A 57671-nucleotide genomic window follows, 5' to 3' on the forward strand; every position below is an offset into this window, starting at 1 on the left:
GGGTTTTGTGGATTGGTTTGCTGAGCTGGACTTTCGAAAGATCAAATACAGCCTGACCTTTATGAATTGTAATTGCATTTTTAAGGTGATCTGAAACAATAGCATTCCAGGGCGTAAAACCGGCCTTGCGGGGTACCTGATATCCTATCCTGAATGCCCGTTTGGCACTTCTCAGAAAGTTGCTCACTGTCCCAAAAACATTGGTGTTTGTGATCTGCTCGTCTGAAAGTTTTTTCTTTTTCAGCTTTGATGCCTCTTTCTTCAATACAGAAATACCCCTCCATTCAGTCAGGATTACATTGTCTATTCTTCCCCTGAAATTGCCTATCATTGATGGGCTTCGCTGTGTTGCCATAATTACCAGATAAATCGTCCAAGATAAACACTGTTTGATACGCCTGTCTGATCATTCGTGATGAATGAGATAAACACCTCTGCTACGTACCCCTTCTTTTTCACACTTTCGAGTGAAAGTTCATCCCTACCACTGCGCCGCTTGGCCCCGCCCGTATCGCACCTTACTTCCTTCAGTTCCGGAAAATAGGCAAGCATCATCACCTGATCGCTATGATGATTCAGACCATCTTTCGTTTCGGTGCTCCATTTGAAACTGAGTCCGGTTTCTGTTAACTCCGCCGACGTATTTTTCGCAGAAAGCAAATTGCCTTTGCTCACAAGAACTTTACGCAAATTGATTTTGCGTTTGGGAGATTTTCCTGTCAGGGCAAACTTTCTGATTTGACTGACCATCGCATTGTGCGTATTGATATACTTTTTTCGTGCTTCGGTCCTGTAACTTACGCTGATGAAGTTTTCAAAAGGCTTAACAAATTGCGAAACAACACCTGTGTCTTCCCGTACCGTCAACTGTTCAGCGCTCGGTGGTAAAGAGCTTGGTGTGTTTTTTCGCTTTGAATAAGTTCTGCCATCGGGAAGCTGGCAATAGGTAATCCCGTCAATTGTGCCTGAGTAGCCGACAAATGGGCCACTTGTAATAATTGCCATAATTAAATGATTTAAGTGAAAAAATTAGTTAGTTATATTTTTCCGGGCCGGATCATGCAATAATCGAAATCTGCAGGCTGCTAAAAATTGTATCTTATACGGAACTTATCGCTTGACGGGTGTAAGACCCTATTGAAAAATTACACAAAAGTAATACTAAAAATATATATTTGCAAATAATATGTAATTTTATTAACGGTGTTGAAACATATATGTTTCAGTATGTAATTACTGGTTTGTTTTTGCCTTAAACCATGCTTCCTCCCTACACTGTTTGTCTATCGTTCGTATACTGGTTTGCTTTATAACATGTCTTTACCGTTTCAGCTCCGTATTTGCACCGTACCATGCTTACCCCATCCATACCACAACCATACTGCAACTATACCTAAGGGGTAAAGATGCAGTATGGTTGTGGTATGGATGGAGTATTAAAGGGGTACAGAAGGTACGGTACAGGAACGGTTGTAAAACGGTACAGGATCGTTTTTGAACAAAACGATGATACATCATGCTACGAACGGGCGACGATTGAGATACGTAAATAAGAGGTTTCTCAATACAGCCTCTGCTGTCTTAAATTACATCTTCTACAGTGATCTGTTCACGCGCCATCCTGGCCGCAGCAACCATATTTTCCAATGCTGCTTTGGTCTCCGGCCATTTACGGGTTTTCAGTCCGCAGTCTGGGTTTACCCAAAGGTTACGTGCCGGAAGCAGGTCTGCTGCTTTAGCCAATAACGAAGCCATCTCCTCAGTGCCTGGAACCCGTGGTGAGTGGATATCGTAAACACCAGGGCCAATCTCGTTTGGATATTCGAAATGTGCAAAAGCCTGGAGCAATTCCATTTGTGACCTGGAAGTCTCGATGGTGATCACATCAGCATCCATAGCGGCGATATGTTCAATGATATTATTGAACTCACTATAACACATATGTGTGTGAATTTGAGTTTCATCCCGCACACCGCTGGCAGTGATACGGAAAGCTTTTACAGCCCAGTTAAGGTAATGCGGGTGCTTGGCTTTTCTGAGCGGAAGTCCTTCACGAATTGCGGCCTCATCAATTTGAATAATGGCAATTCCCGCTGCTTCCAGCGCGATTACCTCATCACGGATTGCAAAAGCAATCTGGTTGGTGGTGGTTTCACGGGGCTGGTCGTCACGCACGAACGACCATTGTAAAATGGTTACAGGCCCGGTTAACATTCCTTTCATCGGTTTATCAGTTTGTGCAGCAGCAAAGGTGCTCCAGCGTACCGTCATATCAGCGGGGCGGCTTACATCACCATAGATCACCGGAGGTTTTACACAACGGCTGCCATAACTTTGTACCCATCCGTTTTTAGTAAACAGGAACCCATCCAGCTGCTCACCAAAATATTCTACCATATCATTACGCTCAAATTCACCATGAACCAGCACATCCAGGCCAATTTCTTCCTGCCAGCGGATGGTTTCAATCGTTGCCTGCTCAATGGCCTGCTCATACTGTTTAAGGCTTAATTCACCTTTCTTAAACATGGCGCGCAGCTGACGGATATCCTCTGTCTGGGGGAATGAACCAATGGTTGTTGTAGGGAAAGTCGGCAAATTGAAACGCTGCTGATGTAGGCGCTGACGGATCGGGAATGCACTTTTGCGGGTAGCATCAGCTTCGCTGATTGCTGCAATACGTTTTTTCACCTCTTGCCTGTGTACTTTTTGTGAGGAAGCCCTGCTTTCAATAGCCGCTTTATTAGCTTCAAGTAACATAGTTTTTCCTTCTGCTATCTGACGGATCTCGTTTACTTCGGTCAGTTTTTGTTTGGCAAAAGCCATCCAGTTTCTGATCTCGGGATCAATTGCAGTTTCCAGTTCAAGATCAATCGGGCTATGCAGCAATGAGCATGAAGGGGCAATCAGCACACGGTCGGTACCCAATTTTTCTACTGCCTTATTGATCAGCACCAGAGATTTCGCATAATCATTCTTCCAAACGTTACGGCCATCTACTACTCCTAAAGAAAGTTTCAGGCGCTCTGGTATCAGCGCAAGCACCTCATCCAGCTGTTCTGGTGCACGTACCAAATCAATATGCAGGGCATGTACAGGAAGTGATACTGCCAGCTGTGTATTATCAAGCAAAGCTTCAAAATATGTGGCAACAAGCAGCTTGATGCCACTCACCCGGTTGGCAATGGCACGATAAGCATATTCAAAAGCTTCTTTTTCTTTTTTTGAAAGATCCAGCGCAAAACAGGGCTCGTCCAGCTGGATCCATACAGCCCCCTGCAGCCTTAAGCGGTTAATAATTTCTATGTATACAGGCACCAGTTTCTTAATCAGGTCTATACGTTCAAAGCCTTGTTCTTTCTCTTTGCCCAGCAACAAATAACTTACCGGCCCCAGCAGCACAGGTTTTGCCTTTTCTCCAAGCAGTTTTTTTGCGCTGTTATATTCGCCGAAAATAGCCTCGCTAAAAATGCGGAATTCCTGATTAGCGTTAAATTCTGGTACAATGTAGTGGTAATTGGTATCCAGCCATTTGGTCATTTCCATAGCGGTAATGTCAAGTCCATCTTTCTGATAGCCACGGGCCATTGCAAAATAAAGATCGATTTCCTGGTTGGACTTGATTTCTGATAGTACTGCTGAATAACGATGAGGAATATTGCCCAGTAAAAAACTGGTGTCCAGTACCTGGTCGTAAAAACTGAAATCATTGCAGGGGATAAGATCGGTGCCGGCATCCAACTGCGTGTTCCAGTTCTGTTCTTTGATGGCTTGGGCTACCTTATTGAGTTCTCTAAGATCAATTTTACCTGCCCAATATTGTTCGGAGGCTTTTTTGAGTTGTCTTTGGCTTCCGATTCGCGGGTAGCCGAGGTTTTGTGTTAACATTTCTTTCAACTTTTTAAATGGTTAATAATCATTGTAAAAAGTCCTTCATGCTTTCAGGATACTCTGCAGCAGGAATAAAGGAAAGAAAAGTACACATGTAAGCTGCGGGAAATTAAACCCATAAGGTTTTGCCTGCATCATACGTACCAATCTGACATCAACTTCAATCGCGAAAGCATCGTCAATACGAAACAGGCAGGTATCCTGACTTGTAACAGTTTTTATCAACCTTCCTTTCTTGTTTGATGGATAAAAACCTTAATGTTACTTACAGTTGCGCGACAGTCCGTGATTTGCACACGGTTCCCTTTTCATTTACAGCTAAGTAAAACCTTTTCCGATTGTTGAAATATGTAAAGAACTCTAATTATTACAAATCAGTAAACTGTTACAAAGATAGATGCGCAGACGATAAAACTTGTGAAAAGATAAAAATCAGACATATCATCTTGTTTAGAACGATAAGTCAGAAAAATACGCTTATAAATACTTACTTTCATCCCTTAAAGAGAAAATTATTCTATGACAGATTTAGATGAAATCGATTTAATGCTGCTGAAGATCCTGGCAAACGATTCTAACCATACCAATAAAGAACTTGCGGCGATGGTGAACCTTTCTCCATCACCCGTTTTTGAACGCATGAAAAGACTGGAGAGCAGTGGATTTATTAAAAAGTACATTGCAATTCTGGACGCAGAAAAGTTTAACCGGGGTTTTATCGTCTTTTGTAATATCAAGCTCAAGCAGCATGACAAAAAAATAGGGCACCAGTTTGTAGAAGACATCCTTAATATTGATGAGGTTGTGGAATGTTATAACATTTCGGGGGACTATGATTTTATCCTGAAAGTATACGCCAGGGACATGAAACATTACCAGGATTTTGTGTTCAATAAACTGGGTTCTGTAGAAGGTATAGGCAGTACCCACAGTACTTTTGTGATGGCCGAGATCAAAAACACCCATAATATCAGTTTTTAACTTGAAAGAGTTCAAATATATTTTATCTTGGAACGATCGGTTTATTATAGTAATTTTGTTGCATGCCCGGCATTGGAGAATCAATATGACGGGATATTTTTTTATCTAATAAAAGAACGATCGGTTTAATATGATAAGCATGGAAAACATAGAATTGTTAAGGGACATTCCCGATTTGTTACCGGTAAGAAGAGATTACTTTGATAACAGGAACATTAGAATATTTGACAGGAAAGAATTAATATGCAAAAATTACCTGTCGCCCAACAGACGTGGCTTTTACAAAATCATATTCATAGATGAAGGGCGTGGTATTTTCACGATCGGAACCAATACCTATCCTATTGAAGAACCTACACTTTTATTTATTCACCCGAATGACATCATCTCATGGAAGAACCTTTCTATAAATAAAGTAACCAGCGGATATTTCTGCATTGTCAAAAGAAGTTTTACTGATAAAAATTCGTTGCTGAAAGCTTTAATGAACAAGTATGGTCTTTTTAATGACACCAGCAGAAGCGTAATCCCCTTACCTGGAGAGACGATTAAAAACATGAATGGAATTTTTCTGCAGATGTATAAAGAAGAAAAAAGCGATGCTGAATTTGCAGAGGATGCCTTACAGGTATATATGCAGCTGATTATGGTAGAAGCCAGCAAAATAGCCTCTTATTCCAAATCTACCGCAATATCTTTGGCATACCGTAAGGTACATGACTTTTTCCAGCTGCTGGAAAAGGAAACCGCTAATATCAATTATGAAAAGTCTATTGAAATTAAAACTGCAAAACAGTTTGCCGATCAGTTGAATATTCACCCTAATCACCTCAATGCCCTGCTGAAAAAACAGACCGGCCAAAATGTAAGCGCGCATATCAGAAACCGCTTATTGGAGGAAAGTAAAATCTTACTGATTCAAACAGACTGGACTCTCCAAAATATCGGCTACGCTATTGGCTTTACTGAGCAACCCAGTTTTAGTCATTTCTTTAAAAAAAACATTGGTATTACGCCCGCTGAATTCAGAAGAAGCTACAACCTTTGAAATTCCTATAAAGCTCTTTGATTTGGTTATAAAAAGGCGTTTAAAACAGCCATAATTTTGATCATCAAATAAATAAAGCTATGGAACAGCAAAAAATATATTTAATCACAGGCGCTTCCCAGGGATTGGGGCTTAGCCTGGTGAAATACCTTTTACAAAAAAATCAAACTGTTATTGTAACCACACGTGATGCAGGCAAGTTTGATCCCTTGCTGCGTAAAAACGCTGATTTAGAAGTATATGGACTGGATTTAACCAGCGAAGAAGCGGTCAAAAATATGATCGGTGATATCATTGAAAAACATGGCCGCATTGATGTACTGATCAATAATGCAGGTTATGGTTTTGTAGGTGCAATTGAAGAAACCTCATCAGAAGAGGAACAACAGGTGATCGCCGTCAACGTGCATGCTCCATTACGTATGATCAGGTTAGTATTGCCGCATATGCGTAAGATGCAGAACGGACATATCATCAATCTTTCTTCTATAGCCGGAATTATTGGTTCGGGCGGATGGGGCATGTACAACGCGTCCAAATTTGCTGTAGAAGGATTTTCTGAAGCACTTTATCATGAAGTAATTGAATTTGGTATTAAAGTAACCGTTGTAGCGCCAAGCGCAATCCGCACCAACTTCCTCGGCGGCTCCCTTACTTCATCAAAACTTGAAATGAAAGAATATGCCAATAGCTCAGGGAAACGCAGACAAACGCTGGCAGCCAATAATGGAAAACAACCCATTGATCCGGAAAAAGCGGCTGCTGCCATCTATGATGTAATCCAAATGACTAACCCACCATTCCGCTTACTCTTAGGTAAGGAGGCATATGAACGTGCCAGCAAGAAACTGGAGCAGTTAAAAGCAGATTATGAAGGCATGAAAGCAGTGACCCTGTCAACAGAGTTTTAAATCCAGCCCAAATCCATATGAATCATATCACAACTGCCGGTCTTAAAAATAATGGCAATATAGTTTCAATGCAAAATGAACCCTGGCAATTTTGGCTGGACAGGCCAGCAACAACCAGCCGCCGGGGCCATTTCTGGATTACAGGTGAACGCATAAAAAAAGGCAGCCAGACCTTACAGCACGGCCCTATGTTTGTAGAGTGGCAGGCACCCGAACAGGTTACTCAGCCATACCCGGTTATATTGGTTCACGGAGGGCTTCTCCAAGGCACGGAATGGATGGATACGCCCGACGGCAGACCGGGATGGGCACAGCGATTATCAGAGGCAGGATATGCAGTGCTGATCGTAGATCGTCCCGGGCATGGGCGGTCGCACACCCACCCGGATTTATCCGGCCAGCCCGGAAATGCTTTTTCTTATGAAGAAGGTGAACATGTATTTTTTCCGCCCGAAGACAAAGAAACACAGACCCAATGGCCATTTGACCGAAATGATGACGCTATGCTGGATCAATTTATTGCAGCCTTTGGCCCCTTACCTACCAATTACAGGGAATCACAGGAAATGGACACAGCACGTTTATCAGCTTTATTGGATAAAATTGGGCCCTCCATTTTAATGACTCATTCGGCATCAGGTCCGCTGGGATGGATGGTAGCCGATCAACGTCCGGAGCTGCTGGTGGCTATTGTGAGTGTAGAGCCGATGGGGCCGGCTTTTGCAACAACACCCGGTTTTGGAACACTTGAATGGGGCCTGACCGCAGGTCCTGTAACTTACTTTCCGGAACGTAAAAGCCCCGAAGAGGTACGCGCTGCAGATCCCTCACGATTACAAATTCCCGCTTTAAAAGACATGCCAGTTGCTATTGTTACCGGTGAAGCTTCGGTGTTCGCGAAAAACGGACCTGCTATAGTTGAGTTTTTGAATACGGCCGGAGCAGCAGCCAGTCAGATACATTTGCCGGATCATGGAGTATTTGGTAATGGCCATGGGCTTATTTATGAAAGTAATTCTGATGAAGCACTACAGCCTGTATTAAGCTGGTTGAGTAAAGTTACCACGTCAAATATGCCGGAAGGAATTGACGGATCAGCCGGAAATCCAAATGAACAAACGGATAAAATAATATTCTATGTGAGTTACAATGGTGATAGTGAAACACATTTTGATCAGGATTATTATATAAACGTGCATTGTCCTTTAGTGAGGGAGGCCTGGGATGCTTATGGTTTAGAGCGTGCCAGTGTATACTTACCAACCGATAAAGATGCCGGAACGATTATCATCTGGGCAGGTATTTTTAAAGACAGGCATGCACTGGATACTGCATTTAATGCACCCCTGACACAAAAAGTGATGGATGACATCAAAAATTTCACTGATGTTATACCCACGCGCAGCATTGCTGAACCATTTAGAACATAAGAAAATGTCCGGACACTTAAAGAAAGAATATGAAACAGTAAGGGAGGTAGAACTTTCCTATTCTGTACAGGGAAAAGGCTCAGTGGTTTTACTGATCCATGGATGGCCACAGACACAGGACGCATGGCGGCATGTTATACCAATCCTTACTGATCATCATACCGTGATCACAGTTGACCTGCCGGGGATAGGCAATTCCGGTCCCTCCAAAGAGGGCTATTCCAAAAAGGAACTTGCACGATATATCCATGACCTCATTGTTAAACTGGGGTATAGCAAAATTGCCGTGATTGGCCACGATATTGGCGGGCAGGTTGCCTATGCTTACGCAAAACATTATTCCTCAGAAGTTGAGGCCGCAGTCATTATTGATGTCCCCATTCCCGGTTTAACGGGCTGGGAACAGGAACGGGGTAGATGGCCGAGATGGCATTTTGCATTTCATCAGCAGAAAGATCTGCCCGAAATATTAGTAAAAAACAATGTCGCCCAATATCTGAATTACTTTTTCCAGGGACTATCTTACAACAAGCAGGTTTTGAACGATGCAGAAGTACGGCCTTTTATTGAAGCATATTCCAATGAAACAACTTTACATGCAGGTTTTGAACTTTACAGGGCATTTGAACAGGATGCAGAGGATAACAAAAACCTATTGCCAAAGCTAAAAATGCCCGTATTGGCCATAGGTGGCGAACATTCACGGATGAAGGATGCTGTATACGAACAATTGGAAGAAGCCGCAGAACGATTGATCCGAGATGTAGCTCCGCATTGTGGTCATTTTATACCCGAAGAAAACCCCGACTGGCTGGCAAAGAGAATTTTAGCATTTATTCCTTAAAAATTTACAAACCACCATATGGTTAAATCAAACCGCAATATGCTTTAATTACAGCCATATCAGTGATGCAATTTTGTATTGCAATAACTGATAATAAAAATGGAAACGAAAAAACAGGAGGAATTAACTCCAATAACAAACAAAATTAAACTGGATGGTGAAATCGAGCGGGCTTTCATGAAATTTCTTGGCAGTCATGCCCCCATACAAAAGTTTGAAGAAGGAACCCCGAAAGAATTAGCAGAGTATCTTGATCAGCTTTATATCAACATGAATGGCCATTGGCCGGCAAATGCGCAAATTCGCAGGCAGGATTTTGAGACGAAAGCCGCTGACCAGTCAGACGTAAAAATGAGATGGTATACGCCTGAAGATATTGCCGATGAAAGTCCGGCAGTTGTCTTTATACATGGCGGAGGACATGTTGCCGGATCGGTAGATCTTTATGACCGCGTAGTTGCAAATTACGTACAGCGTTCAAACGTACCGTTCTTATCTGTAGAATATGGGCTATCACCACAAACCAATGGAAAGGATCAGGCAGAACAGGCATTTGCAGCTATTATCTGGCTTAGGGAAAATGCCGGACAGCTTGGCATAAATAAGGATAGGATCGCTATTATGGGAGACAGCGCCGGCGGAGGAATTGCGGCAGCTGCGGCGATACTGGCCCGCGACAGAAGGATACACTTAGCCAGACAAATCCTGATTTACCCTATGCTGGATTATCGGAACACAATCCCGGACGAACATATTGAACCATTCACTATGGTAGGATATCAGGTGATCAAAACTGCATGGGATGCAGTGATCAGTCCGGATCATCTGAGCGGCCATGACCTGATGATTGCATCGCCCGCATTACTGGATAAGTTTGAAGACCTGGCCCCCATTTACATATCGGTTGGAGATCTTGATTATTTCAAAGTTGAAAATCTCGAATATGCGCGCAAAGCAGCAGAAGCAGGGGTACCATTGGAATTTCACTTACACCCCGGCGCACCACATGGGTTTGAACTATTTACCCCCGAAGCACCGGTAGCAGAGCGGGCAACAGCAGACCATATAAACGCTATTAAATCATTCTAGTGTCAAACATTCTTAATGTCAAAAAACCGGCCACCTTAAGTCGGTCTTTTGACATTCCGTCAACCTGTGCTCGTGCAACTCTTGTTAATTTTACGGTGATCAAAATAGAATATGAAGAATGTACCCTACCTGCTGAAGACGATACAAGATCTGCACAAGCTCTTTTTTCTTCCAAAATCGGAGCACCCGCTGATTACGGTATTTGATCTGGAGAACAGGCAATGTGTAGCACATGCTTCTTCCGATAGTTTGGTTTTTGATTTTTACTCGATTTGGTTTAAGAGAAATACCGGCGGAACACTAGGTTATGGTCAGAATGCCTTTGATTTTACTACAGGCTCTTTAACTTTTCAGGCACCGGGACAGGTAATTACCGTGCAGGATCATTATTTTTCGGCAGGATGGGCATTGGCCTTTCACCCAGATCTTTTTCGTTCATACCCCCTGGTACATAACATCACGGAATTTGAATTTTTCTCCTATGAGGTTTACCAGGGCCTGAGCCTCCAGCCCCAGCAGGAGGAGTCAATTAATATGCTGGTGCGGGAAATCAGTAAAGAAGCAAGATCTGGCGACAAGCGATTTGGCGAACCTATATTGGTGGCTCAACTGGAGCTTTTGCTCAGACAAATTAACCGCTATTACCATCAGCAGTTCAGTCCTGCCAGCAAAGCGGGATCTGATTTCCTGACAGGTTTTGAGAACAAGCTTCAAGACTATTTCAATTACAATGAAAATGAGGTTAAACCAATCCTTACGGTTAAATACCTGGCAGATCTGATGCACCTTAGCCCACACCATCTCAGCGAAAAAATAAAAGAGCTGACCGGACAGAGCGCGCTTCAGCATATTCATTATCGTATGGTTGAAAAAGCTAAAGGACTGATTAGTGTTTCGGGGCTTTCAATAAGTGAAGTGGCCTATAGTTTAGGTTTTGAGCATCCGCAGTCGTTCAGTAAAGTTTTCAAAAATAAAACCGGCTTTACGCCAACAGCATTTAAGCAAAGTCTTTTCCGAAACAAGTGTACGCTAAACGCACAATAAACGGAATCCGTTTCAGCGATAATAAAAACATCTACAAGATCAGTTTTTATTTATCCCTTATCAGGATGCCGTTCTTTTAAACGGCTTGTGCTTTCAGCTATCATTTTTTCAAGCACATCAATATTGATATCGCTTAGCTTTTTAACGTAGATACAGGCCTTCCCCATCTTAAACTTCCCTAATTCCTTTAACAACCTGGCGTTTTCAGGACTGTCTGCATATACATAAAGTGAGATCGCAGCTTTGCGGGGAGAGAATCCAACAAGCGGGCAGTCTCCCTCCTGGGTACTCTTTTCAGATTTATAATGATAGGAACCAAAACCTATAATACTTGTTCCCCAAAGTTTAGCCGTATAGCCGGTATAGCTTTCCATGATCCTTAGCAGTTCAAAACTGTCCTGCCGTTTTTGATCAGTATCAGCATATGAGTTGATAAAATCAGCCACACTTGCCTCAGAAACTAATGTTTTGATAGTTGACATATCTATTTGATTAATTATCCAATTTACAGATATTAATCCTTTTCTCTAAATTTAGCTGGAAACTGAATTTGTAATCACTGCTCAAACAATGAGAACTCCTTACAGATTCTTATTCTTTCGCATCATGCTCAGGAACACCGGGGTGATCCCCACATAACCGGCGATATGCTTCTGGGCGATCCGCTGTTCAAGTCCGGGGTACTGCTTTCTGAATTCCCGGTAGCGTTGCTCAGCGGTTCTGGATAAATTAGAGGTGATCCTTCGCTGGTACATCTCAAATCCGTTTTGTGTCAATATCCGGAAAAAACGTTCAAATTTTGGGACTTTCAGAAACAGTTCTTCCAGCCGCGGTAAAGTAAAATAGTACACCTCGCTATCTTCCAGCACCTGTATACTGTTCATCGAAGGTTTTTCCTTAAAAAAGCTGACAATATCGCACACCCACCAATTTTCAGGATAAAAGCAGATGGTATGCTCATTACCATTCTGATCGGTATTAAACATCCGGAGGCAGCCCTTATTGACGAAGTAAATATTTCTGTCAACCTCTCCCGGTCGCAGCAAAAAAGTACGTTTGGTAATTATTTTGCGCTGCAGCAAAGCAAGCGCCTGCTCCTTTTCTTCGGGAGCAAGCGTTATGTGCATTGCAAAATTTGACAAAATAAATTCAGACATGATCAAATATAACGATCCAATTGGTTAAGGTTTAGAAAAAGCCCACTATTCGCGTAATGCGGTTCTCGTCATCAAATTCAAAATAATCCGTGCCCGGAACAGGATAGCCTTCAGGACGGATCGCCAGCCAGTTGAAACGGCCGCTTTGGTGATGTGTAGCTGGCTCGCCCAGTACTTTAAATGTTCGTGGGCCCATTTGCGCGTAAGATCCAACAATCAGGTCAGCAAGTGCATCCTGACCAGTTATTGTATCTGTCAGCTTATCTGTATACGTTCCTTCGGCAGCCCAGCATTTTTTGATCTTCTCCAGTACTGCACTGCGTTCTGTTTCATTCCAGGCACTTGTGTAAGTGAGAATGGTTTCTTCGATTATTTTAATGTTTTCCATACACCAAAAGTAGCGGCTATCCTGCTGGAAAAAGTTCAACTGGTTGAAGGTTTTAAGATATGTTCGGCCGGGAATGAGTGGATGGGAAATAATGACAAAATTCATCCTTTAGTATATTTGTTAATAATTAAATCATTGATACTTGAAAGAGATTTAGAAGATGCAAAGAAAAGAATGTTAATGAATTTTCTTTTTTACTACGTAAATTTTGAATTTCAGGAGACAAAGCATAATTTTGAGCGTAAGATTAATTTATTAACAACTAAGAATACAACCAATATGACAATTGAGGATATTTTAATTGGACAAGCAGAACTAAGAGGTAAAAGATTAGGCATAAAAGAAGCTCAAGAAGCAGAGATTGCCAGGTTGATCAGAAAACAAGGCTTAACTGACGATCAGATTGTTGATTTTGCAGAGGTTTCTCACAGCTTAGTTAAAAGAATAAGAAAAAAGACTGAGAAGATCAATTAACTCCTTTAGAGACGCTTTTAAAAAACCTGACTACGACTGCGTTTGCATCCGCGGGATAAGTATGTCCACCGGGATGTTTGTAAACCACAACCGGATCTCCCTGTGCCGACGGGTATATCGTGGAAAAGCTACCATATGGCTCGCCAGAAGTGCTGCAATTGTTTAATTTCAAGAGTTTAGCAACCTGCATTTGCTGCCAGGCAGGCTTCACCAGCGGATCTGCTTCACCCATGATATGCATTACCGGCTTAGGTTTCAGCAGGTCATTGAAACGAAAAGCAACCGCAGCAGAAGGTGCAACCGCAGCAAATACATCAGCGCGCATCGCCCACAACAGATAGGTAAAACTGCCGCCATTAGAATGCCCTGTGGCATATATGCGTTTAATATCTATTTGATATTCTGTTTGTAAGCTGCTGAAGATTTCATCAAAGAAATGAATGTCACGGTCGCCCATATCGCCTGGCCCTTTCTGCCAGCCGGCAAGTTTTCCCTCACGATCCAGCAATTGCCCCGGCGTTGGTAATCCCTGCGGAGCAACTACAATAGCATCCGGCCAAAGCTTGTCAAACCGGTGCGCTTCAAACATATTCTTCATGTTGCCTCCGTGCCCGTGAAAAACAAAGATGACCGGACTTGGCTTGTCTTTAGCAGAGGCAGGTATATATACTATGGCTTCCCTTTGCTGATCACCAATTGTCCACTTCCTTATCTGAAACGGATCAGAAGATTGTGCAGCTACTGTACCATAAAGTACGGATATTAATATGATGATAGTAAGTTCGATTGCCCTTTTCATATGTTTTAATAAAACGTCATTTTCATCAAATATTATGTATTTTCTTTTATCTCTTTCTTCGGCAAATAGAAATACCCCAGAACTGACAGGCATAGTACTCCAAGCATTGCCCCACCCAATACATCCGTAAACCAATGTGCACCGAGGTATATTCTGGAGAAAGGTATAAGGAGAAGCATTGCCGAAGATAAAGTGGTGACAGTTACCCGAACATAATAGTTAATCGACTTCAGGTTGCCCATTGCGATAATTAAAAAGCCAAAAAATACAGTATAAAACAAAGTGTGGCCGCTGGGGAAACTTTGCTGTCTGGTTATTTCTATGATCCGTACCAGGTCTTTGCCTGGTCTTGGCCGATCAATGAGCATTTTGACCAGCGTGCTGACCAAACCAGATAATGAAGTCAGTAAAGTGAATAAAGCTTCCTTTTTGTGATTGAATATAAAAAATAGTAATGCTACCACACCGACCGTAGTGCCCGAGTATGGCATTGTGCCGAAGATGCTGATAAAAGCCATCAAATTATCCAGCGTAGCATTATTGTATTTCTGTATTAACCGTGATACATCAAGGTCAATATATGACAAAGGAAAGAAATAGATAAAACAACTTAATCCAATAAAGGCAGTCGTAATGATGAGGAGGGTATTTACGAGCAGCTGGCCTTTGCTTTTGCTTAAAACTTTCATTATTCGGTTTGAAATGGGGATAAAATGCAGGTTGAGCTGCACTGTAATAACCGCAAATTACAGAAGAACTTTGTAATCTTTCTGGTGACAGACAGAATTTCACCAGATTAAGTGATATTTTTATAAAACAATGATGCCAAATATTTTGCTTTATGGATGCATCTACAGAATTTCTACAGATTCATTTTTGATATTTCGTTTACCTGTATTAGTATACCAATACCATTTACCATATCCGGTTAGACATGATAGAGAATATGTATATCATGTTGCCTATATCTTGAGGAGTATATGAAAAGCGAATTATTGGATAAAGTTGAAGAATTCGCCAATATGCTTTTAAAGCAGAGGCTGAGTAGAGATCTTTACTTTCACAACCTGAATCATACAATAGAGGTGGTATCAGCTACACTTGATATTGGCTTACATTCCAATATTACTGAGGCGGAACTGGAGACAGTAGCTATTGCAGCATGGCTTCATGACCTGGGATATTGCAGTACTTACAAAGGCCACGAAACCGAAAGTGCTAATATTGCCCGTGTATTTTTGACTATCCTGAAGATCGAGGAATCACGTATTGAACAAATCATTTCCTGTATCCTGGCCACAAGGATGCCACAAAATCCATCTTCATTACTGGAGAAAATTATCTGCGATGCCGATTTTTATCACTTTACCCGCAACGATTACCCAAGGCATGAGCAGGCACTCAAAAAGGAATGGGAGATCAATCTGAATTTGCACTACACTGATGAACAATGGAATAAACTAAATCATCATATGCTAAGGGAACACAATTACTGGACAGCATATGGAAAAACAGTCCTTCAACCAAAAAAGGAGCTGAATATCAGAAAACTGAACAAGGATATTCGATAATACTTGTTGCTTTTTGTGCTGCTCTGTGATTTTGATTGCAGAGCCCGTGCCACTCAGTCAGATCAGAAGGAGATAAAGTGACCGGCGAAAAACTTAGAATGTTCCGCTAAATGCCAGTCCTGCGGCTTTCTGCTGATACATTGGCACCACCGAATAATTTATGCTTTGCCTGCCAATCAGCATTTTTTTAAGATGAGGATAAACGAGATAGGCAATTTTGGTTGATGCGATACCAAATCCTGCTCCTGCCACTACATCACTTAACCAATGCTTATTATTATATAGCCTTAAGGCTCCGGTAGCCGTGGCTACAGCATATCCAGCATAACCTATCCATGGAGAAACATCACAGTACTCCTGATTTAAAAACTCAGCTGCAGCAAAAGCATTAGCGGTGTGTCCGGAAGGAAAAGAATAGTTGTTGGAACCGTCAGGCCGGGGCCTGTCAGCCAAATGCTTGATGGTTGTTGTGGTTACGCCCATAATACCAAAAGATAACAGATATAATCCAGTCTGGTCGGCAATGCTGTGCCTGCCTTTTACTCCTGCAAGGTTTAAACCGTAAACAGCTACCATAGGCGCATATTGCAGATAATTATCCAGGTGATGTGCAAATAAAGGGTGGTCTTCCTGTATCTCTGATTTTGTACTAAAATCAAGAGTTCTGATACCATTGTTGCTTAAGGAAAGTAATCCATATGAAACCAGGACGGCCGGAATAATGAAAGACCTGACAGTTGGTGGATTTTGTCCGCGGGTCTTCATTAACAATACCGGTTCAGTAGTCATCGAGTCTGGCTTTTGAGCTACTATATTCTGAGCCAAAAGAAATCCCGGTAATACAGTTAGCACGACAAGGATTTGGGTTTTAATGGTACTGAGAAGTTTCATATATTTATTTTGTAAATTCGCTTACTGCGATACCGGCAAAGAAAATGCTCAATACTGGAGAAACTTTGTTTTTCAGCCAATTATCATTCTACAATCTCCAAGTGTTGATCATTGACATTACTCATCTTATTGAATATCAATCATGATAGATTTCCTTTAGCTTTTTAATCAAATCATCCTGCTCTCTGATCATTCTTTGTTGTGTAAGCAATAGCTTGTCCTGTCTCTTTACAACATCTTTCAGTAAGGAGATTTTATTGTTATCCTTATCATGGATCCTGAGTGAGGTTGTTAAATCTTCAGGCTCATAAAACTGAAAAAAATTTACTTTTAAGACTTCAGAGATTTGTATCAGGGAGTAAGGATCTATCACATCAAACTTAAAGAAGTCTTTTAGGAATACATTTCTCGCACGTAATGTCTCGACGAACTTACCGTGAGTAAGGCCCTGCCTATTCATCTCCTTCCAGATCAGCATTCCAATTCGTTCTTTCATTTAAAGGGTATTCTAGTCGGTTTAAATCTATTTACTAGTGCATACCGCCATTTTTAAAAAGGTCGTAGGCAGTTTGATAGTTTGCAATAGCTTTATTGATAGTTCCTGCAGACAATGGCGAAGGTATCTGCTCATTTCTGACCTTGTTGTATAAGAAGGTCTCCGTTTTCTGTTGCGGCCCCAGGATTACCAGGCTATCCTGTCTGAGATAGGCGAGTTTTTGGTAGGTACCTAATATTGCCCTTGGCTGGTAACTTGCATTCAGAACATTTTTCCCGTACAAATTGCTCTGGTATTCCAGCCCAGCAGTCCAAATAGTGTTGGATAAAGATCAATCTGCGAGCACATTTTGCTGATCACCTGCCTGCCATCATGAGGAAGGTTAAGGATGATACATGGTATATGGTATTTGCTGATATCGATTTCATTTTTACCAGCGCTGGATGCACAATGGTCGGCAACAATAATTACAACGATCTTTCTAAACCAGGGCCTCAGTTTGAGATGTTCGATAAATTTCCCTATCGCATAGTCGGTGTAGCGGACGGCTCCATCCCTGCCACTGCCCGAAGGCAGGTTGATTTCGCCCGAAGGATAGGTAAACGGACGGTGGTTAGAAGTAGTCATAACGAAATTATAAAAAGGTTTGCCCTCTTTGTATTGCTGATCAGAACCTCTTAGTACTGCATCAAAGAGGTCTTCATCACTGATACCCCAGGCATTTTCAAAATGAACCTGGTTATTGCCAATGATTGTTCTTTTTGTATGATAGGTATCGCCCAATTTGATACTTCTGCCGCGATCCGTAATATCAAAGCCGTTACTTCCGAAATATTCATTCATATTATCAAAATACCCATCGCCGCCGTAGTAGAATGTACGGTGGTATCCCTCCTGCTCAAAAATATGTCCTACGGTACTGAGGTTTTGATTGCCTGGTCTTCGTACAATACTGCTCCCCGGCGTTGGTGGGGCCGAGATCGTCAGCGCCTCCATTCCCCGCACGGTTCTGGTTCCGGCAGCGTACATATTGGTAAACAACAGGTTATGATTTGCGAGTGAATCCAACACGGGCATGAGGTGTTGTGTATTGCCGAAATGCTCCATAAAATCTGCACTCAGGCTCTCGACGGTAATCATGATTACATTTGGTTTGTAAACCGGCCCGGGATTAATGATTTCTCGTTTTATACTGTTGCCCTCTTTTAAAAAGCGGCTATTCTTCTCTTTCAGTTCTGATCTGATCACCCGGTATGCCTCATCCTTTGGCAGCAGGGAATAGAAATCATTATAGCTGAGTTCATTATTTTTGAAAGCAGCAAAAAAAGAATATATCCCCGCTTTTGACAGTTCATTTTGATATCTGTTGGTACCGGATTCGGCCATTGCATTGCTCAGTACAAAAGGAGCAACAATCGTCAGCAGCAAAATAACCCCAGACTTTAGCGCTCTTCTCTGAAATGGCAGTTTCTCCTGAAACGCTGTAATAAAAACTTTCATTTTGGAGAACATCCAGAAGAGGAATAAGACTGCAAGTAATACTCCTCCTATCAATAAGGGTAATGGATAAGATTCGTTGATATTATTGATCACTTCATAGGTGTAAATCAGATAATCAACGGCAATAAAGTTAAAGCGGCTTTCAAATTCCTGCCAGAAGGTGATCTCGGCAAAAAAAGAAAAAAATGAAATAAACAGTAAAAGGCAGAGCCAGGTATAGGTGAATATTTTATCGCCCTTTGTTCCCGTCCACTTTGAAGGAAGCAGTAACAAATAGAGATTATAAATGCAAACCAAAAACAAGGCAACTGCAAAATCATAGGCAAATCCCAGCACGTAAAGGCTGAGAACAGCTGAAATACTAAAGTTTGTTTTCGGTAAAGAGATAACCAATAATCCGGTTCTGACCAGAAAGGAACAAATAACGAAACTTGCAAAGAACGAAAACAGCACACTGTACCTACCTCTAAAGATCATTTTAACAATTGAAATTGACTATGAACGCAAGGTATTATCCAATTCTGTAGAGATTCTGGATTTCAGCCATGACAGAAGTGGACAGCCAGTATTTAGTCATCTCAAAGCCCGCCAGGCTCGGACTACAAGGCCGGAATCTCCGGATCTTTTGTGGACTCCTCTTTATGGTCAAACTTAAGGTTTCCAAACTTGTAGCTGAAGGTAATGCCGAACGAGCGGTATGGAACCTGCCTTATTGCATATTGTCTGTTAGCTGCCTGGATAATGGTGGTATTCTGGTTGATATATTTATTAAATGGATCAGTTGCGCTCAGGCCGACACTCATCTTCTTGTTCATGAATTGCTTACGTATTGCCATGGTATAGAACAGGAATGAAGCATTGGTTCCCTGAATACCCACCCTTGGTGAATTGTAATTTCCAAAAAGCTCGGCAGATAACTCTTTGGGAAATTGGTAAGCCGCGTTGAGATTCAGCCGGTACTCCATTCCGTCGGTATTTTGGTCAAGCCCTTTGTAATTAAAAATGATTGCTTTATGAGAGATCATTGCATTGGAACGTAGAGTAAGCTTACTATGGTAATCATAAGCGGCTTCGCATGTAAATTGCTCGGTAGTCAGGTATTTACTGATGCTGTCTGACAGTTCAGTTTCATCTTCAATGATTAGTATTTTCATCCCGTTTAGGCTTATTTGTAAACTGGCGCAGGAATGATATCTTGCGCCAGTTTACAAAATAAGATTAAAATACTGGATTAATTCTGAAGTTGAGTATACAGTATGAAAGATACTTATATGGATTAAACTAAAGCCGCTTTTGGCTTTTTGTTCTTTTTCTTATTGCCTTTTGGCAACCAGATAATAAATCCGGTAATGGGCAAACTTGCTGATATGACACAAACAAGAAACGCGATAATCTTGGTAAGGATGCCACCAATTGCACCAACATGGAGATCATAGTTTAACTTCATGATCGTATCCCCACCGTTCCCCTGCCCATAAGGCATTCCGGCTTTCAGCAGCTTCACCGAATGCTGCTCGTAAGACTCGCTGGTCTCCAGATATCTTGTTCCCGGTTTTGGATTAAGATCCAGGTTCCAGGCACCTGCTTTTCCATAAGGAAATCCAATCGTAACATCCACACTGCTCAAATCTATTTTCCTCGCGAGGACTTTGTTATAAATGAAGTCTTCATCCGGGATATTTCTTACTGCGGTTAGGGTGCTGTCAGACTTGATACGCTCAAACCTGCCCTTGCTTTTCTCTCCCCCGGATGCTGCCCAGTATACACTATTGGAAAACCATCTCATACCGTACACCATCCCTGTCAGTCCCAGGATCAGGGCAATAAGCAAAGAGTAAAATCCGAGCACATTGTGCAAATCATAATTCAGCCGTTTAAAGCTTGCTTTGGTTTTGATAAAAAAGCTTTGCTGTCTGGTAGAGCGCGTCCACTTTTTGGGCCACCAGAGCACCATACCGGTAATCAGCGTTATGACGAAGATCAGGGTTGCGTAAGCTACAAGTGGTTGCCCTATGTTTCTTGGCAGCCAAAGCTGATAATGTCCGGTGAGCATAATCCGGTAGAAGTCTTCTTCCAGTGGCTGCTGTTTTAAAAGCTTGCCGGTATATGGGTTGATCCAGGTGATCAAAAAGTTTTTTCTGTCTCCATACCAGGTAATAATTGTGCTCCTGTTACGACCGCGATAGATCACATGTGATATTCCGGGAATTTTGTAACCTTCGATCGTCTTCTGTTTGAGGACAGAAGGTGGAAGGAATGGTTTTCCATGGTCCTCTACCGTTTGATAAGGCTGCAGCAATATACGCAGCTCCTGTTCAAAGGTTAAGATTGCTCCCGTAATACTTACTATAACAACGATAATACCGCTTACAAGGCCCAGCCATAGATGCAGCCAGGCAGATACACGATAGAAGACTGAGCGTTTTTTCTTTTTCTTGGTTGGTCTGGATGTGATCATAAAAAAAAGCTGGGCAAAATTCATTTGCCCAGCCATATATTATTTGGGTGAATTACTTGATTTTGAAAATACCACCTACAAATGTGCCTGTGATTTTAGCGCCTCTGGTTGCAGTAAGTGAAGCAACATTGATCTGGTAAATGTAGGTTCCGTCTGCAGTTGTTACAGGGTAGAATACATTTCCGCCTTCAACATATACAGGGAATGAACGCCCACCAACGCCGTTATGAATTGGCACACCGGTTACATCCTTGATTGTGCTTGCATTCAGGTCAATGATGGAGATTTTTAAGTTTTTATCACCCCATCTGTCTGCCGCAGTCTGTGAAGTGAGTGTACTGATGGCAGCGATAGCTATTCCGTTACCCAGGTATTTAATGTGTGAGATTTTACCACCCAGCAAGTCAGTATTGAAGAAATAAGTTGGATCAAAAGTAGTTGCTCCGCTTTTGATACGCAGGAAACCACCTGGCTTAAGCGACTGTGAAAAGCCGTTTGAGATATTGCTGGATGACATCGCATAGATATCGCCATTTTCAACTTTGAATAAGCCGTTCTTTGTTTGCCATGCTCCTGTAGGACCTGTACGAGTATCCGTAAATACCTGTTGGAAAACCATTTCAGGATAAGAGAAAACAGCGATATAGTTTCTATCTACCAGATTTGTGCCGTAGCTCGCATCAAAGTGCATGTAGCTTAAATAAAACTTATTGCCGTTAATTGCCCAGCCAGTGTAGATCGGGTCATTTGCGCCAACTACAAGTGGTGCCGTAGGGCTGGTGATTGTTTTTGTGATTTGTTTGCTGGCGATGTTTACAAAATAGAAAGAGATATTTGACCCTACAGTTTGTGTTGGAATCTCAATACCCATCATCTGCGTATCATCGATCTGGAAAATATCATTTAAGGCTCTTGGAAAAACGGAGCTTCCGGTAAGCACAAGGTTACTTGGTGCAGTAGCGCTGTAATCGATACCGTTCGCATTTACTTCTCCCAAACCGCCAATCGCAAATACAGATTTATTTCCTGCTGCGTAATCGCGGTATCCAGTTAAAGTTAATCCATTTCCGATTGGTGTGATTGTTCCTGTGGTTAAGCTGTTGGCAGCAACCATATAATTCACATTCACGTTATCACTTCCTGTAACGCCAATACCCAAAGCATACACGCTTTCGCCCGTAACCGGAGTTGAATTGTCATTACTTTTACTGCAGGATACAGCTGCGAAAGCGATCACTGCGAGCATTGTCGATTTGTAGAGATTTCTAATATTCATTCTGTAGTTTATTGATGTGTCTGTTGTGAATGATGTTGATTATTATTTACTGATGAAATAGCGTAATTTGACATAAAAGGCCCTGCCCGGTTTTTGCATACGGTACGAGTCAAAGAGCTCGTTGTCAAAGATGTTCCTGCATTCCAGGTTAATGTTATATTTCCCCTTTGCCATACCGTAATTGATATAGATGTTATGGGCAACCTGTGTTGGGATAATATCTGTCTTTGCTGCCAGTGTACCTATTTCAGTAGCGCTGAGATAATAGTTTTTCACATAGCTGAGGCTGTAGTTGAATGATAGCACCGCATCTTTCTGTATGCCCGAAATTTGTGTGCCCAGATTAAAGTTTCCAAACAGGTACGGGATGTTTGGCATTCTGAAGCCTTTCAAAATGTTGGCCGTGTTTCCACCGGTAAAGCCACTGGTAGCAATAGAATCAGTCTGATCTGTTATTTTTTGCCAGGTGATATTTGCCGAAGCATGTATCAGTCCTTTATAGTCATATTTTACTTCGCCATCTATACCAACTGTGCGGACATTACCTGTATTGATAAAGGAAGAAGTTGGCGAACTGGCTGAAGCAGGAACCCTGATGAAGTCTGACGTTGCCCTGTAGATGAATCCCGGTTCAATACTGATACGGTGATCTTTGGAAGTAGGCAAAGTATATCTCAGTCCCGCGTTAAAGTTTTCACTTTTCTCAGGCTTAAGGCTTGGGTTTTTGAGGATAAACAATCCGTCCCCAAATAATTCATCAGGCTCCGGCAGGCGGTAAGCATGTTCAAATGAAAGTTTTGCCAGCAGGTCTGATCGCAGGTAATAAGCAGAGGCAAAGCCTGCGCCAAAATTTGTTGCACTTTTATTTAATGCAGAATTGACTACACCACCGTTGGTAAAAGTTCCGGTTGTCTCAAACGAGTTTGCATCATAATTATACAACTTTGCGAATACCGACGTGGTAAACTTATTTTTAATTTCATAGTTCCAGGAAGCACCAAGTACGTTCTTTGTGGCATTGGTAGGAAACTGGTTGGCAATTTTCCCGGGATCTTCAGGGTCGAAGCCGGTTCTTTTATAATTCGTGTAAACGTAGTTGAGGGAGATAACCTGGCGTTCAGCGAGGCGGTAGTTGAGGTTAAGCGTAGTGAGTAATTCTTTGTTTTTGATCTTGTTCCTCGTTCTTGTCAATTCTCCGCCAATACTGCTTGGATAGTATTCGCCCAGCCAGTTATAGACCCTTGAAGCCGTATCAATCTGCTGGAAGCTTGTAATGTTGTAGGCTGCGTATAAACTCACATCAAGTCCCGGCAAAAACAGATCTTTCTTTGCGTATTTTAAGGTTGGGATATAAGATTGCGAGTTTGAAGTAATTGCTCCAAAAGGACGGTCCATGCTGCTTACCCCGGTTTGCTGATCTTTATCATTACCTGACACCAGTAAACCGAACAATAACCTGTCAGCATATTTCTTGCCTGCAATACCTGCCTCAATTTGCATTGTTCCGGATTCATAATCGTCATGAAACCTTTTCACATTTGCTCTTGAGATCTCATTACCATTCGCATCGCGGATAGGTACGTTTACTTTGTAATCATTATTTGAGAAGTTGTAAAATCCATTGGCCCTGAGGGTAAAACCACTTTTAGCATTGGTATAAGCCGCATTTAATGACGCTCTGTGGGTATTGAAAGAACCGTAACTATAGGATGCATCGAGGAAATTTGCATTTGTACGTGTGATAATATTGACTGCCCCTGCGAGGGCATCCGTACCAAGTCCTACCGGGAGCACCCCTTTATAAACCTCAATCCGTTCTGCCATGTTCGCAGGGAAGTTATTAAGTGTAAGAGATGATCCAAAGTTATCCATCGGGATGCCGTCCAGGAAAAACTTCACCTGCTTACCGCTAAATCCGTTTAGTGAAAAGTTGAAATTAGATCCCAGTCCTCCTGTTTCCCTGATCCTTACCCCGCTTACGGTGTTCAGGACCTGGTTGATATCACCGCCCTGGTTATGTAATGTTTTGGCGTCAATAGCGGTAACGTTAAATCCCTGATCATTAACCTTCTGAGTTTTTGTTTTTTCCCTGATGCTTACTTCATCCATATCGGTACTCTGTGAAAGTACAATATCACTCAGCCTGAGGTCGCTGCCTGCACTTACTTCAATCTTAGTGCTGTACGTATGAAAACCAACACGGCTGATCTGCAAAGTATATTGCCCTGCCGGGGCTGCCAAGCTGAAAGTACCGTCTGCTGCTGCATCCGTTCTGTAAGATGTCCCTTTAAGTGTTATTTGTGCAGCGGTAACTGCATCTCCATTCCTAGATGAAACTTTACCGATGATGTAAACCTGCTTATTCTGACTGTAAACTTTTGGTGGTAGGAAAACTGATAATATCGCCAACAACAAAAGTAAAGAGTTACTGTATTTGTGCTGATCAGGTATAGTTGTATTCATAATCTATTTTGTGACGCAAAGCTAGCATTCTATTCAGAATTATTCTTAATAAATATAGAATTATTCATAATAATTCTAAACAATTTGAAATGCAGTTCTTTATACCGTGTAAACAGCCCGGTTTTAAGCATCTTCGAAAGAGTTTTTGAAGTATATTGAGCGAGGCGTATTGTTTCACAACAGGCAGCCGTATTGTGGCACCTGAATCACCGTAACTGTATGATTGAGCAGGGACTGCAAAAAGTAAAATACAGACCCCTTTCTATCGTCAATTTATATTATTTTTGAAATAAAGGATCAACCAAATACGAATGAAGAAATTATCTATGATCATTGCCCTTTGCATGGCCCTTGCTGCGCAGACAAAGGCACAAACCTATACCCCAAGCGCAAGTAACCTGGCTGCCAGAAAAACATTTCAGGACCTGAAATTTGGCCTGTTTATCCATTGGGGGATTTACAGTGAGCTGGGCAGAGGCGAGTGGGTAATGAACAACGACCATATTTCGTATGACAACTATAAGCGGCTGGCAGACTTTTTTAACCCGCAGGCTTTTAGTGCGCACGACTGGGTAATGTTTGCGAAAAATGCTGGCATGAAATATATTACCGTTACGTCAAGGCACCATGACGGCTTTAGCATGTTCGGCACCAAACAGTCAGCCTATAATATTGTAGATGCTACGCCTTATCACAAAGATCCGATGATGGAGCTGGCCAAGGAATGTAAAAAGGAAGGCATAGAGCTTCATTTCTACTATTCTCTGCTCGACTGGGGACGGGCGGATTATGCCTATGGCAGCCGAATTGAAGATGGCAAGCCTCTAAATGGCAACTGGGACAGCTATATCAGTTTCATGAAAAAGCAGCTTACCGAGCTGATTACAAAATACCCGGGAGTAAAGGGGATCTGGTTTGACGGTCATTGGGAACGTAAAACGGTAAACTGGCATTATGACGAGATCTATGGATTGATCCACAAGCTCAACCCGGCAATCCTGGTAGGGAACAACCACCATCTTGCCCCAAAACCAGGAGAAGATTTTCAGCTCTTTGAAAAAGACCTTCCGGGAAATAACCTCACCGGCTTTAGCGGAGAGGCCAAAATCGGCGACCTGCCGCTGGAAACCTGTGAAACAATTAACGGCAGCTGGGGCTTTAGCCTCTCTGACAATAAATATAAAACTCCAAAAGAAATTATTGATTACCTGGTTGGCGCTGCTGGCCGAAATGCAAATTTCCTGCTGAATATCGGCCCGATGCCAAATGGTAAGATACAGCAAGAATTTACGGATACAATGGCTGTTGTAGGAAAATGGTTACAAAAGAATGGCGAAAGTGTGTATGGTACAAGGGGAAATCTTGTTGCCCCTCAGCCCTGGGGCGTAATCACTCATAAAAACAAAACCGTTTATGCGCACATCCTGGTATGGCCAAAGGAGAATTATATTTTTATTCCCAAACTAAAGGAAAAACTTAACAAAGCTATGCTGCTCGGCACAAAAACAGCAGTTAAGTATAAACAACAGGAAGAAGGTGTATTCATTTATTTAGATGGAGTTAAAGATGCTCCCTATGATACGGTGATACAGTTGAGCACTGATTAATCAACGTTCACTGATCAGTTTCGATTGATCGGCGCTAATGATATGAACTGAACCTCCGGATAACAAGGCCTCCGGTTTCTGAACCACATGTTATGAAGAATTCTCTGTTGATCCTGTGTATGCTGTTTTCCCTTAAGCCCTTATCTGGCAGGGGGCAGGAAAATGCTGCAGCACAAAAGCAAACATCCTTTAGCTATAACTTTGGCAGGGACAGGATCAGCAACGGAACTATAAGGGTGGATCCTTCAGACAGCTACGCTGCCGCAAAAGGATACGGATTTGATTTTGGCACCCGGCCGGGCGCCCAGCCATTTTACTTTTCTGTCCGGCTGCCCGAAGGAAACTACAGTGTTACGGTAAAACTGGGGAGCCCCACACGCGCGGCCCTTAGTACCGTAAAAGCAGAATCACGCCGCCTGATGCTGGAAAACGTATCCACTGCCCCGGGAAAGTTTATTACCAAAACATTTATCGTAAATATCAAAGACCGCAACATCACAGGCGGCGGACAGGTAAAGCTGAAGCCCCGCGAGCTGACAAAGCTCGACTGGGATGATAAGCTTACGCTGGAATTTGACCTTCAAACCGTTATACAATCAATCGTAATCCGCAAAACCGAAGATCAGGTAACTGTTTTCCTGGCAGGCAATTCTACCGTGGTAAACCAGGATGAAGAACCCTGGGCCTCATGGGGACAGATGGTCCCCCGCTTTTTTAAACCGGGAATAGCCATTGCCAATCATGCCGAATCAGGGTTATCCCTGGGCAGCTTTATTGGCAGTAAACGGCTGGAGAAGATCCTGAGCGTAATCAAGCCCGGTGATTATGTATTTGCAGAGTTTGGCCATAACGATGAAAAGGAAAAAGGCCCTGAAGATGGCCCTTATAAATCTTATACAGAGCGCCTGCACATATTTGCAAAAAAAATAAAGAGCAAAAACGCACATCTGGTGATCCTGACCCCTACCGCACGCAGGTCCTTTAACAGCGCAGGGCAGATGGAAAATTCTCATGGGGATTATCCCGATGCAGCCAGAAAGGTTGCACAGGAAGAAGGGCTTCCTCTGATAGACCTGACCGCGCTGACCACAACACTCTATGAGGCTCTTGGGCCTGAGGAATCTAAAAAAGCATTCGTTATCTACCCTGAGCAAAATCTGAACGACAATACCCATTTTAATCCCTATGGGGCATATGAGATTGCGAAGATCGTTGTACAGGGGATAAAAAACAGCCTGCCAGGGCTTGCAGGATATCTTTATGAGCTGCCCGCTTTTGACCCGGCACATCCTGACCCCTTCGCTGCCTTTAACTGGCCGGCAAGCCCAAAAACCAGCCTGACCAAACCCGACGGGAATTAATACCTTTTTTGATTTTCCAGGATAAAGGGATAAATATCCCTTTATTTGGGGATTTTTTGTCCATCCGGAAAATCTCTCTTTTGTACATGATATCCCCGTAGTGGTAGTCCAGGGATTACTGCCGGGGATTTTTACGCAATTATAAATATCAATTTAAATTTATGAAATTCTTAAAGAACAAACTCTCCCTGTTTAATCTGGCAGGTATCGCAGTATTATCAGCCGTGCTGATGATGAGCTCATGCAGTGATGATGATGATAATTCCGGACCGGAACAGCAGGCGAAGGTAAAAGTGATCAATGGTATATATGATAATCCTGATTACATCATCAAAGTAAATGGTACAGACCTGAGCAGTACACCACTGGCGTATAGAAAATCAACTGATTACGTATCAGTATCGGCAAACGATCCGGAACTTGTGGTTACAGAACAGTCCAGCAATAAAGTAGTGCTTACCAGCAAGCTGGCCGTAGCCCCCGGAACAAATACATCAATTTATCTGGAAGCAGCATCGGCAACTGAGCCTGCAGGCAGCTTTCAGATAGATGACGACCTTACAACCGTGACCGCAAAAAAGGCGAAAATCCGTTTTGTTAATGTGAGCCCTGATGGCGGAAGCCTTGACCTGCTGCTTAACGGACAAGCAGTAGCAACATCTGCTACAGGAATAGCCCCTAAAAAGGCAAGCCCCTTTATCGAAATCGATCCGGTAGCGGGAGCTACTTTTTCACTGAGACAGACCGGCACGGATAATATTTTAGCTACCGTTCCAAACGTGAATGTTGAAGAAGGACAGTTTACTACCCTTTGGGCTGTAGGAACACAAAGCCTCTCTGCCAATCCTGCCGCAAAACTGGCTGTTGGCGTTATCGTCAATAAATCTGCTAAATAACACATTCAGGATAACAATCCATTAACAGGCCATCTGTAAAGCCAGCTCTTAAAATTTGATTTGGGCAAGCGCTGCGGTTACAGGTGGCCTGTTGATATCAGTTCCAGAATGGTAGTTCGCAAACTCTGGTTGAGCCCGCTTTTTAAAATATATCCCGAAGCGCCTGCACGCAGTAATTCATGTATCCTGTCTTCGTCTTCAAAAACTGTTTGTATCAGTACCTGTACATGCGGCACTTCTTTTTTAACTTGCCTGATGGTTTCGGTTTCATCAATTCCCGGCATTTCAATATCCATTAAAATGACGTCTGGCCTGGATTGTAAAACCTTTTCTACAAAATTCTGGGCAGATCCATAACTGCCTACGATCTCAAATGCTGGGTCTGTGGTCAACAACAGAACTATACTGTTCCGAACGTTTTTATTATCATCAAAAATTGCAATGCGAGTCCTCATAACTTTCAATTTAATCTAAACATACCATCAATTCTACTTTATCCTTACCTGCAGCCGGATCACTGTTCCTGAACCCGGCTTACTATCGATAAATAGTTTGGCCTTCATCTCTTCTGCACGCAGCCTGATATTATTCATTCCATTTCCGCCGAGTGATCCTGTTACATCAGCGCTGAAATCGGCATCTGATATAAAGCCGATCCCATCATCTTTGACCTGCACCTCAATCATATCATTGATAACCTTTAAATCTACTTCCAGGTTTTTGCATTCTGCATGTTTGATCGCATTGTTAACGGCTTCCTTTAGCACCAGGTACAGGTTTTTCCGGATCCAGGTGGTGGCCACATTCTCCTGGCTTTTGGAATGATGTTTAAAGATGAAATTGATATCTTTCACTTTGCAGAGTGGCCTCGCGAAGTTTTCAATCCTTGAAATAATGCTGTTCAGATTATCATTTTTTGGATTGATGGCCCAAACAATATCTGCCATATCGTTAATCATTTCATTGGCCGTGCCACTGATGGTTTCCAGGATATTACTGAGCTGACTGGCTTTTTCCTGTCCCTGATAAATCCGGGCTACCTCACTGTACACAGAAATACTGCTCAGGGTGGAGCCAATCTGATCATGCAGGTCCTGCGCAATATCATTCCTGATGGCCTGCTGCTCCAGCAGGTTGTTTACACGGTACTGGTAAAAGAAGTAGGCTATGGCTGATACCAGGAAAATGATCAGCGCAGGAAACCACCAGGTAAGCCAGAAAGGAGGTGTAATGATGATGATGATAGACTTATAGTTTGATAATTCATTGCCCCTCCAGTTGCTTGCCCTTACTTTGAAACGATACGTTCCGCCGGCCAGGTTGGAGTAGTTTGCAGCGTTGTGTTTGCCTATACGGATCCAGGATTTATCTGCCCCCTCCAGCATATAGGAATAAGATACATTGTCGCCCGTATATTCAGGAGCAGAAAACTCGATCGAAAAAAAATTCTGTGAGTAGTTGAGAATAATTTTTTTCTTATTGAGCCAGTGGCTGAAAGACTTGTTAAAGATTTTAAAATCTGTAAAAAAGACTTCAGGATTATGATTGATCCTGCGCACCCTGGCAGGATTAAAAGTGATAAAGTAGTTCACGCCTGCAGCATACAGGGTGTTCTGTCTGTCCTTATAGATATACCCGCGTAATCCTTCTGAACTTTTAAGAAAGGGCAGTTCATAGCTGGAATAGATTTTTGATGCTGCCTCATATTTATGGATATCACCGTTACAGATCATCCACAGGTTATGGCCGGCATCAGCCTGTATACCTTCGATAAGGTTGCCTGATGCGTTGACATGGGTCATTTTACCGGTATTCCTGTTAAAATAGTTTAACCCGCCGCCGTAGGTGCTGATCCAGAAATTTCCTTTTCCATTGTCCAGAATATCTGATACATGGTTACTGCTCAGTGAATATTTGTTTTTAATATCATTTGAAAAATACTGTATACGGAGCCCCTTGCTTTGCTGCCAGCTGCCAAGACCTGCCTTATAGGTAGCCATCCAGGTATTGCCCGCTTTATCAGCATATAACTTACTGATCAGGTTATCCCTGATATCAAACCTGCCGATGATATTTTTGCTTTGATCAGCCCTTGATATCCACTTGTTGTCCTGCAGGTCATAGTAAGCCAGATAGTGCCCATAGGGCGATACCATCAGAACGGGATGCCGGTCTATTGTGTCCCTTACAATAGAAACTATCCTGGAGCTGAATAATTTGCTCATTACAGGATCCTCATCCGTATGGGGAAGGGCTTCAACGGTATTGGATGCGGTATGATATTTCAGCAGCGTGTAGTCTGTGCCGATATACAGGGTTTTATCCTGGTCTGTAAAAAATTTGGTAACGGCTAACTTTTGATTTTTATACACTACCATCCTGTACTGATAATCAGTGCTGCCTGCCTCCTGTGTAAAAATGCCTTCATTAGTTCCTATCCATAACTTTTGCTGGTCATCCTTATAAAAATCGTAGATAACGATATTTTTCTTGTTTTCATTTGGCAGCCAGTGCTGTACAAAGGAAGAAAAAAGCGGATTGTATTTATTTAATCCGTTATCAGTGCCCACCCATACGATGCCATTCCGGTCTATGTAAACTACATTTGCATGGTCATTGGAGATGGTGCCTTCTGCAAAAGGGCGGTGCCTCAGCTGAGATACCTGTTGTGTTGAACGGTTATATACGGAGACCCCGGTATTTCTGCCTGCCATCCATACCTGGTTATCGTTATCCTCGGCAAAGGAAACCATTTCGTCGGCGGGGATGCCCGCTGGTGGTTCTTCAGGCTTAAGGCCGGGCTCCAGGCCGTTTGAGGCCGGATAACGGTATACCTTATTGTCCCATGAGCCCAGCCAGAAGGTATTGGTTTTATCCCTGAAAATTGCGGTGATGGAATTATGAGGCAGCCTGGCATATAAATCGGCATAGCGCATGTCTTCCCTGTACGCCAGCGTACGTGTATTTACTTTAAGCAATCCGCGGCCTTCTCTCCCAACCCAAAGAATATCGTGGTCGTCCAGCGCAAATGAACGTATAGACCTTGCCCCTTCCTCATTAAGCGGAGGATCAAATTTTTCTGTTTTTTTGTTAAACCGTATGGAACAGTTGCCACTGGTGGCCAGCCAGAGATAGCCCTGCCGGTCTTCAATTATTTTATTTATCCCATTTTCGGGAATGCTTTTTGGGTTATGGATATCATGCTTGTACTGTTTAAACTGCAATGAGGGAGCCTGCCGGTAGTCATACCTGGTGATTCCACCATCCCTGGTGGCAATCCAGAGCACCCCGCTTCTGTCTTCAAAAAGGTCTGTAATGATATTCCCCGAAAGGCCAGAAGATCTGTTGGGCTCACTATGGAATACGGTGAAATACCTTCCGTCATAACGGTTCAACCCATCCTCTGTACCAAACCACATAAAACCACGCTTGTCCTGCAGGATACAGTTTATTTTTTTATGCGACAATCCCTTATCTGTTCCTATTCTTGTGAAATATGGATCAAATTTTTGTGCCAGTGCGCTATTACACAAGAGAATGCCAATTAAAAGTAATCTTATACACATGGTAGATGTAGGTGCTGATTATCTGTAGAATTGAAGATCCCATGCTGTATACAGGAAAATAAGCATGGGACCTCTAATAAGAGCGGGAAAAATAGAGAAGAATTTAAAACAAAAATATCCCCATTATAGGGGATATTTCATCAGCATGTATGTATGTATGTATGCGTGTATGTATTGCTCTATTTTGTTTGGTAACTTCCGTACAGTTTAACCAGCCTGTCGGGATAGTTGGTGATGATACCGTCCACGCCCAGCGCAGCCAGCGCCTCCATGTCTTTTACTTCATCAACCGTCCAGGGGAGGATCTGCATTTTCATTGCATGAACTTTTGCGACCATTTCTTTATCCACTGAGGTATAATAAGGACTGTAAATATCGGGTGTAAAGCCAAGCTTTTGCAGATCTGCATCCACACCACCTTTGCCGTAAGCCAGTATGGCCTGTTTAACTTTTTTCAAACCGGCAGAATCAAGTCCCTGTTTACTCAGCTCTGAGCTGAGGTCCATCTTTCCGAAAGCCAGCAGTGAAAGCCTGATCTTTGGTTCGGTTTTGTGCAGGATCTGAAGTGTCCTCACATCAAACGACTGGATCGTAAGGCGCTTGCCAAGGTTTTTTGTACGCAGTACGTCCATCATTGTGCTGACAAACACATCCGGTTTGGGATTGTAGACGCCATCGCCTGCCGGGGAGATCTTGGTCTCTATATTATAGTAAACAGGTTTTAATCTGTTCTTTTTTACATAAGCCTCAACACTGTCTATCAGATCGCTAAGCAGGGGTTTATAGGTTTTCATTTTCGCCTGACCGGGAAAATGAGGGTGCGGCTTGCTCCCCGCGTCAAAGCGGCTGATGCTGTCGTAAGTCATCTTGTACAGCGCCATACCCATCTGCTCTTCTTTTGAAATATCAGAGCCATCCGGTTTGCGCATAAAATCAGATGCCATGTAAGCATCGTGCGAAACCACAACTTTGCCATCGCTGGAAATTACCACATCAAGTTCCAAAGTTTTAACCCCTGTCTTCACGCCGTTGAGCATGGAAGCAATTGTATTTTCGGGCATTAAGCCCATACCGCCACGATGCCCCTGAACATCTAATTTCTGTTGTGCAAAGGTGGTTGTGGCTAACAGGATTCCTGCGCTTAGTGTAATGAATAGTTTTTTCATAATCACTAAACTACTGTCATCAGATTTGATACAGGTTAAGCAAATATTAATTTTTTGGCTCTTGTGGCATAACAATTGAATAAATGGTTTAGCTACCAGCTTTTAGCCCATGTTCAAGAACTATCCGATCAATAAATTACATGCCGGTCATTATCCCGAAATCTTAAAAGTCTGGGAATCTTCTGTAAGGGCCACACATGATTTTCTGGATGAAGCTGACATACAGATTTACAAAGCCATGATCAGTGGGCGCTATCTTAATGAGCTCCGGCTATTTGGCGTACAACAGGATGGCCGTTTGCTTGGATTTATTGGAGTGAGCAATACCTCGATAGGACTGCTCTTTGTTTTGCCCGAAACCCGGGGAATGGGCATAGGGCTTGCACTGGTAAATTTCGTTTACCAGCATTTGCATATCACAGAAGTGGATGTGAACGAGCAAAATGTACAGGCATATGATTTTTACAGGCACCTGGGTTTTGAAGTAACCGAACGCTTCGCGACGGACGCCATCGGCAAACCGTTTCCGGTTCTTTCCATGAAATTAGCCTGACCTGAACGCTTAGTCCAGTTTTAATTTAAAGATGAGCGGCCAGTTTTTCCCGGTTACATATAAGAGCTGATTGGTTTTATCCCATGCAATTCCGTTGAGCACGCTGTCATCCGATAATGGTGTATAATCCGGTGCATACTGTGAAAGCAGGCCGAAACAATCAATCGTGCCAACAACATGTCCTGTTGCGGCATCTACTTTCAGAATCTTTGTGGTCTGCCATTTATTTACATAGATAAACCCATTTACAAATTCAAGTTCATTGAGATTATCTACTGTACCCAGATTATCTGTTACCTGGATCTGACCGACTACAGCGAAGGAAACAGGGTCCAATTTATAGATGATCGAACTGCCCACACTTACATAAAGGTTTTTACCGTCATTGGTCATTCCCCAGCCTTCATAAGGCCATTTAAAAGTGCCAGTGCTTTTGGAAAGGTCATTTAAATTATAAACATAAGCCACATGATTTTGGTAAGTAAGCTGAAAGAGCTGATTTTTCAGAATAGATATCCCTTCCCCGTACATTGTTTTATCTTTCAAAGGAAATTTCTTTTGAACCTTGCCCGTGGCAGTATCTGCAATAGAGATAAACGAATTTTCAAGTGTACCGGTACCCTCATACAGCTGATTGCCATTAAGCTCAAACCCTTCGGTATATGCTGCAGTATCATGTGGAATGGTACCAGTTACTTTGTAGCTTAATATTTGAGGGACGCTACTACTGTCAGCCGTTACTGCTGCAGTTTCGGTATCTGATCTTTTATTCTGACAGGAAACAAGGACAACCGCAGCCATCCATACTAATGAACTAAACTTTTTATACATTATATGCTGTTTTCAACAGGTACTAACCTGCCGGAAATATATTAATATTATCTGATATTGTTGACCAGGGGCAGGGAGAAACAAAATGTAGATCCTGAGTTTTCTTCACTGTCTACCCATATTCTACCGCCTTCCTGCCTGATAATCTCAGCAGAAATAAACAATCCCAGTCCCATACCCTGGTAGGAATAAGCCTCGGCCGTGCTCACGCGGTAAAACTGGTCGAACACACGTTCAATATTATCCTTACTGATCCCTATCCCAAAATCCTGCACACAGAAAACTACATCTGTGTTACGCTGGGCAGTGGTGATGATGATCCTGTCCCTGTCTGGTGAATACTTGATTGCGTTTGAAATCAGGTTATTCATTACCTGGCTGATGCGCATCTTATCACAAAAGATATTGCCCATGAAAGCCAGGTTTGTCTCGATCACATGGCCACTCTCCAGGTAGTTGATGTCCCCGATATTATCAGTTACGATTTCATTAAAAGAATGGTAGTCGCGCTTGAAATCCAGCCTGTCATTGCTGATCTTGCTGACATCCAGCAAATCTTCAAGCAGGGTAGTAAGCCTGTTTACCTGCCCGGTTAAACGTGTCATCATATCTGCCTTTTGAACGTCTCCCTCCTTTTTGAGCATTCTCTCCAGCAATTGTGCATAAGCCTTGATGCTGGTTACAGGAGTTTTTAATTCATGACTGGCGATACTGAGAAAACTATCTTTCTGATATTGCAGTTTGCGCTGGGCCTCAATACCAGCTGTTTCTTTGGTAATATCTGTTACAATACCCGCAAACTGCTGTATCGTTTTAATGTCCTGATACAAAGCTTTCCCTGTGAAGTGTATCCATCTGAGGGCAGAATCGGGGGCAATAACCCTGAAACGCACATCGCAGGTTCCCTCAGCGTCACTGTGAAATGAATTGATAAATACATTATAAACGTTTCTCACATCATCAGGATGAACATTTTTCAGTGTATGTTCAAATGAAAAATCTTCGTCGTCATCCAGGCCAAATAACTTTTTCCCCAGGGTGTCCAGAACCAGGCAGTCTTTTTCCATATCAAAGTTCCAGGTGCCAATACTGGCAGACTGCAGCGAAAAATTCAGCCTTTCCTCGGATTCCGAAATCTTCTGTTTGGCAAGCACCAGTTCCGTAACATCCGTAGCGGAGTGTATGACACCTTCTATATCGCCATTCAAATCCCGTAAAGCCCGGTAGGTGAAATCAAAATAAAAGGTTTTCAGTGTACCATCAACTTCAATAGCTGCAGCAGCAGCTTTCGCTGAACATGTTTCACCAGTACGAAACACATCCCTGAGCAAAGTGATAAAAGGCTGGCCATCCAGCTCAGGCACAGCCTGAGTGAGTGTTTTACCAATCACAGAACTGTCTTTGGCCCAAAAACCGATCATGGCTTTATTGGCCATTACAATTTCCATTTCAGGCCCTCTGTAGATCGCTGTAGCACCAGGGATATTTTCGAACAGTATCCTGTATCTCTCCTCTGCTTCCCTGAGTTCTGCCCGAATTTTTTCCATAAAATGATAACAAGATTAACAGAGGGTAATTTGATTATTTGTAAAGTTTTAGAGCGGTAAGCTGCAGCTAAAATGCTTAGGCTGTAACAGAAATCTATCAGATATTCTTTGGATTATATGCGCCGTTCTCCCTGTCATTGTTATAATTGAGGGCATCATTGCCTTTTTCATTGTCTGCTACCGGCTTCTTGCTTTCCGGAGATTCGTTTGGTTCTGGAGATTCGTTTGGTTCTGGAGATTCATCTTCTTCAGGAGAATCATAGGTGGTGTCAAAACCCGGATCTATGCTTGGGTTTTCAAATTCAACTTCTTCCTGCTCCTTCGGAATAGATGGGATGTCTTGTTTTTCTGGCTGGTCCTTTCCAGGATATTCAGTTTTATCTTCCATGTCTTTAATATTTTTTTCTGTAGGTAAATTGTATCACGGAGATAACAAACTTTATATATATTGGTTTTCAGGAATGTGCAATGAACATACAATTTGTAAGAATGAATTTGTAAATTACAGATGCTAATTAAATAATACTAACCAAATGAAACCAATCACTGCAATCCTTACCTTCGCTGTTATTCTTCTATCCCTTAACCGCTCTGCTGCACAAACAGCTTCAAATCAACCGGGAGCCACGCTAAACCATATTGCGGTATATGTCTCTGACCTGAATAGAAGTGCCGCCTTTTATGAAACGCTTTTGAATCTTCAAAAAATAGAAGAGCCTTTTAAGGACGGCAGGCACGTATGGTTTTCTTTGGGCGCAGCCGGACAGATGCACCTGATCAGCGGTGCAAAATCTGGTGTCAAATATGATAAAAACGAGCACCTGTGTTTTAGTGTGGCTTCTATTACAGATTTCATAGCAAAACTTGATCAGCAGAAGCTGAGCTATATCAACTGGGAAGGAACTGCAAAAGCACCAACCATCAGGGTTGATGGGGTTAAACAGATCTATTTCCAGGATCCCGACGGGCACTGGCTGGAAGTAAACGACCAGAAAAAATTTCAGTAAATCAAAGATAGTGTATCACAATGCAATGCCTCAAAAAGCTACACACTTTACAGAGGCATTGTACCGTGATATTTTCTCTTTTTCGTCGCCTGAATAAAACCTTGCAGGAAGATTTTCAGATATTCAGTTTTCGGATATTCAATTTCAGAGGCTCCGTCAGAATGATAAGACAATTTCATCCGGTCATTCCTGCAATGTTATTGCAATTAGTAAATATATAATTGCAATGAATATATGCAGCAGCGCTATCTGATGGCTACAATTGTAAAGTTGATGCCCACTGGATTATTCTTCATCTGACAGATCAGCGGGAAATCCGGATCATTTAAGATCCATAGCTCGCCATGTTCTTCTACACCGGTTACATGTAATACGTCCGTTTCATGGTCGCCCACTTTAAATGGAGGCAGCTTTTTGTCATCCTGTAATACATAAGTGGTATTGTTGTAAACAAACTTTTTATCTTTCTTTAACAACCTGAATGCAGCTTTGGAGATCACTGCAAAAGTTTCATCAGGTGCCAGCCGCAATACGGCAGATGGTGTAGGCTGTATAAAATTAAGCTTGTTGCCGTTTTCAAATCCTTCTTTAGAAACCAGGTAACTGCCAAAAGCCATGCCCCTCAGGTTCCAGTCCAGCAGCACACTATCGGTAACAGATCTGACGGTCATCCCAATGCCAACAGTTTGTCCGTATAAGAAGAACTTGTAATCCAGCTGGGTACCCTGTTTAATGGCAACAGGGTTTTGCTGAGCAAATGCAGAACTGAACATCAGGCTCAGCATTAATAGATATGTTATTTTCCTGATCATGGTTTAAGGCTTAAGGGTGGTAAAATCTGAGTTCCCCAGGATGAGGGCGCGGCATCCATCTCCAGGACCAGCTCCCCGCCTTTTACGATATCCTCATGTTTGATCCAGGCCTGGTTAAAGACCTTTCCGTTCAGCCTGGCGGATTTGATATACACATTCTTGTCTGACAATCCCTTGGCAATCACTTTAAAATCCTTCCCGTTCTCCTGGTGAAATATGGTCTGTTTTAACAAAGGGGAATTGATGAGGTAATAATCCTGCCCCGCATTGGGATACAGGCCGATCATATGGAATGCAAGCCAAGAAGACATTGCGCCCGAATCATCATTGCCGGGCAGGCCATTGCGGCTGGTGTTATAACTTGCGGCAATGATCTGCCTGATGCGCAATGAACTGAGGTCGGGCCTGCCGATCCAGTGATACAAAGTGGGCGTAAGGAAGGACGGTTCATTTGCTACGTTATAAAACTTTTTATCAAAAAAGGTATCAAGTCTTTTTCTGAAAGCATCATTACCGCCTGATTTAAAGATCAGGGCCGGTATTTCATGTGGAATGCTGAAGGAGTACTCCCAGGAGGTCCCTTCGTAGAAAAAGCCGCACCAGTGACAGGCATACCAGGGTGTTTCGCGGGTGAGCGGGGTATAAATGTATGTGGGGTGCTGTATTTCGGAATTTCCATAGGCAATGGTATCCAGCCATTTGCCACTGGCATCTCTGGGCAGGATAAATCCTTTGGAACCTTCATGGATGTAATCGTCGCGCCAGAGGTTTCTCCAGTTGGCCGACTGCTTGATAAAACGGTCGAATATTTTCCTGTGGTTTAACCCTTTCGCCACTGTGGCGATGTTATAGTCATTATAAGCATAATCTACAGTGCGGTTGCCCGACCTTACTACAGAAAAAGGGACATAGCCCAGGCGGTTATACTCGGTCAGACCACCGCGGCCTTCCTGCTCTTCGTTTCCTCCCGGCGGAACGGTAGCATCCTTTAGCATGGCTTCGAGAGCCATTTCATAGTCAATGCCTGGCAGTTTTTTTACATAAGCATCAGCAATCACTACCTCGGCATGTGAACCACCCTGCGTTCTTCCGTTTGCGTTCCCGCTCCTGCCATCGGGCAGATAACCGTCATGTTTGTAAATATCGATCAGCGCATTCACGATCTCTGCTTCCCTCAGCGGAGAAATCAGCGTGATCAGTGGATTCGAAGTTCTGAAAGTGTCCCATAGGGTATAAAAATCATCGTAATAAGGTTGGTCGTTGGCCCATAACGGATTTTCACCTGTACGGTTTACAGGCATCAGCATCGTATGGTAAAGGCCGGTATAGAAAAGTTGCTGTTGGGTTTTGGTGGCTTGCGGATCAATTTCAATCCGGCTGAATAATGCTTCCCACTGGTTTTGTAAGCCGGCCAGCACCTGGTCAAAGTTCCAGTGTGGTATCTCCCTTTCGATATTCGCCTTTGCTTTTAGCGAGCTCAGGAAGGAAATACCGATTTTCATATTCAGCTGTGTTGCAGATCCGCCAACTGACAGCAGCAATCCTGTTTTCTCATTGCTGTCATACTGCATGGCAAGTCCCGGGAAAAGCTTTTTGCCTTTCCAGCTGGTATATGCAGTTACCGGCTGGTCCAGCACAGCATAAAAATAGACAGTATACGCTCTTCCGTTGTTCCATCCCGCACGGATACGGCTGTAGCCCCTGATTTCAGTAGGCGAAACCAGCTCTATTTCTGATCCAACAAACTGCTGTGCTTCACGGGCATCGGGTACGGGCTGCTCACCCAGGAAAAACCCCGCGTCGATTTTTAAAGCTTTAGTCCGGGCATCGGGGTAACTGAACTTATAGAATGATACTTTATCAGCGGTAGTAATCTCTGTTTTGATCTGGTTTTTTTTCAGGACTACGCTGTAGTAACCTAGTTTAACCGTTTCCTTTTCGCGCAGTGATGACTGCTCCTGATTGTCTGGTGCTCCTGTAAATGGCATCACCAGGATATTACCGTATTTGGGACCGCCACCGGTTCCGCTCACATGTAGTTGGCTAAAGCCTGTTACCGGTACTGGTTCAGGCAGCCATCCGCTGTTTGGGGCTGTGCCGCAATCCGGAGAAGGCTTCACCATGCCGAAAGGATAAGAGGGGCCTATAAAAACACGGCCAAGGCCTTCCGAGCCAATCATCGGATCTACAAAAGAAAAATGTTTTTCCTGCAGCGCTGAAGATTTTGGCGCATTTGCAGCTGAGGAATGCTGCCCCTGAGCATTTTCTGGAGCAGACCAAGATACGGCAGCAAGGAAAAGTGTACTGATTATCTGGTATTTCATTTCTGATATTTAGATAAAAAGACTAATTGTTAAATAAAGGATTTAGCCTGAAATATGTTCCGTCTTTGAAACTTACTTCATAATCGGATTTAAAGTGGGTACTTTTCTGATAGTAATCCGTTGTAATGACCTGGGCACCTGAGGCACATGCAGCATCAAATGCAGAACGGTCGTTCGCTCTTGCTTCCTGGGTATCAGAATCTGCGCGGGTGCGGATGATATATCCTTTTTTCACCAACTGAGGAATTTCCGGGCTTTTTGCATTGTTGATGATCATCATCGCAGCTTCCGGCCTGCCTGCAGCCGCATTAGCAAACAGCGTTCTTCCTTTTAATGATGGGTGTCCCTTGATATACAGTTCCATCTTCTCTTCTTTCGCATCCAGGATAAAGATAAACTTGCCCCTGGCGGCTTTCAGCATTGGCCAGTTGTTGTGCAGTACCGCAGCTTCGAGCGTTTTATATGTACCCCGCACCTGGTCCGGCGTGATCACTTTGTCCTTACCAAGTCCCTCTAAAATCACCTTGTCCAGCTGTTCAAAAGTTTCGGCTGTAAATTTCTCCGGGGCGCTAAAGCCTTCGCCTTTCATGATATTATCTTTGGGTTCGAGGGTGATAAATATTGGTGTATGATCAGGGTTGGCATCAGACCATTTTTTTAATTTTTCCAGTCCGTCTTTAAATGTGAGGAAATCACTGCGAAAATCCAGGTCCTGGATATGGAATACTTTAAAACCGGGCGCGTTCATTTCATGGTCAAGGTCATACGGCGCCTGGTCTGCCGCCCAGTCGAGCCCCCTTGGATGTGCATATTTTCCTCCTTTTGAATCTGCGTATACATCGATTTCCAGGTTTCTGAGACCTTTGTCCAGCTGTTGGGTAACGGGGATATGTTCATAGTCGATCCTGCTTGCAGAAACCGAATCTTTCCGGGCGAATGTTTTAAACAAATGGGGATCAATTGCTACTTTGTAACTATTGTGCGAACCAATGACCTGGATCCTGTTGATCGGCAGGTTATCATTCTCAGGAAGGTTGCTACCATCTTTAGGTGCAAATGCAGAAAGCGCAAGGAACAGGCTTGCGCAGGATAGAGTCTTTAACATACGATTTGGTTTTAAATAAAAACAGCCGGTACTGGACCGGCTGTTAAGTTAGATATTAATAACCTGGATTTTGTTTCAGGTTGGAATTGAGCCTCAACTCTGAGGTTGGTACAGGATAGATTCTTTTTGTTGTGTTTTTATCCATTGTCAGCACATCATTTTGTAAAGGATATTCTGTTTCAAACTGTCCGTAACGGATCAGGTCATTTCTTCTCCATGCTTCCCATGAAAGTTCTCTTGCTCTTTCGTCAAGGATGCTTTGCAGGGTAACAGTTGTTGCCAGAGCGGCTCCTGCCCTTGCACGAACTTTATTGATCAGGATCAGCGGAGTTTGCAGTTCGCCATTTACTGTAGTTGCAGGGGCACCACGCAGGATCGCTTCAGCTTTCATCAGCATGACATCGGCAAGACGCAGGAAAGGCATATCATTACCATTTAAACGTGTTGCCTGGATGGCATTTACATCAGGCCAGTATTTTACAGAACGGATACCTTTAGCCTGATCGGCTACGGTGTTACCTACGTCCATTGGTTTACCTGGTTTTAGGATCAGGTCTCTGGTAAGCTCAATCTGTGTAGTTGTTCCTGCGTTGAATACTGGTTTTGTTAAATCAGGTTTTCTGTTTGCATCCGGAGCATATTGTTTACCAATCAGCCAGAACGAAGTACGGATATCATTTGTCAGATTAAACGTGTCGTAAAACTCAGGAGTTGTACTCATCGAGATACTGAAACCAACGCCCGGGATACCATATGCAGGGGCAAGTGCAGGGTAAAAACCAAATCTTGTGATCTGGTTACCCGGAATTTGCTGATCGTAAGGGATAGCGAAAATAGTTTCAGTAATCTGAGGACCATTGTTTACATCGAAAATATCAGAATATTTAGCATCCAGGGCATAGGCAGTATTTTTCAATACACTATCAGCCATTGCAACTGCTTCAGGATACCTTGATTTTCCTGTATATACCTCAGCGTTGAGGTACATTTTAGACAATAATGCGAAAGCCAGGCCGCGCGTTGGTTTTCCATAGTATAACGTATTATTGGAAGTTGTTTTCTGCGGCAGGTTTGGAATTGCTGCAAGTAATTCTTTTTCAATAAATTCGAAAACCTTATCTCTGCTTACAGTAGCAGGGAGAGCATTTGCCGGAACAGGGAAGTTTTCGATAATAGGTACATTACCGTAGATATCCATCATCATGAAGTAATACAATGCACGCATTGTTTTCACCTCTGTAGTTCCCGCAAGCTTTATGGCATCAGTTGAAGGCGCGATGGCCGTTGCCCCAATCAAACGGTTACAGGTATTAATTCCACCAAATCCCCATTCCCATACGGTTTTCACATTGGCATGATCAAACGTCCAGGTGTGGTAATGCAGTTGTCTGTATTGACCACCATCGTCAAAGTTACCGTCCCTTGCAGGCAAGATAGCTTCATCGGTAGACAATTCCTGCATTCTCCAGTATGGAACTCCATAGGACGACGAAAGGTTGGAATACATGGTACCGTAAAATGCTGCAAAATCTGCAGAAGTTACAGGAAAATTGTCTTTTACGTATTGTGATTCCACTTTTACATCCAGTTTAGTGCAGGATGTGGCGGCTAAAATTGCAGCACATGCTGCAGTTAATATATATATTTTCTTCATCTCTGTAAGGCTAAATGATTAAAATGATGCGTTCACACCGAAACTCAGCGTACGCGTTTTAGGGTAAAAATTGTTATTATCGATACCAGGTGTTGCTCCGCCCATATCGATCTCCGGATCAATCCCTGAATATTTTGTGATTACGAATACGTTGTTCGCAGAGAAATAAAGACGGATAGCTTTGATTGTTGGTGATTTAGGCTTGATGGTATATCCTAATGTAGCATTGTCCAAACGTAAGTAAGAACCGCTTTCCAGGTATCTGTCTGAGATCAGGTAAGCATTCACATCCGCGAAAGATTCAGTTAAGCTAGACCTTGGTACATTTTGCAGCTTGGCATCTGCCGGCGTATTCAATCCTGCTGCAGTTGCATTCAGGATCTTATTGCCCAATACCCCGCGAAAAAGGAAGTTCAAATCCCATTTTTTATAGTTGAAACTGTTATTCCATCCATAGATATATTTAGGCTGTGCATTACCGGCAATTTTCATGTCAGTTGTTAAAGGCTGGCTGGCGATAGTTTGTCCGGCAGCATTTACATAGGTACTGATACCAGCAGCGTTTTTACCTGCATAATTCCAGAGCTTGAAGGTACCCAAAGGTTCTCCCGGCTGGATGATCTGGCTGTAATTTCCCGACTGTCCTTTTCCGCCTAATTGTGCAGTCTGGATATAATCAATTTTATATATCGCATCAGATAGCGCTTCTACTACGTTTTTATTGTGTGAAATATTCGGCGATGTGGTCCAGCTAAAAGTTGGAGTTTTAACTGCTACTGCATTTAAGGTTACTTCAATACCTGAGTTCTTGATCTTACCAACGTTTGCAGTAATTACATTCGTAGGATATTGTGTAGTAGATACAGCATACTGATCATAGATCAGGTCTGACGTTTTCTTGATGTAATAATCTACCGAACCTGTTATCCTGTTTTTAAACAATCCGAAATCTACACCTATGTTTGAAGTTGCAGTAGCTTCCCATTTAAGATTAGGGTTCTCATTTCTTACCGGCCCGATCGCATTACTGATCAAACCATTATTATAAAACTTACTGCCGGCACCATAAACCAATAACGAAGAAAAGGCGTTGAAACCAAGACTATTTCCAGATTTACCCCAACCTGCCCTTAATTTTAAGTCGCTGATTGCAGGTACACTTTTCATGAAATCTTCGGAAATGATTCTCCATCCTACAGAGGCAGCAGGGAAGTATCCCCAACGGCTGTTCAGACCAAAAGCAGAAGATCCATCTCTCCTCAATGAAGCGTTTAAAAGATACTTTTCATTAAAATTGTACTGCGCCCTACCGTAGAAAGAGATTAACCTAAGCGTAGAGGCAACCAGAGTCTGGTCCAGTGTAAGCTGACTAAGTCCTGTAGGATTGGATAGCGCCGGATTATTGGCACCTAACTGATCATTTGTAAAGCCCTGTGTTTGCAGACCAAAACCGTCAGTGGTTTTGTCTTCCTGCCATGAATAACCTGCCAGCAATTTCATACTGTGTTTACCAAATGTTTTATCATAGTTAAAATATCCCTCCGCAATTTTGGTGGTATTTAAAACTTCAGATCTGATGGCCACGCCATTTGCATTTCTGGCTAATCCGGATTGGCTGTTTAAATAAGTATTGTTATTACTCTGATCTTTTTGTGTAGACAAACTTGCAGTGAACTTTAATCCATCCAGGATATTTACCTGCGCAGTACCATTGATCAGTGTTTTTTCATTTTTTATCTTTACCAGGTTATTGTCAACCACAGAAAGCGGGTTACGTGTTCCGCTACCTGTTCTCAAATAATTTTCTTTATAACTTCCGTCTGCATTGAACGGGCTTACAGTAGGTAAAAAGAATAACATGTTTGAAAGTGCGGTTGTCTGAGAATAAACATCTCCACTATTTGAGGAGCTGTTTGAAACCGTAACACCCAATTTTAATCTGTCATTGAAAAAACGCTGGTTGATGTATCCTCTTACAATTGTTCTTTTCAATGAAGTATTTTTCAGTATCCCTTCATTGTTTAAATAATTGACGCTGGCACCATAATCAGAAGCTTGTCCTGAACCACCGTAAGAAACGTTATGGTTTTGTGAATAGCCTGTTCTTTCAACCAGTTTCTGCCAGTCGGTATCAGAACCATCATCGTCAAGAGCCGTAAGTGGTGCCTGACCATTATCTGCAAGATATTTACGCAGCTCAGGCGCAGTTAACATATCATAAGTTTTTGATACATTTTCAACAGCGCCATAACCACTGTAAGAAAGTCGGGCCTGTCCTGCTTTGGATTTTTTAGTAGTTACAATGATTACCCCATTTGATGCCCTTGAACCATAGATCGCTGTAGAAGATGCATCTTTCAGGATGTCAATGGTTTCAATATCTGCAGGAGCCAACAGATCGATTGAAGCTCCCGGAACACCGTCAATTACATAGAACGGTTCCTGTGCAGCTCCTGTACGGAATGTAGAAGGCCCTCTCAAGGTGGTAGATGGCTGTTTATTAGGGTCACCGCTTTTGGTTACGTTTAATCCGGCAACTTTACCCTGCAGCAATTGCGCCGGGCTTACCAGTACACCCTGGTTGAAATCTTCAGAACCTATAGATACTACCGCTCCTGTAAGGTCTTTCTTGTTGGAACTACCATAACCAATAACCACTACGTCGTTCAGTGTTTTGCTATTCGCTTTTAAAACCGGGCTTATATTTGTTCTGCTTCCTACAGGTATTTCCTGCGTTACTGTTCCAAGCATGATAAAAACGAGTACATCCTGTGCATTGTTTACCCTGATAGAATACTCCCCATCCTGGTTGGTAGATACTGCGGTTGAAGTTCCTTTTACCCTGACTGTAACTCCGGGCAAAGCGCCATTGGCCTCATCAAGTACTGTTCCTTTTACAATTCTGCCCGTTTGCTGTGCAAAGGCGCTCACCGATAATAACACAAGCAAAATCAGCGAAAAGATACCTTTCCAGTGAAATTGACTGCTGAACCGGGAAATTGGCGTGTAGTTTTTTTCCATAAATCGTTTTACCTAAAACCTTATAAATTTTGCACAAAGGTGTCCCTCCAAGTTTAACACAAGTATGTTCTGATATTATCAAATTGTAAAGAATTGGGAGCGGCTTACACTATTAGGTTAACAAATAACACCAGCGTTTAGAGAGTATCTTGATCTGAATCACCTGAAAGCATTTTACAGGATAATTTAACATACAAGAAAGTTATCAAATAATAATTGAATTAACCAACTGAACCTGAATAATAAAATGCGGGCAAATTACGTTTCAGGATTTTTGCTGATCTGCCTGACAGGCTGCCTGCCCGCATTTATGGGCAGAATGTTAAGAAACTAATCTTCAATATGCTTTTTGGGGAAGTTAAACAACAGGGAGGAGATAACCGGCAGCAGGAAGATCGCAACAGTAAGCAGGGAGATGAAAAGATCTGCATGTTCTCCTTCGAGAAAACGCGATATAAAAAACTCCGGGTAAAAATGAGTTAGCAGCGAAGAGCTGAGCTTTAAGCCCAGGATGCCGATCACCGTATAGGCTGCAGTTTCCAGAAACGTGAACTTCTCCATGAGTTTCACAAATCCCTGGGCAACAAAGCGCATCGCAAGAATTCCGATAAAGACTCCAATATAGATGAGCCCGATATGATCGGTAAAAGCCACTGCCGCGAAAACATTGTCGATAGAAAAAGCAAGGTCCATCACTTCCACCAGTGCCACTGTAGCCCAGAACACGCCCAAAATACCTACGGTAGACCTGTAAATAAAATTCCTTTTTTTATCTACGGTTTCCTCCTGCTCGGGAAGAGCTTTCTTTTTAGAGAAATAACTGATGGCAAGATATAACAGATAGAATCCGCCCAGCGGCTTAAGCCACCATATTTTAACGAGCCATGATGCAATCAGCAGACAAATCCCCCTGAAAATATAGGCACCGATAATGCCGTACTTCAGGGCCTTGCTTCGCTGGTCTTTGGGCAGGTCCATTACCATGGTTGCCAGCACCGCCGCATTGTCTACAGAAAGCAGGCTTTCTATAACAATCAGGTTTAAAATAATTAAAAGTCCGGCTTTGATGTCTTCTCCTAACAGGGTATGCAAAAATTCCATTAATCTGTTGCTATTCGTTTATACCAGATAAACCTGCTTAGCGGTTTATTGTTCTGAGTATTTTATAAACGGGGAAATTGCTAAACCGGTATACCGTGGCTATTTTGCCAGAATTTCATTATCATCAGGTAATACTTCTTCCAGCTTTCTGAACGTAAAACCGGCAGTAAGGCCGTGGATCCCGATAGAAATCAATATGATAAACGCTACGATTGCCCATAACTCATCCTGGTTTTTAAAAAAGGTAGTACTAAATGCAAAGGCCAGATAGTACAGTGATCCCATTCCCCTGATACCAAAAAAACTGATCACCAGCTTTTCCTGAATTTTAAGGCGGGTGCCAATCAACCCGATTAATCCTGACAGCGGCCTGATCACAAAGATAAAGGCCACACCAAATGTGGCCATCGGCCAGGTAAGGCTGTTCATGATCCCCCGTACCAGGCTCCCGCCAAACAAGATCAGCATAATGGCCACCAGGATACGCTCAATCTGATCAGAAAAGGCATGGAGCCGGTTGTGGTACCTGTCTCCCCTTTCATAAGCCCGAAGGGTTAATGCGGCAATAAATACAGCGATAAAGCCATATCCGTGGATCAGCTCCGTTAAGCCATAAACAATCAATGTAGCGGCTATGGAGACAAATCCATCCTGTGTAACAAATGTTTCATATTTTTTTGAAAGGGTGAACAGGATATAAGCCAGTAGTTTGCCCAGCAAAAAGCCGGCAAAGAGCCCTGCCAGGATCTGGTAGGCTACATGTTTCCAGGCCCAGGTGACCATAAACGGCTGCCCGTCAAATGAGTGCATGGCAATAAGGATAGCCAGCCAGACAAAAGGAAAAGCCATGCCATCGTTAAACCCGGCCTCTGCTGTAAGGGAGAACTTCACATTGTCGCGGTCTTCTTCGTTGGGATCGCCCACCTGCACATCGGTTGCCAGCACAGGATCGGTAGGAGACAAAACTGCCGCCAGCAGCAGAGCTGTAGCCAGGGGCATATTGAAATAGAAGATACCTATGGCGGCTACAGCAGCAATACACAGGAACATTGTGATGGTAACCAGCCTGAAGGGAATACGCCAGGCACGAAAAGAAAACTTCTGGTCTATCTTTAAGCCTGTAGACATCAGTGATACAATGACTACGAGCTCTGTAAGGTGCATGGTAAGCGCAGGATACTCCCGGGGATTGGGGGCAGGCAGAAAATCAAAAATGCTGTATAACAGCATTCCTAAAAGCAGGTAAATTACAGAGTAAGAAATTCTTGTTTTAGCAGTCAATGCAGGCATCCATGCCATTCCCAGAATTCCTACCCCTATAATCGCTATAATAACAAGGTAATGATCCATGGGCCAATATTGTATTCAACCATAACAATGAACAGTATATTTTGTTAGGTGAATAATGTCCCTGATCTACTCAGGACTTTCTTCGTGCCCCTGCTTTGGAAGCGGGTTAAAGTCGGCATCCCAGGTTTCATCAGCGACATTAAAGTCGGCATTCCTCAACTGGCGCCTTCTTCTGATAATATCATTCACATTGACAAAGCCATCATACGGTATATGTGTATGATCATCTTTCTCTTGTTTTGATTGTTCAGCGTCGCTGTCAGGATCCGTTTGCATTGATATTCAGAATTGGCATTTAATGGTCGTAAATATAAAGCATATTTCAAATTAAACACACTAATTAAGGTCTAACAGCAATTTATAGCTTATAGTTTTAAAAAAATGATTAATACTTGAACAGGTTATAACGGACACCGGCAAATCCCCTGATTCCCTGCAATGGAGCGTAATTGTATTCAGTATCAAAAGTATATCCGTTTGGATTGCTGACCGGATCAGCCGCTGTTTTATCAAAGGGATCAAAAGCCCTGATCAAAGCATACTTTGGTATAAAATTAAGTATATTCTTTATTCCGCCATAGATCTCCAGTCCGTTGTCAAATTTCTTCGTGAGCTGGATATTGGCCAGTGTAAACCAGGGCGAGTATTCCGGACGGTAGTCTCTGGGCTGGACAGGCAAACGCATCGGCCCTGTATATACCCCGGTCAGATCAACCACAAATTCGCCCGGAAAAGTATAAGATATCAGGTAATTGCCACTCCATTTTGGCGCATGCAGCTGCCTTGTTTTTTCGGTTCCATTGCCATTGTTGTCCAGCTGATAAACGTCAGACCAGGTAAGGCCGGCCGAGATCCTTAAAGGAGAATTGAAGGTCATTTCTGTATTGACCGCAATCCCTCTTGAAATTGCATGCCCGTTGAGGTTGGCATAAATAATCTTGTCCGGATCCTGGTCAAAGTCGCCCGTAATCTTATTTGTAAAATAGGAATAAAAGCCGGTTACATCTAAATTTAACAGGCCAAATCCCGCGGGCACCTTTTTCACATAATTGAGGTTTCCATTATATGAACGTTCTGGTTTAAGCGCTTCGGCAATCACTACCTGCCTGGCCCCGGTCAGCGCAGCATGATCTTCAGTGAATAAATTCACTACGCGGAAGCCCGTTCCGAAACTTGCCCTTAGGGTATTCATCGGATTAGGGGAAAACTTATAGGCCAGCCGGGGGGAATGTATGCTACCGTGGTAACGGTCGTAATCGTAACGGTAGCCCGTGAGCAAGGTCTGCTGCTCCGAAAACTTCCATTCATCCTGGATAAATATTCCGGGCAAAGGCGTGGTGGCAGGCATATTATGAAGCCCGTTTGCGGATGAGGTAGCAGGTGTATTGTCATCATACCAGGTATAACGGTATGTTGCCCCCAGTAACAGGTTGTGTTTCTTTCCCAGTTCTTTGTCCCAGTACATTTGCGCAAAACCCACCTGCTGCGTAGCGATAAAGGGATTGTAACCATAATATGAATTCTGATGATGCCAGTTGTACGATAACTGCAGCATAATTTTTTCTTTAACCGGAAGCTGGTATAAACCGATCAGTTCCCATCTGCGGGTATAGATGCTTTCGCCATAAATACTGTCAGAGCCTCTGAAATCCTTATTCCAGTTCATCTGCCCGCCCCAGCGATCTTCATTGACAAAACGGGCAGCCAGACTTGCCTCACGTTTTTCTTTTCGCACAAAATTCCATTTGTTAAATACAGAGATACGGTGCTGTAAGGTCACATCGGTAAACCCATCGCCGTTTTTGTCTGTTGGGTGCTGATAGTTAAAATAGTTTACTCCCAGCAGGCTTTGAAAATTCTTTCCGCTGAATTTAACCGATGCATCCAGGTTATATTCCTGCCAGGTAGTACCAAAAGCATCAAAACTAAACAGGGGCGCTTTGACCGCATTTTTTGTAATCACGTTGATCACCCCTCCCATCGCCTCCGAACCATAGAGAGAAGAGGCCGGGCCTTTCACCACTTCAATGTGATCCACAAGGCTATTCGGAATCCCGCTGAGGCCATATACCGTAGACAGGCTGCTGATAATGGGCATACCGTCAATCAGGATCAGTGTATAGGCTCCCTCCAGCCCATTGATATGAATATCACCGGTATTACAGATATTACAATTTAACTGGGGGCGCACGCCATTGATCAGGCCAACTGCCTCGAAGAGGCTTGGAGTTGGATTCTTCTGAAAAAAGGCTGGGGTATATACTTCTACCGGAACAGGACTGTCCAGTTTACGTACGGCTTTCATTGTACCTGTAACCACCACTTCATTCAGGTCGTCTGATTTCTCTCTCATTTCTACATCCAGCGCCATCGTACTGTCGGCAGCCAAAGTGATTTGCTGACGATGAGTGATATAACCTATTGCGGTAACGCTGATTTCGTAAGTTCCGGCTGCTACAGTTGTAAAACTGTAATGACCTTCCTGATCTGTTAAAGTTTTGTAGGTGGTTTTCTTTAAGCTGAGGGTTGCGCCCTTAAGCCCTTTTTCACCGGCACGAATGTTCCCTGCAAGATTTGCCTGCTGAGCGATGCTCCGCTCAGCAGATAGTAAGATAAGAAACAATATAAAAATAAGAGTAATTAGTTGCTTCATATAAGTTTTATTAGTCAGGTAAATTACATTAAATTAGACATGACAAATATATATAATTAGACATAACTAATTTATACGATTAGACAAATATTTATTTACTTTTGTTTGATCAGCAGAATCATGAAGAAAACCTATTCCGAAGAAAACTACCTTAAAGCCATTTACCACCTGGGGAAAACTGACAATAAAGTGAGCCCAAAGGCTATTGCAGATGCGTTGGAGAATAATCCAGCCTCAGTTATTGACATGCTGAAAAAGCTGCAGGACAAGGACCTGATCACTTATGATAAAGTTCAGGGAGCAATACTGAGCCCTGCCGGTGAGGCTTCTGCGCTGGATATTATCCGCAAACACAGGCTCTGGGAGGTTTTTCTGGTAGAAAAATTACAATATGGATGGGACGAGGTGCATGATATTGCAGAACAGCTGGAACATATACACGACGAACAGCTGGCAAAGAAACTTGATGATTTTTTAGGAAACCCCTCTGTAGACCCCCATGGAGATCCTATACCTGCACAAAATGGGAAGATGCCGGTATATGCCAATAAGCGGCTGAGCGAGGCGGAAGAGAACCAGTTATGCAAAGTAGGCAGCGTTAGGGACACTTCTACCCCATTTTTAAAGTATTTAAAACAACTGAAAGTAGGTTTAGGCTCTAAAATCAAAGTAATTGAAAAGATGGAATTTGATCAGTCGATGATTATTTCTATCGATGACGGAGAGCCAAAAACCGTTTCGAGCAAGATGACCGACAATATCCTCGTGATCCTGGATTGAGGATTTTTTGCAATTATAAAACCTTGTGGGCGCGCTGCTGTTAAACAACAGAAGATAAACCTCCTGCCCGCATGAAAAAAATTCTCCAGGTCTTAAACGTTGTTACCCTTTTATTTACGATTGGCATCAACTACCTTTTTAACGGTCAGCAGGGCAAAGCCTCTATCGCTGATATATCTGCAAAATATGATAACCTGCTTACCCCGGCCGGCTATGCCTTTGGCATCTGGGGACTGATCTATCTTTTCCTGATTGCCTTCGCGGTATATCAGGCCGCAGATCTTTTCAGGAAAGACCTTAAACGTGATTTTATCCTCAGGATTGGCTGGTGGTTCATCATTGCCAATCTGGCCAACGCAGCATGGGTATGGGCATTTACGAGTGATCAGCCGGGCTTATCGCTCCTGATTATGCTGGTGATTTTCTTCTCGCTCCTCAAGATCGTGATCAATACAAGGATGGAAAAATGGGATGCGCCCAATCCGGTGATATTTTATATCTGGTGGCCTTTCAGCCTTTATTTTGGATGGATCACTGTTGCGCTGATCATCAATGTGTCTGCTTACCTGACCGCAATACACTGGACAGGTGCACCGGTAAGCACAGAAATATGGGCCGTTCTGGTCCTGCTGATCGCGGCATTTATATTTGTAGCCATGACCTGGACACGCAACATGAGGGAATATGCAAATGTAGGCGTATGGGGAATTGTGGGCATCGCCGTAAAAAACTGGGGACTGCACCCCCTGGTAACCTGGACAGCCATTGCTGTATCAGTGATGATATTTATCAGTGCATCGGCACACGGCCATTTGAACCGTGCAACCGGCCCCTTTACTAAAAGAGACAGAAGTAAACTATTAAACGACTATGGAGAATCAGAACAGTAAAACAGAAAAAGACCAGGTTAAACCTGAAGGGATTGACCAGTGGAACGACCGTTTGGATCAGAATTTAGAGAACGAAAAAGAGGGCGATGTAGCTGCCGATGAAAAGGCACGCGAGTTCTCTGATGAACAAGGCAGTGGTGATCAGTCGGACGAGGCAGACGCATAGCGCTTAACAGCAGGGGGCATAAGCCCTCCTGCTACTTGTTTTTTTCACGTGCGGCCTTAAACTCCGAGCCCTCTTTCCATTTCGGAAAAGTAGTTTCATTGCTCAGACGATATCCCATATCAAATAACAACCTTACATCCTCTACCATACCGGAAACATCTGCTTTGGGATCAAAGTTATCCTGCGGAGAATGGTAGCGCGATTTAAAGAAATCATCAGCCTGCTGCTGGCCCCATACCCTGCCATGTTCTATATTATCTACACCCGATCCTGTAAACAATGAGGGGATACCCACCTTTGCCAGGTTAAAGTGGTCAGAGCGGTAGTAAAGCCCGGTGGATGGTTTCGGATCTTTCACTGTTACACGTCCCTGTTTCTGAGCAGACACTGAGGCATAATCTTCCAGTTCCGACTGGCCAAAGCCATAGATCACAATATCTTTTGTTTTTCCGGCCAGCCCCATCATATCCATGTTGATATCTGCCACGGTTTTCCCAACCGGGAATACAGGATGCTTGGCATAGTATTCAGAACCCAGCAGCCCCTGTTCTTCACCGGTAAAGGAAACAAAAACGATAGAACGCTCAGGTTTCGCCTTTTGGAAGGCCGCAGCCAGGTCGAGCAGTGCAGCCACACCGGTAGCATTGTCTGTCATTCCGTTATAGATAGAGTCTCCTTTTATGGGCTCACCGGTGCCAAGATGGTCCCAGTGAGCAGAGTATATGATATTTTCATCCGGCCTTTTTGTACCGGGAATGACAGCGACCACATTATTGGATACAGACTTTTTGATCGTATTATTGACTGTTAAGGAAGTTGTACTTTTTAAATCCACCGCCTTAAAACCAGGTTTTGTTGCCTGCGCGAACAGGGCATCGGACTGACCGGCGAGTTTAAACAATTGTTTAGCCACATCAAGGCTGATCCAGCCTTCAACGATTGCCCTGGACATATTGTTGTCTTTTTCTTCGAGCTGGAGTTTGGACTTAGACCATCCGCTGCGCACTACCGACCAGGGATAGGCAGCAGGGGCAGTGTCATGAATGATGAGGATTCCGGCCGCGCCCTGACGGGCAGCCTCCTCAAACTTATAGGTCCAGCGCCCGTAATAGGTCATGCTTTTCCCCTTAAACAAGGTTGAATCCGAAAATCCCGGATCATTGATCATCACCACTACCGTTTTACCTTTTACATCCAGTCCGGCGTAATCATTCCATTTGTACTCAGGGGCAACAATTCCGTAACCGGCAAAAACCAATGGCGAGTTCTCCAGATTTACCTTTGGTAAAACCCTTCGGCTGCCTGCTACAAAATCCGTCAGATAGTTTGCAGTTACACTTCCCGCAGCGCCCTTAAATACCATTTTGCTGTCGGGCACAGATTTTATTTCTACCATCGGCACCTGCTGGAAATAGCTGTCGCCATTGCCTGGTTTAAGCCCCAGCGCACTGAATTGTTCTTTCAGATAACCGATCGATTTGGTTTCTCCAATGGTAAATGGCTTCCGGCCCATAAATTCATCCGAGGCCAAAACACTGAGGTGTTTCACAAAACTGGAGTCACTGATCATTTTTATCGCAACAGAATCTGTGGCAGTTGCTGCTCCGGTATTTCCCTTTTGCTTACAGGCAGTAAAACAAAAAACGGCAGCAGCCAGGTATAGTAAGGTTCTTTTCATTTATTCTCTAAAATTTTAAATCACTTCTGCAGCTCGATAGCATTCCTGAAGCGTTATCTCAAGCCCCAGGCCTATATCACTACTACAGCTTTAATTGCCCCGTTTGCAGGATCAATCAACTCTGAGAAATGATATTTAAGTTCATCAAACTCAACTTTATGCGTAATGTAATTATCCGGCGTAACGGAACCATCCCTGATACAGGACACCACCTGCTCAAAATCTTCGGGCAGAGCATTGCGGCTGCTCATCAGCGTAGCTTCCCGCTTATGAAATTCGGGATGGCTGATCACCAGCTCTTCTTTCTGCAGGCCTATGAGCACATATCTTCCGCCATGTGCAAGATATTGAACGCCAGAATTTATGGCTTTTAAATTTCCCGTGCAGTCCATTACCACAGTTGGCATATCCCCATTGGTAATTTCCATTAACCGCTCCATTACATTATCCGTAAGCGGGTTGATCTGGTATGGGATGCCGAAGGTATCTTTACAATACTCCAGTCGCTGCGGGTTCACGTCCATAGCGATTACCCTGCCCCCGGCAATGGCAGCAAATTCCATTGTACCCAGGCCAATAGGCCCGGCGCCCATCACGAGCACAAATTCATCCAGTTCTATTCCCGCCCTTCTTACTCCGTGCGCGCCTATCGCCAAAGGCTCTACCAGTACCAGCTCATCTGCAGTTAAGCCTTCGCCGCGTACAAGCGCATAGTCTGGTACGGAGATGTATCCCCGCATACCACCATCAATATGCACACCGAAAACTTCCATTTTTACACAGCAGTTGGTTTTACCGTTCCTGCAGGCCACACAACGGCCACAGTAGAAATACGGACTGATCGTGACAATGTCTCCGACGCCAAATCCGCTCCCCGGTTTGGTCTCCACAATTTCTGCGGCAATCTCATGGCCCAGTATCCTTGGATAATTAAAGAAGGGCTGTGTGCCTTCATAAGCATGTATATCCGTTCCGCAAATACCCACACGCAAGACTTTTAATAAGCTGTAGTTTTCCCGTTCAACAGGCATCTCTGTAACCGTATATTCAAATTCTCCGGGGGTATTGCAAATCAATGTCTTCATCTATCTATAACTGTTTATTAGTCCTTCTGTCTTCATGGCTTGCCAGAACGCAGCTGGTATCTGCCCCTTGGCCATGGCAATATTCACTTTTACTTTTTGAGGGCGTGTAGTATTCATCGCAATGCTTCCTACGCCGGGGATATGCAGCCCGAAATCTACACAGGCCTCAGCAGGCTTGATGTTAAACCGGCTGCAGAGATCAAAAAAACGGTCACGCCATTCATACAATGCCTTTCCGCCGGATGAACTGCGGTCTACCAGCTGGTAGTTAAAATAATCGCCTCCGGTTAAAAAACCTCCGTTAAATACCGCTGAATTGATTACCTGTATATTTTTTGAAGCCAGGTCTGCAATAAAATCAAGCAGCTCCTGCGGATGTGAAATTACGGTGAGGCTATTGGCGATCATCACCCAGTCAAGCGGTACGTCTGCGGCGATCCTGCGGATCACCTTCCAGTCTTTTGATCCTACGCCAATGGCCAGTACTTTGCCCTCTTTTTTGAGTTCGGCCAGCGCCCTGTAAGCCTCCAGGATATCCTGGTACAATTTCTTTTCATGTGTTTCAGTGCTGGCAGTTGCGAGATATTCATCGGGATCATGCACAGAAACAAGCTGCGCATGATAATTGCCCAGCAGCATATTGCCTTGTTCAAAACACTCCAGGATGCCGTCATAACTTATTTTTTGCACGGCATCATGCTGTATATCTACCCATACACCCTTTTCAAACGTGGGCTCCGGGCCCAACATTTCTGTCCGCAGCCATCCAAGTTTATTACTGATCAGAATATCCTGAGGGAGAACGTTTAGTGCCGAGAGACAGGCACCCAATACCTCCAGTGATAAGCCAGCGCCATATTTACCGGCAGAGTCAAAAACAGGTTTACCCTCAGAGTGAAGGAGGCACTGATGAACGATTTCTTTTTTTTCTTCAAATGGCACGGCCTGGTAAAGATTGCCTAAACCACTGGTGCCAAAAATAACTTTTGGCAGTGACAGGCTTTCTGAAAGAGCATTATCCATGTGAGTACTTTATAAATGATAGAAATCTATTGCATTTTTTCCAAAAAACAGCTGCTGCTCATTTGCTGTAAATGAGCGGAACAAAGATCTTACAATATGGATTACCTCCGTGTAATTTCCCCCTGCCAAACATACAGGCCAGTCTGAGCCGTACATTACCCTCTTTGTGCTAAATGCATTTAAAACCACGTCAATGTACGGAATAAAATCTTCAGATTTCCAATTTTGAAGGTCTGCCTCCGTCACCATACCGGAAATTTTACAATAGACATTTTCATGTTGTGCCACCAGCTGGATATCTTTTTTCCAGCTGCTGATCTCTCCTGCTTTGATCCCGGGCTTTGCCAGATGGTCGATCACAAAACGCTGGTTAGGAAACCTTGAAACCAGTTCAGGGATAAAGCGCAGCTGGTCCTGCAAAATCAGGATATCATAGGAGAAATTGTATTTATCCAGCAGGGATATGCCCTTTAAAAATGAAGGCTGCAAACACCGGTCGCGCTGTTGTTCTCCCTGCAAAATATGGCGGAAACCTTTTATCACAGGAACCTGCGAATAAGTACTCAGCGATTCTTCTATATTGGGCGACTGCAGGTCTGTCCAGCCTACCACTCCTTTGATAAAATCGTGTTGATCACTGAGCGCAACCAGGAAATCTGTTTCCTCAGCGGTTTGGTCTGCCTGTACGGCTACACATCCCTGCACATCGTTCTCCTGCAGTACAGGCGCAAGATCTTCGGGCAGAAAATCTTTTCTGATCACTGCCATTTCATCCCCGATCCAG

Annotated in this window: 52 protein-coding genes and 1 riboswitch (2 of these 53 cut by a window edge); of the genes, 17 read left to right on the forward strand and 35 right to left on the reverse strand. The window is 43.2% G+C overall.

Annotation, left to right across the window (positions count from 1 at the left end):
* The 3 genes from FN831_RS19500 to metE all read right to left on the reverse strand — a co-directional run.
* On the reverse strand, nt 1-355 hold the 5' portion of the coding sequence (locus FN831_RS19500; protein WP_142529873.1) for a DUF6266 family protein. Its footprint begins 308 nt before the window's first position; only the first 355 of its 663 coding nucleotides appear in the window; it begins with the start codon at nt 353-355; its stop codon lies beyond the left edge, outside the window.
* Nucleotides 356-357: 2 nt separating this feature from the next.
* A complete protein-coding gene (locus FN831_RS19505) occupies nt 358-1005 on the reverse strand; it encodes a DUF6266 family protein (RefSeq protein ID WP_142529874.1) in 648 nt (215 codons plus the stop codon).
* Nucleotides 1006-1581: 576 nt separating this feature from the next.
* Nucleotides 1582-3888, reverse strand: a complete 2307-nt coding sequence (metE, locus tag FN831_RS19510) for a 5-methyltetrahydropteroyltriglutamate--homocysteine S-methyltransferase (protein ID WP_142529875.1) — start codon at nt 3886-3888, stop codon at nt 1582-1584.
* Nucleotides 3889-4065: 177 nt separating this feature from the next.
* Nucleotides 4066-4239: riboswitch (cobalamin riboswitch) on the reverse strand.
* 171 nt (nt 4240-4410) lie between these two features.
* Here metE and FN831_RS19515 point away from each other — a divergent pair.
* The 7 genes from FN831_RS19515 to FN831_RS19545 all read left to right on the forward strand — a co-directional run bounded on the left by FN831_RS19515 (nt 4411) and on the right by FN831_RS19545 (nt 11238).
* Nucleotides 4411-4872 carry an Lrp/AsnC family transcriptional regulator gene (locus tag FN831_RS19515; RefSeq protein ID WP_142529876.1) on the forward strand — a complete coding sequence of 154 codons (462 nt, stop codon included), beginning with the start codon at nt 4411-4413 and terminating at the stop codon, nt 4870-4872.
* Between the two features lie 139 nt (nt 4873-5011).
* Nucleotides 5012-5920 (forward strand): AraC family transcriptional regulator, encoded by a 909-nt coding sequence (locus tag FN831_RS19520; protein ID WP_221931358.1) that lies wholly within the window; start codon nt 5012-5014, stop codon nt 5918-5920.
* Between the two features lie 80 nt (nt 5921-6000).
* The gene (locus FN831_RS19525; protein ID WP_142529878.1) at nt 6001-6831 is read left to right on the forward strand and encodes an SDR family NAD(P)-dependent oxidoreductase; all 831 of its coding nucleotides are present in this window, start codon (nt 6001-6003) and stop codon (nt 6829-6831) included.
* 17 nt (nt 6832-6848) lie between these two features.
* Complete coding sequence (locus tag FN831_RS19530; protein ID WP_142529879.1) at nt 6849-8261, forward strand: alpha/beta fold hydrolase; 1413 nt, start codon at nt 6849-6851, stop codon at nt 8259-8261.
* Complete coding sequence (locus FN831_RS19535) at nt 8218-9105, forward strand: alpha/beta fold hydrolase (protein WP_185960546.1); 888 nt, start codon at nt 8218-8220, stop codon at nt 9103-9105. The genes FN831_RS19530 and FN831_RS19535 overlap by 44 nt, the downstream gene beginning before the upstream one ends.
* Nucleotides 9106-9204: 99 nt before the next feature.
* On the forward strand, nt 9205-10194 hold the full coding sequence (locus FN831_RS19540) for an alpha/beta hydrolase (protein ID WP_142529881.1): 990 nt from the start codon (nt 9205-9207) through the stop codon (nt 10192-10194).
* A 111-nt stretch (nt 10195-10305) separates the two neighbouring features.
* The gene (locus FN831_RS19545) at nt 10306-11238 is read left to right on the forward strand and encodes a helix-turn-helix domain-containing protein (RefSeq protein WP_142529882.1); all 933 of its coding nucleotides are present in this window, start codon (nt 10306-10308) and stop codon (nt 11236-11238) included.
* Between the two features lie 50 nt (nt 11239-11288).
* On the opposite strand, the gene FN831_RS19550 is transcribed toward FN831_RS19545, so the two are convergent.
* From FN831_RS19550 to FN831_RS19560, 3 genes are all read right to left on the reverse strand, one after another.
* Nucleotides 11289-11720 carry a DUF1801 domain-containing protein gene (locus FN831_RS19550; protein ID WP_142529883.1) on the reverse strand — a complete coding sequence of 144 codons (432 nt, stop codon included), beginning with the start codon at nt 11718-11720 and terminating at the stop codon, nt 11289-11291.
* 99 nt (nt 11721-11819) lie between these two features.
* Nucleotides 11820-12365, reverse strand: coding sequence for a Crp/Fnr family transcriptional regulator (locus tag FN831_RS19555; protein ID WP_246101635.1), 546 nt, complete (start codon nt 12363-12365; stop codon nt 11820-11822).
* A 61-nt stretch (nt 12366-12426) separates the two neighbouring features.
* Nucleotides 12427-12783, reverse strand: a complete 357-nt coding sequence (locus tag FN831_RS19560; RefSeq protein ID WP_185960547.1) for a nuclear transport factor 2 family protein — start codon at nt 12781-12783, stop codon at nt 12427-12429.
* Between the two features lie 135 nt (nt 12784-12918).
* On the opposite strand from FN831_RS19560, the gene FN831_RS19565 reads away from it, so the two are divergent.
* A complete protein-coding gene (locus FN831_RS19565; protein ID WP_142529886.1) occupies nt 12919-13257 on the forward strand; it encodes a hypothetical protein in 339 nt (112 codons plus the stop codon).
* Here FN831_RS19565 and FN831_RS19570 read toward each other — a convergent pair.
* Both FN831_RS19570 and FN831_RS19575 read right to left on the reverse strand, forming a co-directional pair.
* Nucleotides 13250-14056: an alpha/beta hydrolase family esterase gene (locus FN831_RS19570; protein ID WP_185960548.1), complete on the reverse strand. Its 807-nt coding sequence runs from the start codon at nt 14054-14056 to the stop codon at nt 13250-13252. The two genes, FN831_RS19565 and FN831_RS19570, sit on opposite strands and share 8 nt — an antisense overlap.
* Before the next feature lie 32 nt (nt 14057-14088).
* Nucleotides 14089-14745, reverse strand: coding sequence for a phosphatase PAP2 family protein (locus FN831_RS19575; RefSeq protein ID WP_142529888.1), 657 nt, complete (start codon nt 14743-14745; stop codon nt 14089-14091).
* A 291-nt stretch (nt 14746-15036) separates the two neighbouring features.
* Here FN831_RS19575 and FN831_RS19580 point away from each other — a divergent pair, with 291 nt between their 5' ends.
* Nucleotides 15037-15627 (forward strand): HD domain-containing protein, encoded by a 591-nt coding sequence (locus FN831_RS19580; protein WP_142529889.1) that lies wholly within the window; start codon nt 15037-15039, stop codon nt 15625-15627.
* Nucleotides 15628-15720: 93 nt separating this feature from the next.
* Here the strand turns inward: FN831_RS19580 and FN831_RS19585 are convergent, their stop codons facing one another.
* The 8 genes from FN831_RS19585 to FN831_RS19615 all read right to left on the reverse strand — a co-directional run bounded on the left by FN831_RS19585 (nt 15721) and on the right by FN831_RS19615 (nt 24711).
* Nucleotides 15721-16518, reverse strand: a complete 798-nt coding sequence (locus FN831_RS19585; RefSeq protein WP_246101637.1) for a phosphatase PAP2 family protein — start codon at nt 16516-16518, stop codon at nt 15721-15723.
* A gap of 136 nt (nt 16519-16654) precedes the next feature.
* Nucleotides 16655-17014, reverse strand: a complete 360-nt coding sequence (locus FN831_RS19590; RefSeq protein ID WP_142529890.1) for a hypothetical protein — start codon at nt 17012-17014, stop codon at nt 16655-16657.
* 34 nt (nt 17015-17048) lie between these two features.
* Complete coding sequence (locus tag FN831_RS28170) at nt 17049-17297, reverse strand: hypothetical protein (RefSeq protein ID WP_246101638.1); 249 nt, start codon at nt 17295-17297, stop codon at nt 17049-17051.
* A complete protein-coding gene (locus tag FN831_RS19595; RefSeq protein WP_246101640.1) occupies nt 17276-18991 on the reverse strand; it encodes an LTA synthase family protein in 1716 nt (571 codons plus the stop codon). Before FN831_RS19595 ends, FN831_RS28170 begins: the two co-directional genes overlap by 22 nt.
* 122 nt (nt 18992-19113) lie before the next feature.
* Nucleotides 19114-19668 carry an outer membrane beta-barrel protein gene (locus FN831_RS19600; RefSeq protein WP_142529891.1) on the reverse strand — a complete coding sequence of 185 codons (555 nt, stop codon included), beginning with the start codon at nt 19666-19668 and terminating at the stop codon, nt 19114-19116.
* A 122-nt stretch (nt 19669-19790) separates the two neighbouring features.
* Nucleotides 19791-20972 (reverse strand): PepSY-associated TM helix domain-containing protein, encoded by a 1182-nt coding sequence (locus tag FN831_RS19605; RefSeq protein ID WP_142529892.1) that lies wholly within the window; start codon nt 20970-20972, stop codon nt 19791-19793.
* A 52-nt stretch (nt 20973-21024) separates the two neighbouring features.
* Complete coding sequence (locus tag FN831_RS19610; protein ID WP_142529893.1) at nt 21025-22248, reverse strand: DUF4374 domain-containing protein; 1224 nt, start codon at nt 22246-22248, stop codon at nt 21025-21027.
* 42 nt (nt 22249-22290) lie between these two features.
* Complete coding sequence (locus FN831_RS19615; protein ID WP_142529894.1) at nt 22291-24711, reverse strand: TonB-dependent receptor domain-containing protein; 2421 nt, start codon at nt 24709-24711, stop codon at nt 22291-22293.
* 311 nt (nt 24712-25022) lie between these two features.
* Between FN831_RS19615 and FN831_RS19620 the strand changes: the two genes are divergently transcribed.
* The 3 genes from FN831_RS19620 to FN831_RS19630 all read left to right on the forward strand — a co-directional run bounded on the left by FN831_RS19620 (nt 25023) and on the right by FN831_RS19630 (nt 28575).
* Nucleotides 25023-26318 carry an alpha-L-fucosidase gene (locus tag FN831_RS19620; RefSeq protein WP_142529895.1) on the forward strand — a complete coding sequence of 432 codons (1296 nt, stop codon included), beginning with the start codon at nt 25023-25025 and terminating at the stop codon, nt 26316-26318.
* Nucleotides 26319-26410: 92 nt separating this feature from the next.
* On the forward strand, nt 26411-27679 hold the full coding sequence (locus FN831_RS19625) for a rhamnogalacturonan acetylesterase (RefSeq protein WP_185960549.1): 1269 nt from the start codon (nt 26411-26413) through the stop codon (nt 27677-27679).
* A gap of 161 nt (nt 27680-27840) precedes the next feature.
* On the forward strand, nt 27841-28575 hold the full coding sequence (locus FN831_RS19630) for a DUF4397 domain-containing protein (protein ID WP_142529896.1): 735 nt from the start codon (nt 27841-27843) through the stop codon (nt 28573-28575).
* Nucleotides 28576-28652: 77 nt separating this feature from the next.
* Here the strand turns inward: FN831_RS19630 and FN831_RS19635 are convergent, their stop codons facing one another.
* From FN831_RS19635 to FN831_RS19645, 3 genes are all read right to left on the reverse strand, one after another.
* A complete protein-coding gene (locus tag FN831_RS19635; protein WP_142529897.1) occupies nt 28653-29030 on the reverse strand; it encodes a response regulator in 378 nt (125 codons plus the stop codon).
* 33 nt (nt 29031-29063) lie between these two features.
* Entirely contained in the window at nt 29064-32108 is a 3045-nt protein-coding gene (locus FN831_RS19640) for a ligand-binding sensor domain-containing protein (protein WP_221931359.1), read from the reverse strand.
* A gap of 212 nt (nt 32109-32320) precedes the next feature.
* Entirely contained in the window at nt 32321-33307 is a 987-nt protein-coding gene (locus FN831_RS19645) for a glycerophosphodiester phosphodiesterase family protein (protein ID WP_142529898.1), read from the reverse strand.
* A gap of 109 nt (nt 33308-33416) precedes the next feature.
* Here FN831_RS19645 and FN831_RS19650 point away from each other — a divergent pair, with 109 nt between their 5' ends.
* Nucleotides 33417-33860, forward strand: coding sequence for a GNAT family N-acetyltransferase (locus tag FN831_RS19650; protein ID WP_142529899.1), 444 nt, complete (start codon nt 33417-33419; stop codon nt 33858-33860).
* A 9-nt stretch (nt 33861-33869) separates the two neighbouring features.
* Here FN831_RS19650 and FN831_RS19655 read toward each other — a convergent pair whose 3' ends face one another.
* The 3 genes from FN831_RS19655 to FN831_RS19665 all read right to left on the reverse strand — a co-directional run bounded on the left by FN831_RS19655 (nt 33870) and on the right by FN831_RS19665 (nt 36626).
* Nucleotides 33870-34691 carry a glutaminyl-peptide cyclotransferase gene (locus tag FN831_RS19655; RefSeq protein WP_142529900.1) on the reverse strand — a complete coding sequence of 274 codons (822 nt, stop codon included), beginning with the start codon at nt 34689-34691 and terminating at the stop codon, nt 33870-33872.
* A gap of 47 nt (nt 34692-34738) precedes the next feature.
* Nucleotides 34739-36238: a sensor histidine kinase gene (locus FN831_RS19660; RefSeq protein WP_142529901.1), complete on the reverse strand. Its 1500-nt coding sequence runs from the start codon at nt 36236-36238 to the stop codon at nt 34739-34741.
* Nucleotides 36239-36335: 97 nt separating this feature from the next.
* Nucleotides 36336-36626 (reverse strand): hypothetical protein, encoded by a 291-nt coding sequence (locus tag FN831_RS19665; protein WP_142529902.1) that lies wholly within the window; start codon nt 36624-36626, stop codon nt 36336-36338.
* A 145-nt stretch (nt 36627-36771) separates the two neighbouring features.
* On the opposite strand from FN831_RS19665, the gene FN831_RS19670 reads away from it, so the two are divergent.
* Nucleotides 36772-37245: a VOC family protein gene (locus FN831_RS19670; RefSeq protein WP_142529903.1), complete on the forward strand. Its 474-nt coding sequence runs from the start codon at nt 36772-36774 to the stop codon at nt 37243-37245.
* Between the two features lie 245 nt (nt 37246-37490).
* On the opposite strand, the gene FN831_RS19675 is transcribed toward FN831_RS19670, so the two are convergent.
* The 9 genes from FN831_RS19675 to FN831_RS19715 all read right to left on the reverse strand — a co-directional run bounded on the left by FN831_RS19675 (nt 37491) and on the right by FN831_RS19715 (nt 51265).
* Entirely contained in the window at nt 37491-38057 is a 567-nt protein-coding gene (locus FN831_RS19675) for a hypothetical protein (RefSeq protein WP_142529904.1), read from the reverse strand.
* The gene (locus FN831_RS19680; protein WP_142529905.1) at nt 38054-40381 is read right to left on the reverse strand and encodes a GH92 family glycosyl hydrolase; all 2328 of its coding nucleotides are present in this window, start codon (nt 40379-40381) and stop codon (nt 38054-38056) included. Before FN831_RS19680 ends, FN831_RS19675 begins: the two co-directional genes overlap by 4 nt.
* Nucleotides 40382-40403: 22 nt before the next feature.
* Nucleotides 40404-41486 (reverse strand): phosphatidylinositol-specific phospholipase C1-like protein, encoded by a 1083-nt coding sequence (locus FN831_RS19685; RefSeq protein WP_142529906.1) that lies wholly within the window; start codon nt 41484-41486, stop codon nt 40404-40406.
* A 55-nt stretch (nt 41487-41541) separates the two neighbouring features.
* The gene (locus FN831_RS19690) at nt 41542-43140 is read right to left on the reverse strand and encodes a RagB/SusD family nutrient uptake outer membrane protein (RefSeq protein WP_142529907.1); all 1599 of its coding nucleotides are present in this window, start codon (nt 43138-43140) and stop codon (nt 41542-41544) included.
* Nucleotides 43141-43158: 18 nt separating this feature from the next.
* Entirely contained in the window at nt 43159-46161 is a 3003-nt protein-coding gene (locus tag FN831_RS19695; RefSeq protein WP_142529908.1) for a SusC/RagA family TonB-linked outer membrane protein, read from the reverse strand.
* A 330-nt stretch (nt 46162-46491) separates the two neighbouring features.
* On the reverse strand, nt 46492-47262 hold the full coding sequence (locus FN831_RS19700; protein ID WP_142529909.1) for a TerC family protein: 771 nt from the start codon (nt 47260-47262) through the stop codon (nt 46492-46494).
* A gap of 99 nt (nt 47263-47361) precedes the next feature.
* Nucleotides 47362-48612 carry a cation:proton antiporter gene (locus tag FN831_RS19705; protein ID WP_142529910.1) on the reverse strand — a complete coding sequence of 417 codons (1251 nt, stop codon included), beginning with the start codon at nt 48610-48612 and terminating at the stop codon, nt 47362-47364.
* Nucleotides 48613-48678: 66 nt separating this feature from the next.
* Nucleotides 48679-48888 (reverse strand): hypothetical protein, encoded by a 210-nt coding sequence (locus tag FN831_RS19710; RefSeq protein ID WP_142529911.1) that lies wholly within the window; start codon nt 48886-48888, stop codon nt 48679-48681.
* A 109-nt stretch (nt 48889-48997) separates the two neighbouring features.
* Nucleotides 48998-51265 (reverse strand): TonB-dependent receptor, encoded by a 2268-nt coding sequence (locus FN831_RS19715; protein WP_142529912.1) that lies wholly within the window; start codon nt 51263-51265, stop codon nt 48998-49000.
* A gap of 120 nt (nt 51266-51385) precedes the next feature.
* Here FN831_RS19715 and FN831_RS19720 point away from each other — a divergent pair, with 120 nt between their 5' ends.
* The 3 genes from FN831_RS19720 to FN831_RS19730 all read left to right on the forward strand — a co-directional run bounded on the left by FN831_RS19720 (nt 51386) and on the right by FN831_RS19730 (nt 53101).
* Nucleotides 51386-52045, forward strand: coding sequence for a metal-dependent transcriptional regulator (locus tag FN831_RS19720; RefSeq protein ID WP_142529913.1), 660 nt, complete (start codon nt 51386-51388; stop codon nt 52043-52045).
* A gap of 71 nt (nt 52046-52116) precedes the next feature.
* Nucleotides 52117-52935, forward strand: coding sequence for a tryptophan-rich sensory protein (locus tag FN831_RS19725; protein WP_142529914.1), 819 nt, complete (start codon nt 52117-52119; stop codon nt 52933-52935).
* Complete coding sequence (locus FN831_RS19730; RefSeq protein WP_142529915.1) at nt 52916-53101, forward strand: hypothetical protein; 186 nt, start codon at nt 52916-52918, stop codon at nt 53099-53101. Before FN831_RS19725 ends, FN831_RS19730 begins: the two co-directional genes overlap by 20 nt.
* 31 nt (nt 53102-53132) lie before the next feature.
* Here the strand turns inward: FN831_RS19730 and FN831_RS19735 are convergent, their stop codons facing one another.
* The 4 genes from FN831_RS19735 to FN831_RS19750 form a co-directional block, all read right to left on the reverse strand.
* Nucleotides 53133-54779: a M28 family metallopeptidase gene (locus tag FN831_RS19735; RefSeq protein ID WP_142529916.1), complete on the reverse strand. Its 1647-nt coding sequence runs from the start codon at nt 54777-54779 to the stop codon at nt 53133-53135.
* 71 nt (nt 54780-54850) lie between these two features.
* Nucleotides 54851-55864, reverse strand: coding sequence for a zinc-binding alcohol dehydrogenase family protein (locus FN831_RS19740; RefSeq protein WP_142529917.1), 1014 nt, complete (start codon nt 55862-55864; stop codon nt 54851-54853).
* Nucleotides 55865-56887 carry an aldo/keto reductase gene (locus tag FN831_RS19745; protein ID WP_142529918.1) on the reverse strand — a complete coding sequence of 341 codons (1023 nt, stop codon included), beginning with the start codon at nt 56885-56887 and terminating at the stop codon, nt 55865-55867. It lies immediately after the preceding gene.
* Nucleotides 56888-56896: 9 nt separating this feature from the next.
* Nucleotides 56897-57671, reverse strand: the 3' portion of a protein-coding gene (locus FN831_RS19750) for an amidohydrolase family protein (protein WP_142529919.1). 56 nt of this gene lie beyond the right edge of the window; the window shows 775 of its 831 coding nt (coding positions 57-831); its start codon lies off the right edge, out of view — the gene reads right to left on this strand; it ends in the stop codon at nt 56897-56899.

Origin of the sequence: Pedobacter westerhofensis (assembly GCF_900182595.1) — a bacterium.
Taxonomy (GTDB): Bacteria; Bacteroidota; Bacteroidia; order Sphingobacteriales; family Sphingobacteriaceae; genus Pedobacter; species Pedobacter westerhofensis.

Excerpts from the sequence above, each read along its gene's own strand:
- FN831_RS19600 (WP_142529891.1), bottom strand. The coding sequence starts at position 19,668 with ATGAAAATACTAATCATTGAAGATGAAACTGAACTGTCAGACAGCATC.
- FN831_RS19520 (WP_221931358.1), top strand. The coding sequence starts at position 5,012 with ATGGAAAACATAGAATTGTTAAGGGACATTCCCGATTTGTTACCGGTA.
- FN831_RS19550 (WP_142529883.1), bottom strand. The coding sequence starts at position 11,720 with ATGTCAACTATCAAAACATTAGTTTCTGAGGCAAGTGTGGCTGATTTT.
- FN831_RS19530 (WP_142529879.1), top strand. The coding sequence starts at position 6,849 with ATGAATCATATCACAACTGCCGGTCTTAAAAATAATGGCAATATAGTT.
- FN831_RS19710 (WP_142529911.1), bottom strand. The coding sequence starts at position 48,888 with ATGCAAACGGATCCTGACAGCGACGCTGAACAATCAAAACAAGAGAAA.
- FN831_RS19545 (WP_142529882.1), top strand. The coding sequence starts at position 10,306 with ATGAAGAATGTACCCTACCTGCTGAAGACGATACAAGATCTGCACAAG.
- FN831_RS19680 (WP_142529905.1), bottom strand. The coding sequence starts at position 40,381 with ATGAAATACCAGATAATCAGTACACTTTTCCTTGCTGCCGTATCTTGG.
- FN831_RS19560 (WP_185960547.1), bottom strand. The coding sequence starts at position 12,783 with ATGGAAAACATTAAAATAATCGAAGAAACCATTCTCACTTACACAAGT.
- FN831_RS19540 (WP_142529881.1), top strand. The coding sequence starts at position 9,205 with ATGGAAACGAAAAAACAGGAGGAATTAACTCCAATAACAAACAAAATT.
- FN831_RS19690 (WP_142529907.1), bottom strand. The coding sequence starts at position 43,140 with ATGAAGAAAATATATATATTAACTGCAGCATGTGCTGCAATTTTAGCC.
- FN831_RS19595 (WP_246101640.1), bottom strand. The coding sequence starts at position 18,991 with ATGATCTTTAGAGGTAGGTACAGTGTGCTGTTTTCGTTCTTTGCAAGT.
- FN831_RS19610 (WP_142529893.1), bottom strand. The coding sequence starts at position 22,248 with ATGAATATTAGAAATCTCTACAAATCGACAATGCTCGCAGTGATCGCT.
- FN831_RS19625 (WP_185960549.1), top strand. The coding sequence starts at position 26,411 with ATGAAGAATTCTCTGTTGATCCTGTGTATGCTGTTTTCCCTTAAGCCC.
- FN831_RS19670 (WP_142529903.1), top strand. The coding sequence starts at position 36,772 with ATGAAACCAATCACTGCAATCCTTACCTTCGCTGTTATTCTTCTATCC.
- FN831_RS19605 (WP_142529892.1), bottom strand. The coding sequence starts at position 20,972 with ATGATCACATCCAGACCAACCAAGAAAAAGAAAAAACGCTCAGTCTTC.
- FN831_RS19630 (WP_142529896.1), top strand. The coding sequence starts at position 27,841 with ATGAAATTCTTAAAGAACAAACTCTCCCTGTTTAATCTGGCAGGTATC.
- FN831_RS19505 (WP_142529874.1), bottom strand. The coding sequence starts at position 1,005 with ATGGCAATTATTACAAGTGGCCCATTTGTCGGCTACTCAGGCACAATT.
- FN831_RS19590 (WP_142529890.1), bottom strand. The coding sequence starts at position 17,014 with ATGAAAGAACGAATTGGAATGCTGATCTGGAAGGAGATGAATAGGCAG.
- FN831_RS19535 (WP_185960546.1), top strand. The coding sequence starts at position 8,218 with ATGTTATACCCACGCGCAGCATTGCTGAACCATTTAGAACATAAGAAA.
- FN831_RS19645 (WP_142529898.1), bottom strand. The coding sequence starts at position 33,307 with ATGAAAAAACTATTCATTACACTAAGCGCAGGAATCCTGTTAGCCACA.
- FN831_RS19555 (WP_246101635.1), bottom strand. The coding sequence starts at position 12,365 with ATGCACATAACGCTTGCTCCCGAAGAAAAGGAGCAGGCGCTTGCTTTG.
- FN831_RS19580 (WP_142529889.1), top strand. The coding sequence starts at position 15,037 with ATGAAAAGCGAATTATTGGATAAAGTTGAAGAATTCGCCAATATGCTT.
- FN831_RS19585 (WP_246101637.1), bottom strand. The coding sequence starts at position 16,518 with ATGAAACTTCTCAGTACCATTAAAACCCAAATCCTTGTCGTGCTAACT.
- FN831_RS19715 (WP_142529912.1), bottom strand. The coding sequence starts at position 51,265 with ATGAAGCAACTAATTACTCTTATTTTTATATTGTTTCTTATCTTACTA.
- FN831_RS19515 (WP_142529876.1), top strand. The coding sequence starts at position 4,411 with ATGACAGATTTAGATGAAATCGATTTAATGCTGCTGAAGATCCTGGCA.
- FN831_RS19695 (WP_142529908.1), bottom strand. The coding sequence starts at position 46,161 with ATGGAAAAAAACTACACGCCAATTTCCCGGTTCAGCAGTCAATTTCAC.
- FN831_RS19635 (WP_142529897.1), bottom strand. The coding sequence starts at position 29,030 with ATGAGGACTCGCATTGCAATTTTTGATGATAATAAAAACGTTCGGAAC.
- FN831_RS19660 (WP_142529901.1), bottom strand. The coding sequence starts at position 36,238 with ATGGAAAAAATTCGGGCAGAACTCAGGGAAGCAGAGGAGAGATACAGG.
- FN831_RS19665 (WP_142529902.1), bottom strand. The coding sequence starts at position 36,626 with ATGGAAGATAAAACTGAATATCCTGGAAAGGACCAGCCAGAAAAACAA.
- FN831_RS19525 (WP_142529878.1), top strand. The coding sequence starts at position 6,001 with ATGGAACAGCAAAAAATATATTTAATCACAGGCGCTTCCCAGGGATTG.
- FN831_RS19735 (WP_142529916.1), bottom strand. The coding sequence starts at position 54,779 with ATGAAAAGAACCTTACTATACCTGGCTGCTGCCGTTTTTTGTTTTACT.
- FN831_RS19620 (WP_142529895.1), top strand. The coding sequence starts at position 25,023 with ATGAAGAAATTATCTATGATCATTGCCCTTTGCATGGCCCTTGCTGCG.
- FN831_RS19740 (WP_142529917.1), bottom strand. The coding sequence starts at position 55,864 with ATGAAGACATTGATTTGCAATACCCCCGGAGAATTTGAATATACGGTT.
- FN831_RS19700 (WP_142529909.1), bottom strand. The coding sequence starts at position 47,262 with ATGGAATTTTTGCATACCCTGTTAGGAGAAGACATCAAAGCCGGACTT.
- FN831_RS19615 (WP_142529894.1), bottom strand. The coding sequence starts at position 24,711 with ATGAATACAACTATACCTGATCAGCACAAATACAGTAACTCTTTACTT.
- FN831_RS19570 (WP_185960548.1), bottom strand. The coding sequence starts at position 14,056 with ATGAAAAGGGCAATCGAACTTACTATCATCATATTAATATCCGTACTT.
- FN831_RS19675 (WP_142529904.1), bottom strand. The coding sequence starts at position 38,057 with ATGATCAGGAAAATAACATATCTATTAATGCTGAGCCTGATGTTCAGT.
- metE (WP_142529875.1), bottom strand. The coding sequence starts at position 3,888 with ATGTTAACACAAAACCTCGGCTACCCGCGAATCGGAAGCCAAAGACAA.
- FN831_RS19650 (WP_142529899.1), top strand. The coding sequence starts at position 33,417 with ATGTTCAAGAACTATCCGATCAATAAATTACATGCCGGTCATTATCCC.
- FN831_RS19575 (WP_142529888.1), bottom strand. The coding sequence starts at position 14,745 with ATGAAAGTTTTAAGCAAAAGCAAAGGCCAGCTGCTCGTAAATACCCTC.
- FN831_RS19720 (WP_142529913.1), top strand. The coding sequence starts at position 51,386 with ATGAAGAAAACCTATTCCGAAGAAAACTACCTTAAAGCCATTTACCAC.
- FN831_RS19730 (WP_142529915.1), top strand. The coding sequence starts at position 52,916 with ATGGAGAATCAGAACAGTAAAACAGAAAAAGACCAGGTTAAACCTGAA.
- FN831_RS19725 (WP_142529914.1), top strand. The coding sequence starts at position 52,117 with ATGAAAAAAATTCTCCAGGTCTTAAACGTTGTTACCCTTTTATTTACG.
- FN831_RS19655 (WP_142529900.1), bottom strand. The coding sequence starts at position 34,691 with ATGTATAAAAAGTTTAGTTCATTAGTATGGATGGCTGCGGTTGTCCTT.
- FN831_RS19685 (WP_142529906.1), bottom strand. The coding sequence starts at position 41,486 with ATGTTAAAGACTCTATCCTGCGCAAGCCTGTTCCTTGCGCTTTCTGCA.
- FN831_RS19745 (WP_142529918.1), bottom strand. The coding sequence starts at position 56,887 with ATGGATAATGCTCTTTCAGAAAGCCTGTCACTGCCAAAAGTTATTTTT.
- FN831_RS19705 (WP_142529910.1), bottom strand. The coding sequence starts at position 48,612 with ATGGATCATTACCTTGTTATTATAGCGATTATAGGGGTAGGAATTCTG.